We start from the raw sequence: 55,230 nt of genomic DNA, 5'->3' as shown, positions 1-55,230 counted from the left end.
GCGCACCGGGCGTTACATGGTCGAGCTGGCCGAGGGCAGCGAGGAACGACGAATCACCTTCGCGGAGACCCAGGCTCGCCCCGTGCCGGTGATCACCAGCCCGGAATGGTCGGGCAGTGAGACCGGTGGCCGCCGCTACGCGCCCTTCACCCAGAACATCGAATACCTCAAACCGTTCCACACGCTCACCGGCCGCATGCACTTCTACGTCGACCACGACTGGCTGGAGGAGCTCGGCGAGGCATTGCCGATCTACCGCCCGCCGCTGGACATGGCCAAGCTCTACGGCGAACCGGCGATCGGCGAGCGCGACGGTATCGGGTTGAGCGTGCGCTATCTGACACCGCACTCCAAGTGGTCCATCCACTCCGAATACCAGGACAATCTGCTGATGCTGGCGCTCTCGCGCGGCGGCCCGACGATGTGGATGAGCCCGGCCGACGCCGCGAAGATCGGCGTGCGCGACAACGAATGGGTCGAGGCCCTCAACCGCAACGGTGTGCTGGTGTGCCGCTCGGTGGTGTCGCAGCGGATGCCGGAGGGCGTCGTCTACGTGTATCACGCCCAGGAACGCACCATCGATGTTCCGCTGTCGGAAACGACCGGAACCCGCGGTGGCATTCACAATTCGATCACCGAGCTGCTCATCAAACCCACCCACCTGGCGGGCGGGTACGCCCAGACCTCGTTCGCGTTCAACTATCTCGGCCCGACCGGAAACCAGCGCGACGAAGTCACCGTGGTCCGTCGCCGTAGCCAGGAGGTGACGTACTGATGAAAGTCATGGCGCAGTTGGCGATGGTGATGAACCTGGACAAGTGCATCGGCTGTCACACCTGTTCGGTGACCTGTAAACAGGCGTGGACCAACCGCACCGGCACCGAATACGTGTGGTTCAACAATGTGGAAACCCGCCCGGGACAGGGTTATCCGCGCACGTACGAGGACCAGGAGAAGTGGCGGGGCGGCTGGACCATGAAGAAGGGCCGGTTGCGTCTGCTCGGCGGCGACCGGTTCAGCAAGCTCGCCAATATCTTCGCCAATCCGAAGATGCCCGCGATCGGCGACTACTACGAGCCGTGGACCTACGACTACGAGAACCTGACCAATGCCCCACTGAGCGATCAGATCCCGGTGGCAGCGCCGCGCAGCCTGCTCACCGGTGAACCGATGATGATCAAGGGTTCGGCCAATTGGGACGACGATCTGGCCGGGTCGCCCGAGATCCTCCCCGGCGACCCGGTGCTGGCGAAGGTGAGCGAGAAGGTCAAGGCCGATCTCGAACAGACCTTCATGTTCTATCTGCCGCGCATCTGCGAGCACTGCCTCAATCCGGCGTGCGTCGCGTCCTGTCCCTCCGGTGCGATGTACAAGCGCACCGAGGACGGGATCGTGCTCGTCGATCAGGACAAGTGCCGCGGCTGGCGGATGTGCATCTCCGGATGTCCGTACAAGAAGGTGTATTTCAACCACAAGACGGGCAAAGCGGAGAAGTGCACCTTCTGCTATCCGCGCGTGGAGGTCGGCTTGCCGACGGTGTGCGCGGAAACCTGCGTGGGCCGGTTGCGCTATATCGGGCTGATCTTCTACGACGTGGACAAGGTGCTCGACGCCGCCGCCGTCGCCGATGAGCGCGATCTGTACGAGGCGCAGGTGGATGTACTTCTCGATCCCGCCGATCCGGACGTTGTCGCGGGAGCGCGTGCCTCGGGTATTCCGGACAGCTGGATCGAGGCGGCGCGGAGATCCCCGATTCACGCGCTGATCAAGGACTTCCGGGTTGCGCTTCCGCTGCATCCGGAATATCGGACGATGCCGATGGTGTGGTACATCCCGCCGCTGTCGCCGGTGGTCGACGCCGTCAGCCGCGACGGTCATGACGGCGAGGATGTGGGCAACCTGTTCGGCGCGCTCGAATCGTTGCGAATTCCCCTGGAATACCTGGCCGGACTGTTCACCGCCGGCGATACCGACGCGGTGGCGGTGGTTTTGCGCAAGCTGGCCGCGATGCGGTCGTATATGCGCGACATCAACCTCGGACGTGAACCGCGAGCGGAGATTCCCGCGGCGGTCGGGATGACCGAGGAGAAGATGTACGAGATGTACCGGCTGCTGGCGCTGGCGAAAATCGAGGACCGCTACGTGATTCCCTCGGCCTACGCCGATCAGGGGCATCAGCTCGAGGAATCCGTAGCCGACTGCGCCCTCGACTTCGACGGCGGACCCGGCATGTACGAACAGGTCTCGGGCCCCTTCGGCGAGACCAGTGGCAAGCCGGTGCCGGTCGCGGTGGAGACCTTCCACGCGCTCAAACAGCGTCAGACCAGTGAATCCGTCCCTTCGACCGGCGGCTCCCGTGTCAACTTGCTGAACTGGGACGGCAAGGGCGCACCGGAAGGCATGTTCCCCGGTGGCCGGAAATGATGCGCGCTCGCGCGGCCCGGCGCGCCGCCGAGCAGCGGCTGGTGTGGCAGGCGGCCTCGCTGCTGCTCGCCTACCCCGACAGCGAACACCGAACGCGGCTCGAACTCGTCACGCGACTGTGCGCCCACCTGCCGGGCGAGCAGGCCCGACCGTTGCTGCGGGTGGTGACAGAACTGGGCGAGCTATCCGAAGTCGCTGCCGCACAACAGTTCACCGCGACATTCGACCTGCGCAGGCGGGCGACGCTGCTGCTCACCTACTGGACCGACGGCGATACCCGCAATCGCGGCATGGCGATGCTCGCCTTCACCGAGGCGTACCGCGGCGCGGGTGTGGAGCCGCCGACCGGCGAGGTCGCCGACCACCTTCCCGTCGTGCTGGAGTTCGCGGCCACCGTCGACCCCGTCGCCGGCGCGGCCCTGCTCACCGCGTATCGGCGCGCGATCCACGCGATCGGACTCGCACTGTCGGACGAGGATTCGCCCTATGCCCCGGTGCTGGCCGCGGTGGTCGCGACCCTGCCGCCGGCGACCGAACAGGATCTCGGCTGGGCCCGCAGGCTGGTCGAGGTGGGACCGGCCGCCGAATCGGTGGGACTGGCGCCGTTCACTCTCACCGTGCCGCCGCGCCGAAGCGCGCACGAGCGCGAACCCGCTGTAGTGAAAGGACATCGGTGACATGGCTGCCAACGAGGTGTCGGCGGGCGAGATCTACTGGGACATCGTCCCTTACGTGAGTCTGGCGATCCTGATCGTGGGCACCTGGTGGCGCTACCGGTACGACAAATTCGGCTGGACCACCCGGTCGTCCCAGCTGTACGAGTCCACGCTGCTTCGCATCGGCAGTCCGCTGTTCCACTACGGGATGATGGTGGTGATCGTCGGCCACATCATCGGGCTGGTCATCCCGGAATCCTGGACCGACGCCATCGGCGTGAGCCAGCACGTCTATCACATCCAAGCGATCGTGCTCGGCAGTATCGCGGGCGTCGCCACCCTCACCGGCATCGTGTTGCTGATCTATCGTCGCCGCCGCAACGGCCCGGTTTTCACCGCGACCACGCTCAACGACAAGCTCATGTACCTGGTCCTGCTCTGCGCGTTGATCACCGGGCTGGCGACCACCCTGCTGGGTTCCGGCGCCGTCGGTCCCGAGCACAACTACCGGGAGACGGTGTCGCCGTGGTTCCGCTCCATCTGGATCCTGCGGCCGCGCGGCGACCTGATGGCCGAGGCGCCACTGTCGTTCCACATCCACGTGACGATCGCGTTGATCTTGTTCGCGATCTGGCCGTTCACCCGGCTCGTGCACGCCTTCAGCGCACCGTTGAGCTACTTCTACCGCCCTTACATCGTGTACCGCTCCCGGGCGACCGCCAAGCCTGATGAGCTGATCGGCTCGCGCCCGGAGCGGCAGGGGTGGTGAGTCACCAGGAGTGGGCGACGTCGACGACCACGCGGGTCGGGTTGTCGAAGGTGCTCACGCGGAAGGGGAGGCGGGCGCGGACGCCGAGACCGAAGGTGGTCCGGCCTTCGAAGGAGCCGGCGAACGCGACTTGGCGGAAGGTCGGATAGCCGCTCGTCGAGAGCAGGTCGGTGCGGTTCGAGGGGTTGTAGGTGCTGTTGCCCGCGTCGTCGTAGGCGGGGGCGAAGACCGCGATCTGGAGGAACCCGCCGCCACGGAGGGGGACGGTCGCGCCGGAGCCGTCCTGGGTGACGGTGCCGACGTACCCGACGAGGTAACCGGCGACGGGGCCGGACAGGTCGATGACGAGTCGGTCGAAGCACTCGTGGCGGCCCGCGCGCACATCGGCGACGGTGGCGGTGGAGTAGTTCGGCGACGTCTTGTCCTGCGAACCCCAGGTGAGTCCGCAGTCGGACGGAGCAGCGGCCGCGGGCAGCGTCGAGAGGCCGACGCAGGCGGTGAGTGTGGCGAACAGGACGAGGAAGCGACGCATGTCGCACCGCCTTTGATCTGGGGCCTTCGGGCTCGCGGAGCAGTACCGATTTATCGAACGGATCAGGCATCGCGTTAGCGTCGGTCCGGTGTCGGGTGCGCGGCGAAACGTAGGATCGCAGGTCACGAGTCAACCGGAGGTGGATGTGTTCCTGTGGGAGCAGCACTGCTGTCTGCCGTTGCGGCACACGGCGCGGGTCGCCGAGCTGGCTCGGTATCCGTTGGGGTCGTATCTTTCGGTGAACGTGGGGTATTCGGCGCAGACCAGGGACGATTCGCTGGCGCTGCTGCACCGGTTCCGCGCCGACGCGGGAGCGGATCCGCGGTTGCGGCTGGTGGATCGGGTCGGCGATATCGGCGCGCCGGAGGTGATCTCGCTGGCGTTCGATCTGGAGGATTCCGGGCCGCTCGACGGCGATCTCGACAATGTGGAGCTGTTCTACGACCTCGGCGTGCGTTCGCTGCTGCCCACCTACAACCATGCGAACGCGGCGGGTTGCGGTTGTCTCGACACCGAGGACACCGGGCTCACCGGGTACGGAAAAGACTTGGTGCGCAAGCTCAACGAGGTAGGGATGTTCGCCGACGGCTCGCACTGCTCGCGCCGCACCGGGCTCGACATCGCCACGCACACCAGCGTCCCGATGATCTACAGTCACTCCAATTTCGCCGCGCTGTGGGAGCATCCGCGCAACATCAGCGATGAGCAGGCGCGAGCGTGTGCCGCCACGGGCGGGGTGATCGGTGTGAACGGCGTCGGCATCTTCCTCGGCCGCAACGAGCCTGCCGCCCGTGCCGAGCGGGTCACGGCGGTCGCCGATAACATCAGGTACGGCGTCGATCTGGTCGGGATCGACCACATCGGGATCGGATCGGACTATTCGTTCGACGGTCAGGAGTTCAACGACGAGATCCGCGACAACCCCGGTGCGTTCTCCGAGTCCTACACGAAATGGGGCCCACTCCAGTGGACTCCACCCGAGGACCTGTTCGGCGAATCCGAGGTGCCGGGCCTGGACGAGCTCCTCGCCGCGCGCGGGTTCACGCCCACCGAGCGTGCGGCGATCTTCGGCGGCAACTTCGCCCGGGCAGCGAGCCACGTCTGGCGGGCGTGACCTGTGCCGAAGCCGGTTGATCGACCCCGCCGGACCGTGTTCGGTGCGCGGCGGGGCGTTCCGGGTCTCGCTCAGGCGAGGCGGACGAGCATCTTGCCGGTGTTGGCGCCGGTGAGGACGCCGAGGAACGCGGCGGGGGCCTGGTCGAGGCCCTCGTAGACGGTTTCGGTGGTGGTGAGGGTGCCGTCGGCGAGCCAGCCCGCGGCCTTGGCGATGTACTCGCCGAAGATCGGGAAGTAGCTGGTCACCAGCATGCCGCGCAGCGTGATCTCCTTCGTCGCCGCGAGGTAGAGGTCCGGGCTCTGCTGGGCGGTGGCGCCGTTGTAGCCGCTGATCGCGCCGACCAGGGCGACCCGGCCGTGCTGGTTGAGCGCCTCGATGGCGACCTTCAGGTGTTCGCCGCCGACGCTGTCGAGGTAGACGTCGACGCCATCGGGTGCGGCGGCGGTGAGCTGACCGCCGAGATCACCGGCGCGGTAGTCGATCGCCGCGTCGAAACCGAACTCGGCGAGCAGCTTTCGGGCCTTGACGGGACCACCGGCCGAACCGATCACCCGCTTCGCGCCGAGTGCCTTGGCGATCTGGCCCGCGACGCTGCCCACCGCGCCCGCCGCGGCCGAGATGAACACGGTGTCGCCGGGCTTCACCTGGGCGACATCGGTGAGTGCGGCGTAGGCGGTCAGCCCGGTGGTGCCGAGCACGCTCAGGAAGTGCTGCGGCGCGGCGAGTTCCGGGTCGATCGGGGTGACGGTCGCGGCGTCGACGACGGCGTGTTCGCGCCAGCCCGCGAAGTGCGAGACCGTCGCGCCGACCGCGATATCGGCCGAGCGGGAGGCGATCACCTCGCCGACGGCTGAACCGTCGAGGGCCGCACCGAGTTCGAACGGCGGGATGTAGGAAGCCTTGTCGTCCATCCGCCCGCGCATGTACGGGTCGACCGACATCCAGGTGTTGCGGACCAGGATCTGGCCTTCGCCCAGCTCCGGCAGTTCCCGTTCGACGAGGGCGAAGTCGCCGGCGACCGGTGCGCCGTTCGGGCGGGCGGCGAGGTGGATCTCGCGGGTGCGGGTGGGCAGTGCGCGGGTGGCCGTATTCGACATGATCGAGCCTTCTTTCGAGGTCAGCCGGTGTTTCTCGCCGGTGATGACTACGTTATGGCGGCCGAGTTCACCTTCCCAGGTCCGCGCACGCCACCGCCCGGTCCGTTCACGACAGACCGGGCGGTGGTGGTTACTCCTAGTCGGCGACGGGCGTCGGCACCAGCGCGGCCGAGCGCTTGCGCGCCACGAACTTCTCGTAGAGGAAGAAGTACCCCTTCACGTACTGCCCCACGAGGATCGCGTTGACGATCGTGCCCTCGCGAATGAAATGCGGTGCGCCGAGGAACAGCAGGCCGATGCCCGCCGACAGTGCCAGCAGCGTGCAGTCGAACACCGTCTTGATGTTGCCCCACTTCCGGCCGGTCTTCTGCTGGATCGTGTTCACGAACAGATCGATCGGCATCAGGATCAGGTTCGCCCGGATCATCATGAACAAGCCCAAGGCCAGCATCGCGTCGGCGAAGACCAGCAGTACGACGTTGGCCGCGTACGGCTCGAGCTGGATCCACTCGGTGAGCCACAGGTTCACGTCGAGCAGCACCGCCAGGACCAGCGCCGGAATCATCGAGAGCAGGTAGCCGGCCTTGAATGCCTTCGGTCTGACCAGGAAGGTCAGGCCCAGCATGATGACCTCGAGGATGAGGTTGTAGTTGCCCTGGCTCAGCGGCGTGAACACCAGCGTCATCGTGCGGGTGAGGCTGCTCTGCGGGGAGATGCCGATCCCGGCCCTGATGGCGAGGCTGAGGCCGAGCGTGAGGATATAGATTCCGGCGACGTAGGTGATCCAGCGGCGGACCTTGTTTCCGTTGTCGATGACTGCCGCGTCGTTGTCGTGTTGCATTGCGGTGGATCCCTTGCTCTGGTAGCCGAGGCTATTTCATGAAGCCGAAGCGGTCGAGCGAGATGAACAGGGTGAGTAGCTTGTTGACGACCGGCTCACCTTCGTTGTGGTTGCCCAGCTTCGCCAGTGCGTCGTCGATCGAGCGGGTCGCTTCGACGAGCTCGGCGAGGTCCATATCGGCCATCACTCCGTAGAAGTCGAGCGGCAGAACGGCTTTCACCTGCGCATCCTCGGTCACGACGCAGCCGCCGACCAGACCGTCCAGGTGCCGGAGGTTCTCGCGCATCTCGGTACTGTCGCTGCCGACGACCACGAAGTAGGCCGCCGGAGCCGGCCAGAAGGTCGAGACCGCGCCGCGGTCGAGCGAAACGCCGGTGAACAGCGCGTTGACTATGTGGCGCTGCCCGTCGGCATAGCGCTGCACGACCGAGATCCGGTTGAGGCGAACGCCTTCGAGCTCGGGGACGACGACGCCCTCGCGCACCGGGACCCAGACCTCCTGCGCGAACTTGAGATGCCCGCGTCCGTACACGTCGAAAAGCAGTACTTTCGCCCGCGTGCCGTCCTCGGAGATCTCGATCGGGGTGAGCTCGAGCTGCTCGGCGCGCAGGTCGGCGAGGCCGGGCCGGGGCTGCTTGGTCAGGACCGAGTAGTCGATGCCGACCGGTTCGAGCAGGCGACGGTCCTTGGCGACGAGCTTGCCGCCCTTGAACACATAGCGGGGGTTGATCGTGGAGAGGCTGTCGGTGAGCACGATGTCGGCGAATCGTCCCGGGCTCAGCGAACCGAGGTCGCGGTCCTTGTGGAACGAGCGCGCAGTGTACAGCGTGCCCATCTTGATCGCCTGGATCGGCGGCATACCCATCTCGACGGCCAGCGAGATGACCCAGTCGATATGGCCTTGCCGCAGCACCCGATCCACCGAGATATTGTCGGCGCACAGCTGGAAGTTCTCGGCGGGCCAACGGCGTTTCACGATGGCGCGCAGCATCGTTCGAATGACCTCGGGACTGCCGACACCGAATTTGATCTGGGTATTGAGCCCGTAGCGGATGCTCTTCTCGATATCGTCTTCGTTCCAGACGTCGTGGTTGTTGTCGACGCCGATGGCGGGCATGTAATTCAGCAGCATGTCCGACAGTGAGGTGACGCCCCAGTGGCAGTTCACGAATCCCGCGTTCGCGCGTCCGAGCGCGGACTTGCGGAAATCGTCGGCGTTGCCGGTCATATAGGACAGGTGGGCCAGTTCGCCGAGGCCGATCACCGGATCCATCGCCAGCATCGCCTCGGTGACCTCGGGTGAGGTCTTCTTTCCCGGTGCGAAGGCATAGAGCCGGTACGGCAGCTTCTCGTGGTCGGCGAACAACGCGCGGGCGGCATCGATCGCATCGTCGCCTGCGGCACTGGCGAAATCGAGCGTTTCCCCGAAAACGGTGGTCGTTCCGCTCGGCACGATCGCCTCACCGAATGCCGCCGGATGCGCGAGCTGGGATTCGAAGTGCAGGTGCGCGTCGATCAGGCCCGGAATCGCGTAAAGGCCCTCGCCGTCGAAGGATTCGCGGTATCGCACGATCGATTCGTCGGGATTCAGCGCGATGATGCGCTCACCGTGGATCAAGAGCGAACCGGGGTAAACGGATTCGGTGTGCACATCGAGGATATGCAGATTGCGCAGCAGCAGGTCGGCTTCTCGCTCCCCTTCCAAGATGCCGAAGATTGTCCGTACGTGGTCGTCTTGGGTGGCGACCTCGGTGGTCGAATTCTGCTGGGCCATGGTGGTCCTCACTTCGAAATTCACTGTTGCTTGCCTGTATTGATTGGACGCGACAAACACCGTTGCCCACAAGCATGCGTTTTCGCACGAGGTGTACTAAATTTTCGTACAGTTCCGAGGAGGAGGTGCGCAATGCTCCATTCGCGTTTGCTGCAGTACATCGACGAGGTGGCGCGTCTGGGGTCCATCCGCGCGGCCGGTGCCCGCCTGCACGTGGCGCCCTCGGCGATCAACCGCCAGATCCTGCTGTTCGAGGCCGAACTCGACCAGCCGCTGTTCGAGCGCCTGCCCCGCGGCATGCGCCTGACCCCGGCGGGTGAGGCGCTGCTCGCGCACATCCGGCAGACGCTGCGGCAATACCGGGAAACCGTGGCCGATATCCGCGATCTGCGTGCCCTCGGCAGCGGTGAGGTCGTGATCGCCACGATGACCGGCCTGGCCAGCAGCGTCGTCGCCACCGCCGCGGCGACGTTTCGTACCCGTCATCCGCAGGTCAGGATATCGATCCGCACCATGTCGACCCTCGATATCGTGCAGGCGGTCGAGAACAGCGAGGCCGACCTCGGTCTCGGTTTCAATATTCCGTCTTCCACGCGGCTGGAGACCTATTGGCGGATCAACACCCGGCTCGGAGTCGTTGTCTCCCCGCGTCATCCGCTGGCGGCCATGGACACGGTCCCGCTCGCGCAGTGCACGCCGTTTCCGCTGATCTTCGCCGATCGCTCGATGGTGATCCACGGCATCGTCGCCGAGGCTTTCGCGAAAGCCGATCTCGATATCCAGCCCGCGTTTCACACCAACTCGATCGAGACCATGAAACGGCTCGCGACGTCTGGTGAGGCCATCGCCTTCCTCAGCGAATTCGACATCGCCGAGGAAATGCGCGACGGTCGTCTGGCCTTCCGGCCGGTCCGCGACGCCTTCAGCGACAACGTCATCTCCCTCGTACGACGGGAGAAACACGGTCACGGCCTGGCCAGTCTGCTGCTCGCGGACGAGATCGTGGGAGCGCTGCGGCCCGGTGAGCGCGACTAGCGGGTCGCGGTGGGCGAGGTGCCGGTCCAGCGGTGGAAGGCCTTGCGCAGTGCTCGGTCGTCGGTGAACGCGAGGCGGCCGGCGACGGTGGCGGTGCTGTGTCCCTGGTCCAGCAGGGTTTGCGCCCGTTCGTGACGGAGCAGGTCGAGTTCGTCGCGCCAGGACGTGCCGTGTTCGGCGAGGTGACGTTGCAGGGTGCGCTGGCTCATGGCAAGGCTTTTCGCGACCCGGGGCAGGGCCGGATCGCCCGCGTCCAGAGCCGCGCCGAGGGCGCTGCGAAAGGCGTCGAGGGGATCGGCGATCGGGCGGGCGGAGGCCAGAACCAGGTCGGCGTGGCTGCGCATCAAGTCGGCCAGCATCGGGTCCGCGCGGGTGTACGGTGCGTTGGCGTCGTCGGCGTGGAAGGTGATCGCGTCCGATTCGGCGTCGAATTCGATATCGGCGGTACCGAATACGGCGACCAGTCCGGAGTGTTCGGCCGGGGCGGCGTGACCGAAGCTCACCCGGGTGGGCACGAGCGGTCGGCCGGTCGCTTCGCGCGCCCGGCGCAAGTAGTAGGCGAGCACGTACTCGTTGACCACCGAGGCCACCGCCGGATCGCTGGCCGACGTCCGGTAGCCGATGGTGAGATCCCCGTCGCCGGACAGGTCGAAACCCTCGGTGGCAGCGGTGACCAGGCGGTGGTACGGCTGGGCCGCGCGCAGCGAATCCACGAGTGTCGCACCGGTTGTCACCAGATAGTCCCAGGTGTTCAGTGCGCCGAGTGGTGCGGCGGCGGCGATCGCGGCCCCTGATCCGGCGCCGGGCCGGGCGTGGGCGATCAATTCCCACAATCGCAGCAGTGAACCCATCGGGATCCGATTGAGCTCGCCGCGCAGAGTCGCCTCGTCGATGCCGGCCACGCGGGCCAGCTGCTCCTCGGCGACCGCCGCCTCCCTGGCCGCCTGAACGAGCAGCCGGACGAGGTGGGTGGACGCGGTCCCATCGAGCCGGCTACCGATGCCTTCCGCCGACGCACCACCGCTCACCGGACCGACAGTACTGGGCGCGGTAGTGAGCGGTGGCGGGCCGACGTTGTGCTCAGGCCGAGGTTTCGATGGTCAGGCCCGCGTCGGACCAGTCCTGGATCCCCTCGCGGTACTTGCGAATGTTGGTGTAGCCCAGTGCTTCCAGCTTCATCGCGACGGCCTCGCTGTTGCCGCACGCCGCGTTCGAGCAGTAGGTCACGATGGCGGCGTCCCGGTCGGGGAGCAGCCCGGCGGCGCGGTCGGCGACCTCGTCGGCGGTCAGGTTCAGCGCACCTGGCAGGTGGGCTTTCGCGTAGTACTCGGGGCCGAGAGCATCGAGCACGATCACGCTGTTCGCCGCTATTTCCGCGGCCAGTTCGTCGCGGGTGATGAGTGCGGTCATGGCGTTCACCTCATGTCGTTCGAAAGAATTTATGTGCGTGCACACGCTACTATTTGTGTGCGCACGCACGCAAGTGGTTAAGGTGAGGTGGTGCCGAACGAACAGTCGTCCCGTCGTCCCGCGGTAGCCGCGTGGGCCGCGCTGCTGCAGGTGCACGCCGCCCTCGTTCCCGAGCTCGACGCCGAACTGCGCAAAGCCGCCGGACTCCCGCTGACCTGGTACGACGTCCTGCTCGAACTGGACGCCGCCGGACCGATGCGGATGAGCGACCTGGGCGAGAAGGTCGTCCTCAGTCGCACCAGGGTGAGTCGCCTTGTCGCGGAACTGGAGTCGAACGGCCTCCTGCGCCGCGAGCACAACCCCGACGACGGCCGATCCGCGATCGTCGCGATCACCGAGCTCGGCAGGCAGCGGTTTCGCGAGGCCGCACCGCACTACCTCGACGGCATCGAACGCCGGCTCGGCGCCCACGCGGACCCCGGCGAACTCGAGGCCCTCGCCGCCACCTTGCGCAAAGTGCTCGGCGCTACCGATCTGGCCGCGCCGCGTCCGCGTCGACGGTGACCGGCGGCCGGTCGGCGCACATCTCACCTATGTGGGGGACGGGTGGGTGAACTCCTCGAAACAGAGTTAGGCTCGGTGACGTGACTTCCCACTACGATGTCGTCGTTCTCGGCGCTGGTCCCGGCGGATATGTCGCCGCGATCCGTGCCGCTCAACTCGGCCTGCGAACAGCGATTGTCGAGCAGAAATACTGGGGTGGCGTGTGCCTGAACGTGGGCTGCATCCCGTCCAAGGCACTGCTGCGCAACGCCGAGCTGGCCCATATCTTCCAGAAGGAAGCCAAGACCTTCGGCATCTCCGGTGAGGTCAGCTTCGACTTCGGTGCCGCCTTCGATCGCAGCCGCAAGGTGGCCGACGGCCGGGTCAAGGGCGTGCACTTCCTGATGAAGAAGAACAAGATCGACGAGTTCGACGGCCTCGGTACCTTCACCGGCCCGAACTCGATCGACGTGGCCCTCACCAAGGGCGGCGCCGAGACGCTCACGTTCGACAACGTCATCATCGCCACCGGCACCACCACCAAGCTGCTGCCGGGCACCCAGCTCTCCGAGAACGTGGTCACCTACGAGGAGCAGATCCTCACCCGTGACCTACCCGGCTCGATCCTGATCGTCGGGGCGGGCGCGATCGGCATGGAGTTCGCCTACGTCCTCAAGAACTACGGCGTCGACGTGCGGATCGTGGAGTTCCTAGACCGCGCGCTGCCCAACGAGGACGCCGACGTCTCCAAAGAGATCACCAAGCAGTACAAGAAGCTCGGCATCACCATCAGCACCGGTGCGGCCGTGCAGTCGATCGACGACGACGGCTCCAAGGTCACCGTCCAGATCAAGGACAACAAGTCCGGCGCGATCGAGACCGTCACGGTCGACAAGGTGCTGCAGGCCGTCGGCTTCGCGCCGCGGGTGGAGGGCTACGGCCTGGAGACCACCGGCGTCGCGCTCACCGACCGTGGCGCCATCGAGATCGACGACTACATGCGCACCAATGTGGGGCACATCTACGCGATCGGCGACGTCACCGCCAAGCTGCAGCTGGCCCACGTGGCGGAGGCGCAGGGCGTGGTCGCGGCCGAGACCATCGGCGGCGCCGAGACGATGACCCTGGGCGACTACCGGATGATGCCGCGCGCCACCTTCTGCCAGCCGCAGGTCGCCAGCTTCGGTCTCACCGAGCAGCAGGCCCGCGACGAGGGCTACGACGTGAAGGTCGCGAACTTCCCGTTCCAGGCCAACGGCAAGGCCCACGGCCTCGGCGACCCGACCGGCTTCGTGAAGCTGATCGCCGACAGCGCGCACGGCGAGCTCCTCGGCGGCCACCTGATCGGGCCCGACGTGTCCGAGCTGCTGCCGGAACTCACCCTCGCCCAGAAATGGGATCTCACCGTCAACGAGGTGGCCCGCAATGTGCACACCCACCCGACGCTGAGCGAAGCGGTGCAGGAAGCGATCCACGGCCTCGCGGGGCACATGATCAACTTCTGAGATATCAGCTGAAACGGCCGGGTGCGCGATCGCGTGCCCGGCCTTTTGGTTTCTATTCGGTCTTTTTCCGGGCGTTGATTTGGTGAATCGGGGTCTTTGCCACGATGATCGACAACACCTCCAGGTATCTGTTCCACGCTCGTGTTCGACATGTTTGCGTTCCATGAGATGGTCCCCTCACCCGGGTTGACTCGCGGTGGCGGGCACGGTTGAGAGGTTACGACTCGATGAGCAAGCGCATTCTCGGTTGGACAGCACGATTCGCGGCGGTCGTCGCGGTCGCTGTGGCCGGACTCGGCACGGTGACACCGGCCGTCGCTGAACCTCTTTTCCCCGGTGGCCCGGACGTTCCCGGTGTTCCCGCCATCGTTCCCACCGCATCGCCGTGCCCGGTCGTGGAAGCCAGGGCATGCATGCGGTTGTCGACGAACGAGGCGTGGCTGGTCGACAACGGCCGGGTGATCTTCGGACCCACGCCGATCTCGCACGGCATGGCCGGGTTCGAAACGCCGCCCGCGGTGACCAAGATTTCCTTCAAGCGGGAATTCCACTGGAGCACGATGCACAATGCGCCGATGCGCTGGGCCACGTTCTTCAACGGCGACATGGCATTCCACGTGGGTCCGGTCGATTCGAAATCACACGGTTGTGTGCGCATGACCGAAGACGGCGCCCACCGTTTCTTCGACTACCTGAACCCCGGCGACATCACCCAGGTCATCGCGTAGGTACCCGGACAACTCACCGGGCTGATCCGGCCCGGTGAGTTACCGTCGGTCCATGCGTCGGTGGTTGGTGGGCGGGGTTGTCGGCATCGTCGTGGTTTCGGCGGTGCCGGCCGGTCTGTATGTGTTGGCGAATTCGCGGACCTATCAGGTGGCGGGGCGGCTGGTCGATCGGGTGGAGACCGACGAGAAGGTCGTCGCGTTGACCTTCGACGACGGACCCACCGCGCGGACGCCGGACGTGTTGCGGACGCTGGGGGAATTGCAGGTTCCCGCGACCTTCTACCTGGTCGGCGCGGACCTGGCCGCGCATCCCGAATACGGTGCGGCGATCGTGGGCGCGGGTCACGAGATCGGGAATCACTCCTATTCGCACCGGCGCATGGTGCTGGTTTCCGGCGACACCGTGCGCGAGGAGATCGAGCGGACCGACGCCGAGATCCGTCGCGCCGGGTATCCGGGGCCGATCAGCTTCCGCCCGCCGTACGGCAAGAAACTGTGGACGCTGCCGCACTACCTCGCCGACCACGATCGCACCTCGGTGACCTGGGATGTGGAGCCCGATTCCGCGGGGGGCGCGTCACGGGAGGCCATCGTGGGCGACACCCTCGCCGAGACGCGACCGGGATCGATCATCCTGCTGCATGTCATGTACGGGCCCGAATCTCTTGCCGCGGTGCCGGAGATCGTGCACGGATTGCGCGCGCAGGGCTACCGATTCGTCACGGTCTCGGAGCTGCTCGCGCGCTGAGCCGATCCTTGGTCGATGCCGTCTGCGCGGTGGTAGGTGTCCTGCGCCGCGCGGACGGTGTCCATGTTCGATTCCACGACGACGATCAGCGACTTCAGCTGGTTCGCGACCGCCGTGCCCAGTTCCGTGAGCCTGTATTCGACGCGGGGTGGGATCGCTTCGAGCACCTCGCGATGGACCATGCCGTCGCGTTCCAGCGCCTGCAGGGTTTGCGAGAGCATGCGCTCGCTCACGCCGTCGACCCGGCGGCGCAGGGCGCTGAACCGGACCGGACCGTCGAGCAGCGCGACCAGGGCGAGCACCCCCCACCGTCCGGTGATGTTCTGCAGGACGGGGCGGGAATGGCAATTGCGCGCGAAGACGTCGGCTTCCAGCGTGGGGTCGTGGTCCTCGTGGGTCGTCTCGGGCATGCCTCCATCGTACCCACTTGACGCAAGTGCCCACTGAAGGCATAGTGCTTACTAATAGTTAGTACTTGTACCGATGGAGGCAGCAATGACCGTGGCAGTGACAGCAGCAGGCGGAAAGCTCGGCCGGTTGGTCGTGGAGGCTCTGCTCGCCGCAGGGGAGCGACCGGTCTCGATCGTGCGCGATCCGAGCAAGGTGGCCGACCTCGCCGCGCGCGGCGCGCAAGTGCGGCAGGCGTCCTACGACGATCCGGCGGCTCTCGACGCCGCCCTGGCCGGTGTGGACCGGGTGCTGCTGATCTCGGGCAACGAGTTCGGCAAGCGAGTAGCCCAGCACACCACTGTGCTTCGCGCCGCCGAGCGCGCCGGGGTCGAACTGCTGGCCTACACCAGCATTCCGCGCGCCGACCGCAATCCGATGCTGCTGGCCGCCGAGCATCGCGGCACCGAAGAGGTGCTGGCGAGCGCCGCCGTGCCGACGGTGCTGCTGCGCAACAGCTGGTACTGGGAGAACTACGCCGGAGCCGTCGCGAACGCGGCCCAGTCCGGTGTCCTGCACGGCGCGATGGCCCAGGGTCGTGTCTCCGGCGCCGCACGCGCCGACTACGCCGAGGCTGCCGCGCGCGTGCTGACCGGCGAGGGCCACGAGGGCCGCGTCTACGAACTGGGCGGTGACGAGGCGCTGACCGGCGCCGACCTGGCGGCCGCGGCCACCGAGGCGAAGGGCTCCCCAATCCGTTACGCGGACCTCGCCAAGGACGACTACGCGGCAGCCCTGCGCGCGGCGGGTCTCGAGGAGCAGTACGCCGCCGTCCTCGCCGACGCCGACGCCGGCATCGGCGAGGGCCTGCTGGAGGTGACCACCGGCGATCTGACCAAGCTCCTCGGCCGCCCGGCGACCTCGGCGTCCACGGTCTTCGCGCAGTAGTCGCCGCCCCGATGGCGACGGCACAGGGGTAGCTCACCGGGCGCGGGCTCACCCGGTGGGCGACCACCGCCCTGGTTCGGCCGGAGTACCCGGCGAAGCGGTACCGTCGGGGTTGTGGCTGATCAAAATCCCCGTCGACGTTCGCACTCCTGGCTGAGTGGATTGCTGTTCGTCATGGGCACCCTGCACTTCGTAGCGCCCAAGCCGTTCGACAAGATCGTGCCGCCGCAGCTGCCCGGCAACCCGCGGACCTATACGTACGGGTCCGGGGTTGCCGAGCTGGGTGTGGCGACCGCGCTGGCGGTGCCGCGCACCCGGCGGCTCGGCGGGTGGCTGGCCGCGGCGCTGTTCATCGGCGTCTTCCCGGCCAATATCCAGATGACGGTGGATGTGGTCGGTAATCCGAAGGCGCCCAAGGCTTTCAAGGCAGGCGTGCTGGCGCGGCTGCCGTTGCAGATCCCGATGATCGTGGCCGCGCTGCGCGTCGCCCGCCGCTGATCACACCCACTGCACGAGCTGGATGACGATCCCGTTGGGGTCGGTCATCTGGAAGTACCGCTCGCCCCACTCCTCGGTTTCGATGGGCGTCTCGATCGGGACGCCCTCGGCCCGCAGGCGGTCGTATTCGCGGTCGATGTCGTCGACGACGAACACGACGAGCAGTCCCTCGCCCGCGCTGCCGGCGATACGGGCGGGCTTGAACGAGCCGAGGCCGGTGCGCAGGTAGATCACGTCCATGCCCGCATCGGCCCGCGTCACATTGACGAACCCGTCGGCGGCCATCTTCTCGGTGAAGCCGAGGTGCTCGATCAGGAACTGGGCAGAGGTCTGGGGGTCGGCGACATTGAGCGAGAGAGCGGAAGCGCTGATCTGCATGGGGTCTCCTCGGTAGCGGTGAACTCCGTACGTTGTACGCCTTTACTGTGGGAGACTCCGCGCCGACTCGCTATATGACCTGGGTCACACGGTCAGAACGTGTCACGCTCGATCCGCAAGGTCGTGATGGTCGACGCCAGACCCTCGTACTGATTGACCAGCAGCACGATCTCGATCAGCGTCCGCTCGTCGTAGTGCTCGGCCAGCGCGTTCCACGCCGCGTCGTCCACGTTCCGGGTGTTCACCAGCTGATCGGCGATATTCAGCAGGGCCCGCTGCCGCGGAGTCCAGCCCTCGGCCTCGGGACCTGCGGCAACCCGCTCGATCTCGACTGGCGACAGCCCCGCCTTGCGGCCCAGTCGACGATGATGGTCGGCCTCGTAGTCGCATTCGCGCAGCTGAGCGACGCGCAGGATCACCAGCTCGGCCTCGGCGCGCGCCAACCTGCCACCCGGCATGAGCTTGCCGGAGAAATGCAGCCAGCCGCGAAAGAGTCCGCCGGTGCGCCCGAGGGTGCTGAACAGATGCGCGTCCTCGGTGCCCGACGCGCGGGAAAGTACTTGCCAGACAACCCAGTTGATCGGCCCGAGTTCACCGAACCGTCCCGGCGAAACGCGTGGTAGGGGCGCTGAATCCATCTCTGATCCACCTGTCTTCTCGAACATCGTCGGCCAGGATCGGAGCGTACTCGCCGGTATCCGCTCGAGGGGCCACTCCTGTATTCGTGCCGGTTTTCTTTGGTTTCCAGTGGTTTTCGGAACAGTTGCGCGTCATGATCGGTGGGTACCGCAGCGCGCAGCGGCGGTGTGAGGTCGCAGCACTGGTAGGGGAACATCGCACATGCTGGTTCGGATCAGACCGGGTGCCGAGCTCACCGGCGCCGAGCGTGAGCTCGTGGACTGCCTGCGCGCCTATCCGAGTACGGGGCTCGCACTGGTCGACTGCCGGGTGGGTGACCGGCGGCTCGGCGCGGTGATCGTGACGCCGCGCGGGATCACGGTGCTCGAAGTGAAGGGTTTCCGGCGACGGCAGAGCGGGCTGCTCACCGCCGCCGCCGACGGCACCTGGATGATCAGCGACAGTGCGCTGGATTTAGAAGCCGACACGTCGAACGGTCTCACCGACCGGGTCGAACACGGGGTGCACGCGGTGCGGGTCGCGCTGGAGCAGGCGTTGCAGGACAGCAGACACGTCTCCGGCGCGGTGGTGCTCGTGCCGTATCGGGGCGTGGTGGTGCGGCCGGCGCGCACCGCGCTGCGGCCGGGTCTGGACGTACTGGTCGCGAACAGCGTCGATGCGCATGAGCTGCGGGTGTACCTGGAAGGGTTCTCGGCGGGGCCGCGCGAATGGACGGTCGAGCGCGTGCTCACCACCTGTACGGCGCTCGGTGTGGTCGAGGCGCCATCGCGTGCCGAGCTGGTCGAGGAGGGCTTCGACACCCATCGACCCGCGCCGACTCCGGTGGCGCGGCAGGTGCGCGCATTCAGCGAGCCCGCCCCGCCGCCGGATCCGTCGCGGCGGGGAAAGCTCGTCGGCATCGGACTGTTCGCCGCCGCGGTGCTCGGCATCTTCGTGGTCTTCGTGGTCGTCGGCGTGGCGCTGATCCAGGATTCGCCGCATCCGCGCCCGATGTCGGATACGTCGCAGACCTCGACTACCCGTGCGCCCACGTCGGCGACTCCACGCAAGACCGAGTGCTGGCCGTTCCAGACGGACTGCTGATCAATCCCGCACGGCGCGACCGAGTTTGGTGAAGGCGATCGCCTGCTCGGCGCGCACCCGGACGTGCGCGCGGGAGGAGTCGATGTGGGCGGTGAGGGTGTGCAGGGCCTGTTCGCCGTCCCCGGCGAGCACCTGCTCGGCGATGGTGATGTGATCGGCTGTCATGGCCGCCACCCGCTCGGCGGTCGGCACATCCATCGTGCGCACCGGGCGAACCCGCAGGTAGACGGCGGCCAACGCCTCGGCGAGGGCGGAATTGCCCGCCGCTCTGAGCAGCTCGGTGTGGAACCGCTCGTCGGCGGCGACCAGGTCGGGCCCGGGTTCCGGTGGGGTGTCGCGGTATTCGAGCCAGCGGGCCAGCTCGGCGCGCACGGTGGGTAGGTCGTGCTCGGCCGGGATGTGCACCTGGACGGAACCACCCGCGGCGATGCGCTGAAAACCACGGGATTCCAGCACGATTCGCAGTTCGTAGAGCTCGTCGAGTTCGTTCAGGCGTGGCCGGTACAGGTAGAGACCGTCGGGATGTCGCTGCACGAGCCCGTCGGCCTGGAGCCGGGCCAGCGCCTCGCGCACCGGGGTGCGCGAGACGCCGTAGCGCTGGGCCAGCCGTTCGGCGCGCAGCCGTTCGGTCGGCGCCAGTTCCCCGGTGGCGAGGTCGTGGCGGAGTTCGTCGTAGACGCGCGCGGCCAGCGGCACCCGCCGCCCGCCGCCGGCGGGACGCGCGTCCTCGCCCGATCCCCTCCCGGCCATGTGCGCCGCTGCGATCAGATCGCCATCGCCGCGCGGACCGCGGATTCCGCACCTGCCCCGCCTGCCCCGGTCGAGCCGAGATGCCCCGAGTGCAGCACGTAGTACTGTTGCGCGGCTTGCAGTGCGAAGCCGATGTGCTGCTCCACCAGCAGCACGCTCAAACCGCCGCGCTGCGTCAATTCGATGATGGTGCGCTCGATTTCGGCGACCACCGACGGCTGGATGCCCTCGGTGGGTTCGTCGAGGATGAGCAGCTTCGGCTCGGTGATCAGTGCCCGGGCGATGGCCAGCTGCTGACGCTGCCCGCCCGAGAGCAGGCCCGCCTTGCGGGTGAGCAGGTCCTTCAGCGCGGGGAACAGATCGAGGGATTCGTCGATCAGCGCCTTGCCGCGTTTGCGCCCGTCCGCGACCACCTGCAGGTTCTCGGCGGTGGTCAGCTGCCCGAAGCTCTGCTGGCCCTGCGGCACATAACCGATGCCGCGCTTGACCCGTTGGGAGGGCGAGAGTTTCGTGATCTTCTCGCCGTCGAAGGTGATGGTGCCCGATTTGGTGGGCAGCAACCCCACCGCCGCGCGCAGCAGCGTGGTTTTGCCCGCGCCGTTGTGGCCCATGATCGCGACGACGCTGTCGTCGGGCACGGTCATGCTGACACCGTGGATGACCTCGGTGCGCCCGTATCCGGAACGGATGTCGTGTAGCTCAAGCATCGGCCGACTCCTTGTCTGTCGTAACCAGAGTCGCGGTGCCCAGATAGACCTCTTGCACCTTCGGATCGGCCTGCACCTGTTCGACGCTGCCCTCGCTGAGGACCTTGCCGCCCGCGAGCACGGTGACCGAGGTGGCGAAGGACCGCATGAAGTCCATGTCGTGCTCGACGACGATCACCACGCGATCACTGCCGATGCGGCGCAACAGGTTTCCGGTCTCCTCGCGCTCCTCGGCGCTCATGCCCGCGACCGGCTCGTCGAGCAGCAGCACCGACGCGTTCTGCACCAGCAGCATGCCGATCTCGAGCCACTGCTTCTGTCCGTGCGCGAGCACCCCGGCGGGCTTGTCCCGCAGCGCGGTGAGACCCGTTGTCTCCAGGGCCTGTTCGATGCTCGGCAGCACCGACTTGCGCATGCGCAGCAGCGACAGTGCCGAACGCCCGGCACCCGCCGCGATATCCAGGTTCTGCAACACGGTGAGTTGCTCGAACACACTGGCCGTCTGGAAGGTGCGCCCGATGCCGAGGCGCGCGATCTGGTGCACCTTCTTGCCGAGGAGTTCGGTGCCCGACTTCTGCGCCGAACCGGTCGCCGGGACGAGGCCGGTGATGGCATCGATCAGCGTGGTCTTGCCCGCGCCGTTCGGTCCGATCAGGAATCGCAGGTCGCCTTGCAACACCGTGAGGTCGACATCGGTGACGGCTTTGAAGCCGTCGAAACTGACAGTGAGACCACGGATTTCGAGGTAGTCGCTGTCCATGCCCGCGTTGCCGCCGGCTTTGGGTTCGAGTGTCATCGCGCTTGCACCTTCTCCTCGGTGACGACGGCGGCGGGTTCTTCCGGTGCGGGCGGCAGCTTCTTGCGGCTGTCGAGCCAGCCCTTGAACATCGGCCACAGCCCGGCCAGACCGGCGGGGATGAACCCGACGACCACTATGAACAGCACGCCCTGCATGTAGGTCCAGCCCGACGGGAACGACTCCGACAGCGAGGTCTGCGCCCAGGCGACGCCGATCGCACCGAGGATCGGTCCGAGCAGGGTGGTGCGGCCACCGATGGCGACACCGATCAGGAAGGCGATCGACGGGATGACGCCGATATCGGCGGGCGAGATGATGCCGACGATCGGAGTGAACAGCGCACCGGCGATACCGGCGAGGAACGCCGCCACCACATAGGCGACGATCTTGATATTGGCCGGGTCGTAGCCGAGGAAACGCACGCGCTCCTCGGCATCGCGCACCGCCACCAGCAGTTCGCCGTAGCGGCTGCGGTTGAGCTGGCGGATCAGCGCCACCACCACCAGCAGCGTGCCCGACGCGATGAAGAACAGCATCTGCCGGTTGGCCGGGTCCGACAGCCGGAACCCGAAGAAGGAACGGAAGTCCGACAGTCCGGTGAAGCCGCCGATGGCCTGCTGACCGGTGAGCAGGATCGCCAGCGCCGCGGCCAGTGCCTGGCTCAGGATGGCGAAGTAGGCGCCGCGCACCCGGCGCTTGAACACGCCGTACCCGAGCACCGCCGCGACCAGCGCGGGCAGCACCAGGATGCCGAGAATCGCCACCGGCGCGGAACTGAACGGCTGCCAGAATCCCGGCAGTTCGCTGATGCCGGAGATCTCCATGAATTCCGGGACGTCGTTGCCGAGGCGGGCGGCGTCGGCGAGCTGCATGTGCATGGCCATGATGTAGGCGCCGATGCCGAAGAACACGCCCTGGCCCAGGGTGAGCATTCCGCCTCGACCCCACGCCAATCCGATACCGGCCGCCACGATGGCGAAGCAGAGGAACTTGGCCAGAAGGTTCAGGCGGAAATCGCTCAGAACCGCAGGGGCGACGGCGAACAGCAGGATCGCCGCGACGCCGAAGCCGAGTAGTGGTGTCAGCCGCGGGTATTCGCGGAGACGTTCGGTGAGTGCGGTCATGCCAGGCTCCTCGTCCGCACGGTGAACAGGCCCTGCGGGCGGACCTGCAGGAAGATGACGATCAGCACGAACACGATCACCTTCGCGATGGACGCGGTGGTGGAGTATTCGATGAACGAGTTGAGCAGGCCGAGCGCGAACGCCGCGATCACCGTGCCCTTGATCTGGCCGAGGCCACCGATCACGACCACCAGGAACGCGTCGATCAGATAGCTCTGGCCGATGGTGGGGCTCGTCGAACCGATCAGGGTGAGCGCCACACCGGCGACGCCGGCCAGTCCGGAACCGATGAAGAACGTGCTGATATCGGTGAATCTGCTGGAGATGCCACTGGTTTCGGCCAGTCCACGGTTCTGCACGACGGCGCGAATCCGTCGACCCATCGGGGTGGTCTTGAGCACGGCGGCCAGGGTGGTCACCGCGACGATCGCCAGCACCAGGATGAAGATGCGGGTCTTCGGCACAACCGCGCCCGCGATAGTGATGCCGCCACTGAGCCATTCGGGCACCAGCACGTTCTTGGCGGGGGCGCCGAAGATGTCACGCGCGGCCTGCTGGAGCACGAGTCCGACACCGAAGGTGACGAGCAGGGTGTCCAGCGGTCGGTCGTACATGTAGCGGATCAGGCCCATCTCCAGGGCGGCACCGAGCAGGCCGCCGATGAGGAAGCCCATCAGCAGGGACACGACCAGCGACACTCCGGCCGACGAGAAGACTTGCTGCACTACATAAGTGGTGTAGCAACCGGCCATGATGAATTCGCCGTGCGCCATATTGATGACGCCCATCTGACCGAACGTCAGGGAAAGGCCGAGCGCGGCGAGCAGAAGAATGGATCCCAGACTCAGCCCGGTGAAGAGCTGACTGATCAGCACGTCCATTGCAGTGGACTCCTTGGAGATGGGGCGATGTGGGACGCGCGCACTGCGCGTCCCACATCTGTCGGGCTGTTTACTTGAGGCCCTTGGCCCATTCGTAGGACTTCAGGTACGGGTCCGGGGTGATGGCCTTGCCGGAATCCCAGACGGTGTAGATCAGGCCGTCGGGGCGGATCTCGCCGATCCGGGCGGTCTTGGTGATGTGGTGGTTGGAGCCGTCGATGGTGACGGTGCCCTCCGGGGCGTCGAAGCTCACGCCATCGGCGGCGGCCTGAATGTCGGCCACGGCGAACGACTTCGCCTTCTCGACGGTGTTCTTCCACAGGTACACCGAGGCGTACGCGGCTTCCATCGGGTCCGAGGTGGGCTTGTCGGCGCCGAAGGCCGCCTTGTAGTCGGCGACGAACTTCTTGTTCGCCGGGGAGTCGACGGTTTGGTAGTAGTTCCAGGCGGTGAGCTGGCCCGCGATGTTCTGCGCGCCGATGCCCGCGACCTCTTCCTCGGCGATCGATACCGAAACCACCGGCATCTCAGCGGCTTTCAGGCCCGCGTTGGTGTACTCGCGGAAGAAGGCGACGTTGGAGTCGCCGTTGAGGGTGTTGAACACCGCGCCCGCCTTGGCGGCACGCACCTTGTTGACGATGGTGGAGAAGTCGGTGGAGCCCAGCGGGGTGTAGTCCTCGCCCTTGATCTCGATGCCGTTGGCCGCGGCGTAGGCCTTGATCTCGCGGTTGGCGGTCTGCGGGAAGACGTAGTCGGAGCCGACCAGGTAGAGGGACTTTATGCCCTTCTGCTTCAGGTAGTCCAGCGCGGGAATGATCTGCTGGTTGGTGGTGGCGCCGGTGTAGAAGATGTTCTTGGAATCTTCCAGACCCTCGTACTGCACGGGGTAGTAGAGCAGCGAGTTCAGGCTCTCGAACTTGGGCTTCATGGCCTTGCGGCTCGACGAGGTCCAGCCGCCGAACACCGAAGCGACACAGTCGGAGCTGATCAGCTTCTCCGCCTTCTCGGCGAAGGTCTTGGGGTCCGAGGCGCCGTCTTCGAGGACGATCTCGATCTTCTTGCCGAGGACGCCGCCCGCCGCGTTGATCTGGTCGATCGCCAGCTTGGTCGAATTGGCCACGGTGACTTCGGAAATGGCCATCGTGCCCGACAGCGAGTGCAGCGAGCCCACCTTGATGGTGTCCTTGCTGGTGTCGACGCAGGAGGCTGCGGTCGAGCCGGTCGACGCGTCGTCGCGCGCACCACAGCCGGTGAGCAGCAGGCCGGCGACGGCCACCGCGGCAGGCACGACAAGTGCCTTGACCAAACGGGATTCAGACATGGGGCGGTTCTCCTCATCAGGTGTAACGGCGGCGCCACACGCGCCACAACGAATACCGCCGCTGTCTGCCCCGGAGACTGGATGTACACCGAGTTGTATACAGAAGCTGTATTCGTGATTCGAGACAGTAGATGGAACTTGTTGCACCCGAATGTCTCTCGGTCACGTGCCCGTTTCGTCTGTTTCGTCCGTGTGAATTGTTCGTCGGCGACAGCTGGAGAAGGGTCGCCTTGCCTACGGTTGCGTAGGGGCGCGCAGGTGCGGCACGCTTCGATTTGTACAACGTCGAGCCGCCGAGCCACACGGCAATCGGCCGTGTGCGGTCAGTCGAGGAGGGCCCAATGGGGCACTACAAGGCGAACGTGCGTGACATCGAGTTCAATCTGTTCGAGGTCCTGAACCTGGACAAGGTTCTGGACACGGGCGCCTACGGCGACCTGGACTCCGATACGGTGCGCCAGCTCCTCGACGAGGTGAAACACCTGGCCGAAGGTCCGATCGCGGACTCGTTCGCCGAGGCCGACCGGCACCCGGTGGTCTTCCACCCCGATACCCACGACATCACCGTGCCCGATCCGCTGCGCAAGACGGTGGACGTGGTGCACGAAGCGGGCTGGTACCGCCTGGCCATGCCGGCGGGTATGGACGGCACCGCCGCCCCGAACGCGCTGATGTGGGCGATCAACGAGCTCATCATCTGTGCCAATCCGGCGGCCAGCTTCTTCAACATGGGCCCGATGATGGGCTCGGTGCTCTACGAGATCGGCAACGACGAACAGAAGCGCTGGGCACAGGGCGGGTTCGAGCGCGGGTGGCAGGCGACCATGGTGCTCACCGAGCCGGATGCCGGATCCGATGTCGGCGCTGGTCGCACCAGGGCCGTGCCGCAGCCCGACGGGTCATGGCACATCGACGGGGTGAAACGGTTCATTTCCGGCGGTGACGTGGGTGATACGGCCGAGAACATCTTCCACCTGGTGCTCGCCCGGCCGGAGGGTGCAGGCCCCGGCACCAAGGGGCTTTCGCTGTTCTACGTGCCGAAGTTCCTCTTCGATCCGCAGACGCTGGAACCGGGCGACCGCAACGGTGTGTACGTGACCGGGGTCGAGCACAAGATGGGGATCAAGTCCTCGCCGACCTGCGAGGTGACCTTCGGCGGCACCGCGGTGCCCGCCAAGGGCTGGCTGGTCGGCGATGTGCACAACGGCATCGCCCAGATGTTCAAGGTGATCGAGAACGCGCGGATGACGGTCGGTGTGAAGTCGTCCGGGACATTGTCGACCGGGTATCTGAACGCGCTCGAGTACGCCAAGACGCGGGTGCAGGGCGCGGATCTGACGCAGGTCGCCGACAAGGCGGCGCCGCGCGTCACCATCACCCATCACCCCGATGTGCGCCGGTCGCTGGCCATGCAGAAGGCCTACGCGGAGGGGTTGCGAGCGGTGTATCTGTATACCGCCGCGCATCAGAATGCGGATGTGGCGCAGCTGGTGTCCGGTGCCGATCCGGAGACCGCGCACCGCGTGAACGATCTGCTGCTGCCGATCGTCAAGGGCGTGGGATCCGAGCGCGCGTACCAGTTGCTCGCCGAGTCGCTGCAGACTTTCGGCGGCTCCGGCTATCTGCAGGACTATCCGATCGAGCAGTACATCCGTGACGCCAAGATCGACTCGCTCTACGAGGGCACCACGGCGATCCAGGCCCAGGACTTCTTCTTCCGCAAGATCATTCGCGATCGTGGCGTCGCCCTGGCCCACGTGAACGCGCAGATCGGCGGCTACCTGGACAATGACACCGGCCGTTTCGCCACCGAGCGCGCCCTGCTGCGCACCGCCCAGGCCGACGTCGGCGCGATGGCCGCCACCCTCACCGGCTACGCCATGGCGGGCCGGAGCGAGCCCACCGAGCTCTACAAGGTGGGCCTCGGCTCGGTTCGCTTCCTGATGGCGGTCGGCGATCTCCTCATCGCCTGGCGCCTGCTGGTCCAGGCCGACATCGCCGCCGCCGCCCTGGCCTCCGACGCCGCACCGCGGGACCGCCCCTACTACCAGGGCAAAGTCGCCGCGGCGAGTTTCTTCGCCAAGAATGTCCTCCCCGAACTCACCGCTACCAAGAACATCCTCGCCGCCATCGACAACGACATCATGGCGGTCCCGGAGGAAGCCTTCTGAGCAGCTATTTGATGAGGTAGGGCGAGACCGAGCTGCGGTGTTCGCTGATGTCGAGGGCCTTGCCCAGCGGCGGGAAGGCGCGCTGGGGGCAGTTGGAGCGCACGCACACTCGGCAGCCCGCGCCGATAGGGGTGGCGTTGGCTTCGCCCAGGTCGATGCCGTCGGCGTAGACGACGCGGCCCGCGTGGCGCAGCTCGCAGCCGAGGCCGATCGCGAACGTCTTGCCGGGTTGGCCGTAGCGGGTGGCGCGGCGTTCCACGGTGCGCGCGATCCAGAGGTATTTGCGGCCGTCGGGCATCTGGGCGATCTGGGTCATGATCTTGCCGGGGTAGGCGAAGGTCTCGTAGACGTTCCAGAGCGGGCAGGTACCGCCGCTGGCCGAGAAGTGGAAACCCGTGGCGGACTGGCGCTTCGACATATTGCCCGCGCGGTCGACGCGGACGAAGGAGAACGGGACGCCGCGCAGGGTCGGCCGTTGCAGGGTCGACAGGCGGTGGCAGATGGTTTCGAAACTCTGCGAGAAATGCGCCGACAGGCGTTCGATGTCGTAGCGGAAATTCTCGGCTACTTCGTGAAAGTGCGTGTAGGGCAAGACCATCGCGGCCGCGAAGTAGTTCGCCAGGCCGAGCATCGCGAGTTTGTGCGACGCGTCGGAGGCGAAATTGCCCTCGTCGACCAGTTTTTCGAGGAGCGGGCCGCATTCCAGATAGGCGAGTTCGGCGGCGAGTTTGAAGGTGCGCTGTCCACCGGACAGGTGTGGGGAGATCTCGAGCTGTTTGGTCTCGGGGTCGAAATGGTGCAGCACGCCCTCGCCGAGGTCGATGCGCTCGCTGATCCGCACGCCGTGCGCACGCAGCAGGCGCACGATCTCGGTGCTCACCTCGCCACCGTGGAACCGGATGCGCGCGGTGAGATCCTCTGCGGCGGTATCCAATTCGTGGATGTAGTTCTGGCGCTGATAGAAGTAGTCGCGCACTTCCTCGTGCGGCTTGCTGATCGCGGCGCTGCCGGAACCGTCGGCGAACCGATCCTCGGTGGCGGCGGCCAGCTGCGCGCTGGTGTTGCGGTAGCGGTTGTGCAGGGCCACCAGGGCGCGCGCCATCGACGGATGGGCGGAGACCATGTCGGCGATCTGCTGGGTGTCGGCCTCGATGCCGAGCTCGGCGTCCATCACCACTTCGGACAGCTCGGCGATGAGCCGGGTGTCGTCCTGGGCGGAGAAGAAGGTGGGGTCGACGCCGAAGACCTCGTTGATGCGCGTGAGCACCGGCACGGTGAGCGGTCGCACGTCGTGTTCGATCTGGTTCAGATAGCTGGCCGAGATCTCCAGTTTCTGCGCGAGCGAGACCTGGCTCAGCCCACGTTCGGTCCGCAGCTGGCGCAGCCGCGCTCCGACATAGGTCTTGGCCATATGTCCAGTTTAGGGGCGGTTTCGCAGGCTTGCCAATGGATTCTTAACAACGGGGCTCGAGCTCTGTGTCACACCCTCGCGATACTGTCGTTGGGTGCTGTTCAGCGATGTCGTCACGGCCTCCGCGGCCGTGCGGGCGACCCGGTCGCGCAAGGCGAAAACCGCCGCGCTGGCCGAGCTCTTCGGCGCCGCGGACCCGTCCGAGATCGGGACCGTGGTGGCATGGTTGTCCGGCGAGCTGGTGCAGGGCCGGATCGGGGCCGGGTGGCGCACGGTGGCCGGGCTCGAGACCCCGCCGAGTGGCGACGCGAGCCTCACCGTCGGCGCGGTGGACGACATCTTCTCCCAGCTCACCGGCCTGAACGGCAAGGGCTCGACCAACCGGCGCCGCGAATTGCTGACCGCGCTCTTCACCGCCGCGACCGAGGATGAGCAGTCCTTCCTGGTCCGCCTGCTCACCGGCGAACTCCGGCAGGGCGCGCTCACCGCGATCGTGGTCGAGGCGCTCGCACAGTCCACCGGCATCCCCGTCGATGTGGTGCGCCGAGCCCATATGCTCTCGGGCCGGCTGCCCGTCACCGCGATCGCCGCGCTCGCCGGGGGCGAGCAAGCCCTGGCCGCGTTCCGCCTCGAAGTAGGACGCCCGGTAGCGCCGATGCTCGCCGCACCCGGCGGTTCGCTGGACGAGGCCCTCGCCGAGCTGGGCTCCGGCATCAGTGTCGAACACAAGCTCGACGGCGCCCGCATCCAGGTGCACCGCGACGGCGACCAGGTCTGGGTCTTCACCAGAACCCTGCGCGACATCACCGCGGGCGTCCCCGAACTCGTCGAGCTGGTCAAGACCCTCGACTGCGCCACCGTGGTCCTGGACGGCGAAACCCTCGCCCTGACCGACGCGGGCCGCCCGCGCCCGTTCCAGGAGACGATGAGCAGGTTCGCGACCATCGGCGATCCACGCCGGTTGCACCCCTATTTCTTCGACTGCCTGCACCTGGACGGCATCGATCTGATCGACGAACCACTGCGCATCCGGCGCACCGCGCTGGAGCGGGTCGCGGGCGATCACAGCATTCCCGCGCTCATCGCGCCGACCCCAGAGGCCGCCGCCGACTACTACGACGACGCACTGGCGGTCGGCAACGAGGGCGTGATGGTCAAGGCGCTGGATGCCCCGTACGCCGCGGGCAGGCGCGGCAAAGCCTGGCAGAAGATCAAACCCGCGCACACCCTCGACCTACTGGTGATCGGCGCCGAATGGGGGTACGGCCGCCGCACCGGGTTCCTGTCCAACCTGCATCTGGCGGCCCGCGATCCGGAGACCGGTGAGCCGGTGATGGTCGGCAAGACGTTCAAGGGCCTCACCGACGAACTGCTGCGCTGGCAGACTGAGGAATTCCCGCGCCACGAAACCCACCGCGACGGTCAGGCCGTGTACCTGCGTTCCGAACTCGTCGTCGAGATCGCGCTCGACGGCGTCCAGACCAGTACCAAATATCCGGGCGGAGTCGCGCTGCGCTTCGCCAGGGTGGTGCGGTACCGGCCGGACAAGGAACCGGCGGAGGCCGACACCATCGAGGCGGTGCGCGCGCTCGGCGTGGCCGCCGGCTGAGCTCAGCCGCTGGTCGTGCGACTTACCCGCAACAGTTTGGCAATCCGGCGGCAGCATACGACACACTGTTCCGGTGAGCGCCGAACTAATGGTCCTGTTGATCGTCATCGTCACAGCTCTCGCGTTCGACTTCACCAACGGATTCCACGACACGGCCAACGCCATGGCGACCTCGATCGCCACCGGTGCGCTGAAGCCGAAGACGGCAGTCGCGCTCTCGGGCGTGCTGAACCTGATCGGTGCGTTTCTGTCGGTATCGGTCGCGGCGACGGTGGCGAAGGGGATCGTCCAATTGGACGATGTGGGCGGGCAGGACCTGCTGGTCATCGTCTTCGCCGGCCTGGTCGGCGGCATTCTGTGGAACCTGTTGACCTGGCTGCTCGGCCTGCCGTCGAGTTCCTCGCACGCCCTGTTCGGCGGCCTGATCGGGTCGACGATCGCCGCGCTGGGCTGGAACGGGGTGATCTGGGCATCGGGGTCGGACGGGGTGCTGATCAAGATCGTGCTGCCCGCGCTGCTCGCGCCGGTGATCGCGGCCATCGTGGCGGCCATCGGCACGTTCCTGGTGTACCGGATCACCCACGGCGTCGACCGGGAGAAAACCGAAGAGGGCTTCCGCTGGGGCCAGATCGGTTCGGCCTCCCTGGTCTCGCTGGCGCACGGCACCAACGACGCGCAGAAGACGATGGGCATCATCTTCCTCGCGCTGGTCGCCTACGGCTCGCTGGGCAAGGACGACCACATGCCGCTGTGGGTGATGGCCGCCTGCGCCGTCGCGATCGCCCTCGGCACCTATCTCGGCGGCTGGCGGATCATCAGGACCCTCGGCAAGGGCCTGGTCGAGATCGAGTCGCCGCAGGGCCTGGCCGCCGAGTCGACCTCGGCGGCGATCATTCTCACCTCGGCGCACTTCGGTCTGCCGCTGTCGACCACGCAGACCGCGACCGGTGCGATCCTCGGTACCGGCATCGGCAAGGGCGCCGAGGTGCGCTGGCGGGTGATGGGCCGGATGGCTGTGGCCTGGCTGCTGACCCTGCCGATGGCGGGCATCGTCGGCGCGATCTGCTGGGCGATCGCCAACGTCATCGGTGGACTTCCCGGCGTGCTCGTGGTGTTCGGCCTCCTGATCGCCGGGGCGCTCGGAATCTATCTCCGGTCGCGCCGTGACCCGGTCGGCACTCACAATGTGAACGAATGGCCCGATGGCCATCAGCCACCCACCTCGGCACAGGCGCCGATCGACCAGAACCATGCCGGGTAGAGGGGAGCGATCGTGCACACCGTGATCACCAATCTGAGTTCACTGTGGGAAGTGGTGCTCGCCGCGCTGATCTTCGGCGCGGGTGTGCCCGCGGTCTTCGCCTTCGCGGTGCGGTGGTGGGGCAATGCCGAGACCGTCGACGCCGAGGGCCGAGTCCGGCGCAACTATCCGGCGCTGGCGGGCGCGGTGACCTGTCTGGTCCTCATCGTCGTCGTGGTGATCACCGGAATCCTGTTCACCGCCAAGGCGTTCATCGCCCACCAGTTCGGCATCCACCTGTTCGGCCAATCATGAGTGAGGAAGCCATGACCGATCCGAACCCCACCCCCGCGACCCCGCCGGTCCGTGGCAACCTGCTCTCGCGGGTGCTCGGGTGGCTGCGCGCGGGCTACCCACAGGGCATTCCCCAGTCCGACTATGTCGCCTTGTTCGCCGTGCTGCACCGCCACCTCACCGACTACGAGGTGACGGTGATCGGGGAGAAACTGGTGGAGGCGAATCCGAATCGGGAATCGATCAGCGAGGCCGAAATCGCGGCCGCCATCGCCGATTTCGCGAAGCAGCAGCCCGCGCCCGACGACGTCTCGCGGGTGGCTTCGCATCTGGCCGCCGGTGGCTGGCCGTTGGCCGAACCGCTCGACGACGGCGAACCCACTACCGAACAGAATTGATCATCGCCAGTTCGACAATTCCGATACGCCAGCGGAATTCGCTCGCGGCGACAATGGCGAATCGCCCGGCTGCCCGGCCATCGCGCGCTAGCATGCATCCGTGGTTCGGCGTGCGGATGTAACCGATAGTGGTCGTAGTTACGGTGGATTGTCGCGCCAGCAGCGAGTCGCGCTACGCCGCAACAGGTTGACCGACGCGGCGCTGGAACTATTCGGTACCCAGGGATATTCGTCGACCTCGATCGAGCGGCTGTGTTCGACCGCGAATGTGTCGACCCGCAGTTTCTACGAAGACATCGGTAGCCGTGAGGCATTACTGATCGCACTCGTCGACCGGTTGAACGCGGCCGCGTTACGGCGCCTCGACGAGGCATTGGAGCACACCAGCGAACAGCCGCTGGTGGTCCGCGTGGTGGAGAGTTTCCGTGCGTTCCTCGCGGTGACCTGCCGTGATCGCCGGGCGGCGCGGGTGTTCTATGTCGAGGTCGTCGGGGTGAGTCCGGTGGTGGAGGAATGGCGGCGCGCGCAGCGGCGGTCGATTTCGGCACTGCTCACCCGGGAAGCGCAGCGCGCCGCCGAACGGGGCGAAGCGGAATCGCGCAGCCTGCACCTGTTCGGCCTCGCGGTAATCGGCGCCGTGAATTCCCTCGCCCAGGAGATGGTGCACGCCACCGTTCCCGGCGACGCGATCTCGGTCGACGAGATCTGCGAGGAGATCGCCTATTTCATCCGCTCCGGGCTCACGGTGCGCACCGCGGTCGCGCCCACCACGTAGCTGCCGGCAACGCAGAAACGGGAGGCATCCGAATCCGGATGCCTCCCGCTTTCAGTGGGAAATCAGATACCCATGCCCTGTGCGAGCAGCGGCCACGACTCGTGCAGCGCCTGCTCCCAGTACGGCCAGTAGTGGGTGCCCATCGGGGTGAACTGGTAGGTCGCCGGGATACCCAGCGAGTCCAGCTTGGTCTTCAGGTTCTGGCTGCAAGCGTTGGTCGCCGCTTCGATGCCGATACCGAGACCGAGGTTGATCACGCCCATCGGGCCGGGCGAACCGTTGAGGTAGTAGGCCACGTCGGCGTTGGTCGGCATGCCGCTACCGCTGGAGATGTAGAGGTTGGTGCCGCGCAGCTTCTCCGCGTTGATGACCGGGTCGTTCTCGACCCACGCGGGATCGTTGTCCGGGCCGTACATGTTCGCGGTCTTGCCACCGGCCCAGGTCTCCACGGAGAACTTGACGGCCTGCTTGCCCATCGGGTCGGCGATCTGCGCGCAGCCACTGTAGGCGGCGACGGACTTGAACAGACCCGGGTTGGCCTCGGCCAGCTGCAGCACCGAGGTGCCGGAGGTGGACAGGCCGGCCAGCGAGTTCAGGCCGGTGGAGTTCAGTGCGCCGTCGAGCAGCGGCGGGAGCTCCTGGGTGAAGAAGGTGCTCCACTTGTTCAGGCCCAGCTTCGGGTCTTCGGCTTTCCAGTCGGTGTAGTAGCTGCCGCGGCCACCGATCGGCTGGATCACATTGACCTGCTTGTCGGCCAGGAAGCTGAGCGCCTGGGTCTGCGCAGCCCAGCTGGCGGTGCCCTCACCGCCGTCGAGGCCGTTGAGCATGTAGAAGTTGGGGGCCGGCTTGGACTCGTCGACGGGACGCTGCACGTCGATCGTGATGTCCTTCTTCATCGCCGCCGAGTACACCTTCAGATGCCACACGCGTCCGTCTTTGACGATGGACGACACGGCTGAGGGCTTCTCGGGTTCGGCGGTCGCGGCGCCACCGGCGACAACGGCCACCGACAATGCGGCGGTCAGAGCCACGGCGGTGGTGCGCAGCGCGGCCACGGTACGTAGTGCAGAGAGCTTCATCGAACAGTCGGTTCCAGTCCACGGGCCCTGTCGGGCACGTCATCGCAGTGCTTCCCCCGGTCGCCGAGAGCATATGCGCTCGACGCCTGCAGGGCTGTCAGATCCTCCGACACTCTATGTCCTCTCACAGGACCGAATCGTTACCGGTTCACTTTTATGGTGACCTCGAGCACGGTTTACGGGGGCGCAATCTGGGCTGTGATTCGGAAATGCCGCCGCAACCAGGCGCTCTTATGGTGACGAGCATGGGTAAGGAAATCCCCGGTAGCGCGACCACCGGGATCGAGATCAGTGGGTTGAGCAAGACCTTCACAGTGGGCCGCAACACTGTCGACGCGCTGGACTCGGTCGATTTGCGGACTTCTCACGGCGCATTCCTGTCATTGCTCGGGCCCTCGGGCTGCGGCAAATCGACGGTGTTGCGGATTCTGGCCGGCCTGGACGAGCCGAGTGCGGGCACCGCGCGGATCAACGGTATGTCCCCGGAACAATTGCGCGGTGGCGCCGAGCTCGGTATCGCGTTCCAGGATTCGGCGTTGCTGCCGTGGCGCAGTGTGGAATCGAACATCCGGCTGCCGTTGCAGGTGGCCGGGCTGCCCGCCGAACCGGACCGGATCGCCGAACTGATCGCGCTGGTCGGGCTGGAAGGGTTCGAGAAGGCCAAGCCCGCGCAGTTGTCCGGCGGTATGCGCCAACGGGTTTCGATCGCGCGAGCGCTGGTCGTGCAGCCGTCGGTGCTGTTGCTCGACGAACCGTTCGGCGCGCTCGACGACATGACCCGCCAGCGCTTGAACCTGGAACTGCTGCGCATCTGGACCGAGAAGCCCGCGACCACACTGATGGTCACCCACGGCATCGGCGAGGCGGTGTTCCTGTCCGACGTGGTGGCGGTGATGAGTCCGCGACCGGGCCGGGTGCTGGAACTGGTCGAGATCGACCTGCCGCGTCCGCGCACACCCGAGATGATGCGCACACCCGAATTCCACAAGCTCTGTGACTACCTGTCGGAGCTGCTCTTCGGGCGGGGTGGGGTGGCATGAGTGTGGCGACAGCCCGGCGGATCCCGGCCGACCTGGGCCGGGTGGCCGGGGCACTGGGTGTGGTGGTGCTGATCGCCCTGTGGTGGGCGCTGGCCGCCGCCGGAACCGCGGGCGGGACGATTCCCTCACCGGGGCGGGTCCTTTCGACCATGTGGTCGGACGGGTGGGGCCTCTACGGGCCCAACTTCCAGGTCACCGCGATCGGGGCGTTGCAGGGCTTCCTCTGGGGCAACGTGCTCGCGATCGGGGTCGCGGCGCTGATCATGCTGGCGCCGCGGATCGAACCTCTCGCGACCCAGCTGGCCATCCTGAGCTACTGCACGCCGCTGGTGGCGCTGGGCCCGATCATCCTGGTGGTGTTCGGCGGGCGCACGCCCACGGTGTTCCTGGCCGCGATGTACTGCTTCTTCACCACCATGGTCGGCGCGGTGAGTGGATTGCGCTCGGCCGATCCGGCGAGCCTGGATCTGGTGCGCGCCTACGGCGGTGGCCGCTGGCAGCAGCTGTATCGGGTGCAGGCCATCGCCGCGCTGCCGAATACGTTCGCCGCCTTGAAGATCGCCGCGCCGTCGGCGGTGCTCGGGGCGATCATCGGTGAGTATCTGGGTGGCGTCGACAGCGGCATCGGAGTCGCGCTCACCGCGGCCCAGACTGCCTACAACGTGCCACGCACCTGGGGCATGGCGATCGCCGCAGCCGCGCTGGCCGGGCTCGGGTACCTGCTGGTGGCGGGCGCGGCCCGCCTGATCACGCCGTGGACGACGGTGGAGGAGGGGCGATGACCACCACCGTCGCGCGCCGGATCGGCCGCTTCCTGCTGCCGCTGGCGACGTCGCTGATTCTGTTGCTCGTCATCTGGACGCTGTTTCTTCGCCTGTTCCCGCAGATCGGGCCGCGAGTGGGCAAGACGCCGTCGGATGTCTGGGCCTATCTGGTCACTTCGGCGGGTGCGCCTGCGGCGCGGCAGGCGATCGTCGACGACCTCGCGATCACCCTCGGTGACGCGGCTTCGGGGTTCGTCGTCGGGATGCTCGGCGCGATCGGCGTGGCCGCGCTGTTCGTGCTGTATTCGGCTGTGCGGCAGACGTTCATGCCGGTCGCGATGCTGTTGCGGTCGGTGCCGCTGGTCGCCCTGAGTCCGATCGTGGTGCTGATCTTCGGCCGAGGCACGGCGGGGGTGACGGTGCTGACGGCGATCGTCGTGTTCTTCCCCGCCCTGGTGATGATCATGACGGGCCTGCGCGAAGCGCCCAGGCAGGCAATGGAATTGGTGACGGCCTACGGCGGCACACGGTGGACGCGACTACGGATGGTCGCGGTGCCCGCCGCGCTGCCGTCGGTGTTCGCCGCGGCCAGGGTCTCGGTGCCCGGCGCGTTGATCGGCGCCCTGCTGGGTGAATGGCTCGGCAGTGGAACAGGATTGGGTGCGAGCCTGGTACGGGCCATCCCGATGTTCCAGTACAACCGGCTGTGGGCGTCGATCGTGGTGGTCACGGTGGTATCGGTGTTGCTGTACGCGATCGTCGGCGTGATCGAGAACGTGGTGCTCGCGCGCTTCGGCCCGAGCGCCGGAAAGTAAGGAATAGCGGCGGAACGTGGCGGCAAAGAGAACGAAACGCATCGAACCTACATTTTGCGTATGAACAGTATCGACCGTCGTTCCTTTCTCCGCTTTTCCGCATTGACCGGCGCGGCGCTCGGCGGCGCCGGGCTGCTCGCCGCCTGCGGCGGTAGTTCGGCCACTTCCTCGAACGGCTCGACCGACGACGGCTCGAAATTCGGCAAGGTCGCTGTCCAGTTGTCCTGGATCAAGAACATCGAATTCGCGGGTGAGTATTTCGCCGATTCGAAGGGCTATTTCAAGGATGCGGGATTCGGTGCGGTAGATCTCGTCGCGGGTGGCGCGGCGTCGACTTCGGTGGAAGCCGGTCTCGATACCGGCAAGATCTGGCTCGGCCTCTCCGCGCCGCAGACCACCGCGCCCGCCGTGCTGGAAGGACTACCCGCCAAGATCGTCGGCGCGACCTATCAGAAGAACCCGTTCGCGATCGTGAGTTCGGCGGGCAAGCCGATCACATCACCCATGGAGATGAAGGGCCGCAAGATCGGTGTGCAGGACACCAATCAGCTCATCTTCAGCGCCCTGCTGGCGGCCAATGGCATCAGTCCCGGCGATGTCACCGTGGTGCCCGCACAGTTCGATCCGACGCCGCTGGCCAACGGCGAGGTCGACGGCTGGGTGAGTTATGTGACCAACGAGCCGATCACCCTGGCCGCCAAGGGCTTCGCCAACGACCACTTCCTGTTCGCCGACTTCGGTCTGCCGCTGGTCGCGGAGACATTGACGGTGAGCCAGCACACCATCGACAACGAGCGCGACAAGCTCAAGGCCTTCCTGACCGCCCAGATCAAAGGCTGGAAGGACGCTGTCGCCAACCCCGCCGAGTCCGCGCGGTTGGCCGTCGAGGTCTACGGCAAGGACCTGAAGCTCGACCTCGCCGAGCAGACCGAGGAGGCCACCGCGCAGAACGACCTGGTCGTCTCGGCATCGACCAAGACTGACGGCCTGCTGACGATGTCGGACGCGCTGATCGAGCAGAACATCGCCGCGCTGCGCACCGCCAAGATCGACATCAAGGCCGACCAGCTCTTCGACCTGTCCGTCCTGCGTGAGGTGTACGCCGAGAACCCGGGCCTGAAATAAGAACCCGGTCGGCGCCGCGAAGCCGTGGCGCCGACCGGTACATCAAATGGCCATACCCACAGCGGCTGTCGACCCGTAGTCGCGCTGAGCCGCGAGGCGAAGGCCCGCGCGGGAGGCGAGGAAGTCGGCGGTGATGAAGACGGCGGTCTCGGCGGGAGTGCGCGGGCCCGCTTCCAGGCCCGCGGGTACGTGCACGCGCGACAGGGTCGGCTCGTCGAAGCCGCCCGCGCGCAGGTCGTCGAGGCGACGAGCCTGGTCGGCAGGGGTGCCGAGGGCGGCTAGGTAGCCGAGCTCGGGTAGTCGTAACGCGACGGTGAGCAGCGGGATCTCGAAGCGCGGCTCGTTGGCCAGCACGACGATGGCGGTGCTGTTGTCGACCTCGCCCGCGGCCGAGAGGGTGTTGAGGTAGCGATGCGGCCAGTCGACGACCACTTCGGCGCCGGGGAACGAGGCCGGGTCGGCGAACTCGGGACGCGAGTCACAGATGGTCACCCGGTAGCCGATCATCCGCGCCTGCGCGACGAGCGTGGCCGCGTACGCGTTGGCGCCGAAGATGATCAGGCGCGGCGGCGGGCAGTACGAGGCGACGAACAGATCCGACTCGGGCAGCGCGACGAGTTCGGTCGCGTGCTTGCGATCGGTGACCAGATGCTGGCCGATGACATCGGGATCCTGATTCCACACCACGGTGAACACGGTGACCCGGCGATGGGCTTGGATATCGGCGGCGATAGTGGGGAATTCGGGAAAATCGCGGCAGGAGAACGGTTCTACGAAGATATCGACGAGTGTTCCGTCGTCGGCGCTCGATTCCAGACCGGTGAGCATGCTGTAGCGACGCAGTTGCCGGACGCCGGTGCGACCCGCTTCCAATGCCGCGTCGTAGACGGTCTCTTCCAGCCGTCCGGAGGCGATCGATCCGAAGACGCCACCGTTGGGGGTGACGAGCATCGAAGAGCCGATGGGTAGGGAATTGGTGCCGATGGTACGGACCACGGTGGCGAGGCCGCCCGTACGGCCCGAATGCCACACTCGCAGAAGGTCATCGACGATATCGCGCATATCTCACAACTCCGATCACCGTGCGCCGACTTCCGGGAAATCGCGATCGGTCCCTGTCGCCAAGTCGTCGCACGTGACGCACACCATATCCTGTCGACCGCCCAAATAGGAACCGGCCCCGATATCGCCTGCGGCTACTTCGGAAATGGCTTCCCAGTGCTTGTTCTCGATCACAACGGGGTGTCCAGGTGTGTTGTGAAACACAGCACGGGCAAGTCCGCTCTTGCTCGCGCGCGCCGCGGCGAGCACTCTGGCGACAACATCGCCCCCGATATCGGGGATGTCGACGGGCAGAAACGCCACGTAACGGGTGTCGGTTTCGGTGGCGGCGCGCAGGCCCTCGCGCACCGTCGCGGAGAGTCCGGTCGCCCAGTCGGCGACCCACCGGCATCGGGTGCCGTCGGGCAGTCCGAGGGCGGCCGGATCGGGTCCGGTCGCGCCGAGCATGACGACCACCGGACCGCAGCCGCCGTCGCGCAGGGCGGTGATCGCCGAACGCAACCAGGCGCCGTCCTCGGCGAGTGCCTTGGGTTTGCCGTATCGCGTGCCCGCACCCGCCGCGAGGACGATGCCCGTGCACGAGGCGTGCGCGGAACGGTCGAGTGGAGGCATGTGAGCGAAGGTAATGACGCAATGTTGCCGGTCGATTACAGCAGGGGAGCGCACCGGCGACGACACGCCGACGTGATGGACTGCACATCGGTGGCGGCGGGCCGGGGATCGCGCGATGCTGGATCGATGACGAGCGAAGGGCTGAGCCTCGCGGGTTTCAACGATCTACCTGCGAAGACTGCCGAAGATGCGCTGCTTGCCTGTTGCTCGGCGCCACGCTGGGCGCGGGCGATCGCGGCCGCGCGTCCCTATGCCACCACCGACGCGCTGTTGGCGGCGGCCGAGGCGGGAACGGCCGCACTCGACGACGCCGAGATCGACGAGGCGCTGGCCGGTCACCCGCGGATCGGCGACCGCCCGACCTCGGCGGCCTCCGCGCGCGAGCAGTCCGGGGTGGCGGGCGAGGACGTGCGCGTGGCGCTGGCCGAGGGCAATCGCGCTTACGAGGCGAAGTTCGGCCATATCTACCTGGTCTGCGCGGCAGGTCGCAGCGGCGAGGAGTTGCTGGCGATCTTGTGCGCGCGGTTGGACAACGATCCGTCTACTGAAAGGCAGGTCATGCGAACAGAACTGACGAAGATCAACCGGCTGCGCCTGGCGGGGCTGGTGACGCCATGACGAGCGTGAGTACCCACGTGCTCGACGCCGTGCGCGGGGTCCCCGCCGCAGGTGTCGCGGTGTTGCTGATGCGCGGGGAGCAGCGGCTCACCGAGGCGCTCACCGACGCCGACGGCCGGGTGAAAGAGCTGGCGGCCGGACTCAATCCGGGCGACTACCGGCTGTTCTTCGATACCGGCAGCTACTTCGCGGCGCAGGGCACCGAGACCTTCTATCCGGAAGTCTGCGTCGCGTTCACGGTGGGTGAGCAGTCGCATCTGCATGTGCCGCTGCTGCTGTCGCCGTTCGCCTTTTCCACCTACCGAGGGAGCTGAGATGGCACTGACCGGTCCGATCGTGTTGACCGACAATCGATATGGCAAAGCCGAGAATCGGGTTGTGCGTTTCTACAAAGAGAACGCGCGCCACGAGATTCGCGACGTGAACGTCTCGACCACCCTGCGCGGTGATTTCGAGGCGGCATACACCGATGGTGACCAGCGTCACGTACTGCCCACCGACACCCAGAAGCACATGGCCTTCGTGTATTCGAAGAAGCCCGGTCTCGGCACCATCGAGGACTACGCGATCGCACTGGGCAAGCATTTCGTGGACTCGGTCGATCCAGTGTCGAGTGCGCGTATCGACGTGGACTCCTATGGCTGGCAGCGGGTTTCGGTCGACGGTGCCGAACACGATCACACCTGGGTGCGTCAGGGCCCCGAGGTGCGCACGGCCGCGGTGACCGTGGCGGGCAAGGGCGCGCAGCAGCAGCGGTGGGTGATCGGCGGGATCAAGGACCTGGTGTTGCTCAAGTCGACCGGATCGGAGTTCGCCGACTTCCTCACCGACGAGTACACGACGCTCGCGCCGACCCACGATCGCGTGCTGGCCAGTTCGCTGGTGGTCCAGTGGCGGTTCGCCGAGACCAGCGGATTCGATTGGGACGAGGTGTACGCCGGGATCCGCGCCACGCTGCTCGAGCTCTTCGCCACCACGTACTCCAAGGCGTTGCAGCAGACGCTGTACGCGATGGGAACGGCCGCGCTGGAACGCTTTCCGGTGCTGGCCGAGATCCGGTTGTCGGCGCCGAACAAACACCACTTCGACTACGACCTCGCGCGGTTCGAGATCGAGAACAAGGGTGAGGTCTTCTGGGCGGCCGACCGGCCCTACGGCTCGATCCACGCCACCCTGGCGCGAGCGGACGCGCCCGATGCGGGGATCGCGTGGCAGCCGTGAGCGCGCCCGATCTGCTGATTCACGGCTGTGCGGTGATCGCCGTCGACGCGACCGGCACCGAATACCGCGACGGCTGGGTCACGGTGCGCGGCAACAAGATCGACGCTGTGGGCGCGGGTGCACCGCCCGAGTTCGGGCCGGAGGTCGCGCGGATCGACGGGCGCGGCTGCGTGCTCACGCCCGGTCTGGTCAACACCCACCACCACCTGTACCAATGGATCACCCGTGGGCTGGCCGCCGACAACACGCTGTTCGAGTGGCTGACCACGCTGTATCCGGTGTGGGCGCGGATCGATGAGAAGTCGGTGCGGACGGCGGCCACCGGCGCGCTGGTCTCGCTGGCGCGCAGTGGGTGCACGACGTCGTCGGATCACCACTACGTGTTCCCGCGCGGCGGCGGTGACCTACTCGCCGCCGAGATCGGCGCGGCGGTCGAGGTGGGGCTGCGCTTCCACCCGGCGCGTGGGTCGATGGATCTCGGGCAGAGCAAGGGCGGGCTGCCGCCGGACTCCGTGGTGGAGTCGATCGACGACATCCTCGCCGCGAGTGCGGCGGCCATCGAAGACTGGCACGACCCGTCGTTCGACGCGATGGTGCGGATAGCGCTGGCACCCTGCTCGCCGTTCTCGGTGACCGCCGATCTCCTGCGCGAGTCCGCGGCGCTGGCTCGTTCCGCGGGCGTCCGGCTGCACACGCACCTCGCCGAAACTCTCGACGAGCAGGACTTCTGCCAGGAGAAGTTCGGGTGCACGCCCGCCGAGTACATGGAGCAGCTGGGCTGGCTCGGCGACGATGTCTGGTACGCGCACGCCGTGCACCTCGACGATCCGGCGATCGCGGCGATGGCGCGCACCGGGACCGGGATCGCGCACTGCCCGACCTCCAACGGCCGGTTGGGCGCGGGGATCGCACGGACCGCCGACCTGGTGGCGGCCGGTGTGCCCGTCGGCCTCGGAGTCGACGGTGCGGCCAGCAACGAGTCCAGTTCGATGATCGAGGAACCGCGCAACGCGCTGCTGTACGCGCGGGCGGTCGGCGGTCCGCGGGCGATGACGGTGCGCACGGCGCTGGAGCTGGCGACGATGGGTGGTGCGCGGGTACTCGGGCGGGCGGACGAGATCGGATCCATCGAGCCGGGCAAGCTGGCGGATCTGGCGCTGTGGCGGCTGGATACGCCCGCTCACGCCGGTATCGAGGACCCGGTCGTCGCGCTGATCCTCGGCTCGGCGCCGCCGCTGGCCGCACTGCTGGTGAACGGGCGTGAGGTCGTTCGCGACGATGTCGTGCTGACGGTGGACGAGGCGTCGGTGGGTGCCGAGGTGGCCCAGGCCCAGGCCACGCTGCTGGCCGGTGCGTGATCACGCTCGGACCCCGGCGTGTGATCACGCGCGGCGGGGGCGGGCCGTGACGTCATCCGCGCGCCGGTCGGCACGTGAGCTCGGATGTCGGGCCGACAGCCATGCTCGTCGTCGGCGTGCTGATCTGCGGTTTTGCCTGGATCGGCGCACACTGGATGGCGTACACCGGGTTAACCGCGGCGCAATCTGGCGCGGGTTTCGTGCAACATCGTGGCAACTCCCGGCCCCTACTGTGGCCGGTGAGGTTAGCGAGGTGAACGTGGATCTGGACACTGTTTCCGAGATTGTTCTCGCCCGCGAACGCGCCGATCTGGCGCAGGTCGGAGCGGGCAGCGCGGTGCTGGCGGGCGGTACTTTCCTGTTCTCCGAACCGCACGATCATCTCGATACGCTCGTCGACATCACCACCCTGGGCTGGGCGCCGCTGACCGAGTCCGCACCGGGGCTGGAGATCGCCGCGACGTGCACGCTGGCGGAGTTCGCCGGTGCCCGTCCCGGCCGGGAACTCGGCACCTCGACCATGCGACCGGAGTGGCCGGGTACGGCGCTGTTCGCGCAGTCCTGCCGGGCGCTGCTGGCCTCGCACAAGATCTGGCGTACGGCGACGGTCGGCGGGAACGTGTGTCTGTCACTGCCCGCAGGCGCGGTGCTCGGCGCGCTCGTCGCCTTGGACGCGACCGCGGTGATCTGGCCGCGCGGCGGTGGCGAGCGACGAATCTCCCTGCGCGACTTCGTCACCGGACCGGGGGAGAACCTGCTGGGCTCGGGCGCTGTCGTGCGCTCGTTCGTCGTTCCCACCTCGAGCCTGGTGGCGCGCACCAGCTTTCGCAAGGTGGCCTTGGCTCCGCTCGGGCGTTCCGGGTCGGTGGTGATGGGCAGGCGTGCGGCCGACGGCCGGTGCGCGATCACCGTCACGGCGGCGACCGTTCGCCCGATCGTTCTCGACTTCGATTCCGTCCCTTCGCCATCCGAGCTGAATTACGCGCTGGCCGAGATCGATCCCGACGTGTGGTTCGACGATCCACACGGTGCGCCGGACTGGCGCGAGCACGTGACCGGGCTGCTGGCCGCAGAGGTGGCCGCCGAACTGCGGGAGGCGTCGTGAGTTCAGCGCGTGGCGTCGTAGGCGGCGCGGGCGGTGAGCACCCGATCCATGTGCTGCTCGGCCCAGCCCTTGATGGTGCGCATCACCGGCAGCAAGTCCTCGCCGAGCGGAGTGAGCCGGTACTCGACGCGAACCGGCACCTCGGGCAGCACGGTGCGGGTGACCAGGCCGTCGCGTTCGAGATTGCGCAGGGTCTGGGTGAGCATCTTCTGGCTCACCCCCGCCAGCCGCTGGTTCAGTTCGCTGTAGCGCAGCGAACCGTCGGCCAGCGCGTTGATCGCCAGACTCACCCACTTGTCGCCGATCCGGTCCAGCAGCTGACGCGCCGGGCATTCGGCCACGTAGGCGTTGTAGGCCGCGCCCGCCTCGGCGCGGCGCTCGGCGGCGGTCCGCGTACTCATCGCTCTCCCTCGCGTGCGGTAGGCACTTCGCAGTGCGTACTTCCCGATAGAGAGTAGCTCTCCCTAGGTTCGGTCAGTACCTACGGAAGAGAGAGATCATCATGCGCGCAGTTGTCGTCCATACCTTCGGCGGACCGGAAGCACTCGAACTCGTCGAGGTGCCGGTGCCCGCGCCGGGGCCAGGTCAGGTGCGGATCCGGGTGTCGGCGGCCGCGGTGAACCCGGTCGACGCGGTGACCAGGGCGGGTGCGCTGGTCGAAGCCGGTCTGATGGCGCCGCGACCGGTGACCGGGATCGGCTGGGACGTGGCGGGCGAGATCGACGAGGTCGGCGCCGGGGTGCCCGGTTTCGCGGTGGGACAGCCCGTGATCGGGCTTCGTGATCTGCTCGACCGGTCGCTGGGCAGCTACGCGGACTACCTCGTGCTCGACGCGTCGGCGGTGGCAGCGGCTCCCGTCGGCCGCTCGGCGGCGGAGGCCGCGACGCTCCCGCTGAACGGGCTCACCGCTTTTCAGGCGCTCGATCTGCTCGATCTCGCCGAAGGCGACAGTGTGCTGGTGACCGGCGCGGCCGGTGCGGTGGGCGGTTTCGCGGTCGAGATCGCCGCGCGGTGGCGTGGACTCAGGGTGATCGCGCAGGTCGGCGCCGAGGACGCCGGCTTCGTGCGCGGGCTCGGTGCGGAGTGGGTAGTGCCGCGTGAGACGCCGGACCTGGCCGAGGCGGTCCGCGCGCTGGTGCCCGGTGGTGTCGATGCCGTCCTGGACACGGCGGGCCTGGGCGCCGGAGCGCTTGCCGCAGTGCGCAACCGGGGGTCGTTCGTCACCGTCGTCGGTGGCGCCGGCCCGGTTCCGTTGCGCGGCATTCGCGTTCACCACGCCTGGATCAGCGCCGACGGCGCAGCCCTGGCCACGCTCGTCGGCTACGACCTCGCCCTGCGCGTGGCCGGCACCCTGCCGCTCGAGCAAGCCGCCGATGCGCACACCCGACTGGCCCGAGGTGGCCTGCGCGGCCGCCTCGTGCTGACCACGGAACACGGAGGTGGTTCATGAGGCTCGATATCGACGGCCGCGCGGTCGAAGTGACCGCGCGGCCCGGCCAGTGCCTGCGCACGGTGCTCCGCGAGCACGGCGAGCTCGCGGTCAAGAAGGGCTGTGACTCCGGCGACTGCGGAGCCTGCTCGGTGCTGCTCGACGGCGAACCCGTCCACTCCTGCCTGATCCCGGCCCACCGCGCCGCCGACCGCGCGGTGACGACCGCCGCGGGCCTCGGCGACGCGGATACCCCGAACCCGGTGCAGCGCGGCTTCGTCGAGAACGCCGCTTTCCAATGTGGTTTCTGCACTGCGGGAATGGTGGTGACAGCATCGGGTCTGGCCGCCGCCCGCCCCGACACAGCTGTGGACAACTTGCCTGCTCAGGCAGTCACCGACGCCGAACGCGCCGAGCTGCTGAAGGGAAACCTGTGCCGCTGCACGGGCTATCGCGCCATCGCCGATGCCTTGGCCGCACCCTGTGCATCACTGTGTACAACTGGCGAGGCCGACTCGGCGCCGCACCGCGCGGAGGAATCCGGCCCACTGTGCACGGGGAAGGGGCATCGTGCGGCGAACGCCTCGACGCGGACCCATGTCGCGGAAGAGACGTCCGGGCTCGGTGAGGCGACTGCTGACCGATTCGACGATAGTTCGTCAGGCACGCGCAGCGTTGCCGAAGAAGTCGGGAAGCAGGCGGGCGCGGAATCATCCCCCGCTGAAGCTTCGCCCGACGCGTACCCGGCCCCCGCGGTGCGTAGCGATGACGGTCGGTCCGCTCATTCGATCGGTGGAGGAGATGTTCGGCCGGGAAGCGATGAGGTGGCGCGATCCGGTGAGTCGTTCGATGCGGCGGGCCCTGCTGTCGAGTCGTATGTGACACACGGTCACCCGGGCCGATTGGCTGGTGAGGTCACCACGGTGTCGGCGGCGGAGGGGCCGCGGGTCGGGGTGTCTGCCGTGGTGGGGGCGCAGGCGCGGGTCGGTGGGGTGATGCGGCGGAAGTATCGGGCGGGGCAGATCGGAGACGGTGTGGGGGCGCCCGCTGGGGCGCGGATCGTGCGGGGTGCGGAAGCGTTCACGATGGATGTGGTGCCGGGGGCGGGGGAGCGGATGCCGCCGGTGGCCCCGTGGCATCTGGCCGTGCTGACCAGTCCGCACGCGCATGCGCGGATCGTGTCCATCGACGTGGCCGCGGCGCGGGCTGTTGCGGGTGTGCGTGTGGTGTTGACACATGTGGATGGACCGCGAACCGCGTTCTCCACGGCTCGCCACGAACTGCGCGAGGACGATCCGGACGACACCTTCGTGCTCGACAGCACGGTCCGGTTCGTGGGGCAGCGGGTAGCCGCGGTGGTGGGGGAGACCCTGGACGCCGCACGTGCGGGGGTGCGAGCGCTGCACGTGGAGTACGAGGTGCTGCCCGCGGTCTTCGAGCCCGAGGCAGCGTTGGCCGATGGCGCGCCGGTGCTGCATGCCGACAAGCCGGACTCGGCACGGATCGCCGACGCGCAGCGCAATCTGATCGCCGAGATCCACGGTGGTGTCGGTGATTTCGAAGCCGGTATCGAGCAGGCCGCGAAAGTGGTGAGCGGCGTGTGGAATTCGCCGCGCGTGCAGCACGTGCACCTGGAGACCCATGGCGGGATCGGCTGGCTCGACGACACGGGCAGGCTCGTCGTTCGCTCGAGCACCCAGGTGCCGTTCCTGGTCCGCGACGAACTGTGCCACCTGTTCGGGCTGGGTCGAGACCGCGTGCGGGTGTTCGCGACTCGCGTCGGCGGCGGCTTCGGGGCCAAGCAGGAGATGCTGGCCGAGGACCTGATCGCCCTGGCCGTGCTCCGCACCGGGCATCCCGTGCAATACGAGTTCACTCGGACCGACGAATTCACCTCGGCCACGTGCCGTCATCCGATGCGGGTCGCGGTCACCGCGGCCGCCGACGCGGCGGGCATCCTGACCGCGCTCTCGGTGGACGTACTCGCCGACGCGGGCGCGTACGGCAACCACAGCGCCGGCGTGATGTTCCATTCCGTCGGCGAATCGGTGGCCGTCTACCGCTGCCCGAACAAGCGGGTCGACGCACAAGCTGTGTACACCAACAACGTTCCCTCTGGCGCGTTCCGTGGCTACGGACTCGGCCAGGTGATCTTCGGTGTCGAGTCGGCGATCGACGAACTGGCCCGCGAACTCGGCATCGACCCCTTCGAATTCCGCCGTCGCAATGTGGTGATCCCGGGCGATCGGTTCACCGCCGCCGAAATCGACGAGTCCGACCTGACCTTCGGTAGTTACGGCCTCGACCAGTGCCTCGACACCGCCCAGCGGGCGCTCCTGCGCGGCAACGGTGTCGCCGCGCCCGGACCGGATTGGCAGGTGGGCGAGGGCATGGCGGTGGCGATGATCGCGACCGTGCCCCCGCGCGGACATCATGCCGATGCCACGGCGAGCCTGCTGCCCGACGGCCGCTACGAAATCGGGGTCGGCACCGCGGAATTCGGCAACGGCACCACCACCGTCCACGCCCAGCTCGCGGCAACGGCGCTGGCCACCGCCGCCGAGCGAATCGTGATCTGTCAGTCCGACACCGACGTGGTCGGCCACGATACCGGCGCGTTCGGCTCCACCGGCACCATGGTCGCGGGCAAAGCCTCCTACGCGGCGGCGCTCGAACTGCACGCGATGATGTTGGCGAGGGCGGCGAAGGTGAGCGGTCACCCCGAACGCGACTGTCTGCTCGAAGCGAGCGGCGTGCGCTGCGGCGACGAACTGATCACCGCGGCGCAACTGCTCGCCGACGGCGAGCTCGTCGCCCACGGCACCCACGCGGGCACCCCGCGCTCGGTGAGCTTCAATGTCCACGCGTTCCGGGTGGCGGTCCAGCCCTCGACCGGCGCGGTACAGATATTGCAGTCGGTCCAGGTCGCCGACGCGGGCACGGTGCTGAACCCCGTGCAGCTGTGTGGGCAGGTGGAAGGCGGCGTCGCCCAGGCGATCGGGACCGCGCTCTACGAGGACATGCGATCCGAGTCCGGCGTGGTGACCACGCGGACGCTGCGCCACTATCACGTTCCGCAGTTCGCCGATCTGCCCCGCACCGAGGTGTATTTCGCCGAAACCAGTGACGAACTGGGCCCGCTGGGTGCCAAATCGATGAGTGAGTCCCCCTACAACCCGGTGGCCCCCGCCCTGGCGAACGCGATCCGCGACGCCGTCGGTGTCCGCCCTTACCGATTACCGATGACCGCCGATCGTGTGTGGCGGGCCGTCAAGGAAGGAACCGCCGGGTGAATACTCGCCTGCCCGAACATATTCGAGCCCGCATCGACTCGGTGCTCGACTCCGTCGACGCCGAACTGCGCGTGCGCTACCCAGGAGCCGGTGACCGGGTCCAACCCGTGCACACCGCCTACGTGCCGGCCGACCGCGCCACCGCGCAGACCCCCGCCGAGTGGGGCGCCACCGCCTTGGAGCTACTGCATCGCCACGCCGACTTCCTCGTCGGTCTCGATGTCACCGGTTCGCTCCCGGCCGTGCGCCGTCGACTCACGGACCGGCCGGTGCAGGACATGCGCATCGACTTCGAGGACGGTTACGGGTTCCGGGCCGATGACGAGGAGGACGCGGCGGCGAAGGCGGCGGGCGAGGCGCTGGCGGCATGGGTCGACAAGCCCGGCGCACCGGTCTCGTTCGGTGTTCGGACGAAAGGTCTGGCCGCGAACGAACGTCGGCGCGCGTTGCGCACTCTCGAACTCGTCCTCGACGGGGCGGGCGGCGCACTGCCCGGATTCGTGTTCACGGTGCCCAAGATCCGCGCCGCGGAACAGGTGTCGGCGATCGTCGATCTGTGCACCGGACTCGAGCGCGGCCACGGCCTGCCCGAACGGTCGCTGCGTTTCGAGCTCCAGATCGAGAGCCCGCAGGCGATTGTCGCCCCCGACGGCACCGCACCCATCGTCAAGATGATCCACCTGGCCGACGGCCGCTGTAGCGCACTGCATTTCGGTACCTACGACTACACCGCCGCCTGCGGCATCGCGGCCACCGATCAGGCCCTCGACCATCCCGCCGCCGACTACGCCAAGTCGGTGATGCAGGTCGCCGCCGCGCAGACGGGGGTGTGGATCTGTGACGGCTCCACCCAGATCGTCCCCGACGTCGATCCCGAAGGCGCCATGGCCAACCACCACCGCCTGGTCGAGCGGGCCTTGCGCCGCGGCTACTACCAGGGCTGGGACATGCACCCCGGCCACCTGATCACCCGCTGGCTCGCCACCTACGACTTCTTCCGCGGCGCGCGCGAGGTGGCGGTGCCGCGCCTGATCGCCTACCTGGACCGGCGTGGCGGGGGTGTGATGGACGAGCCCGCGACCGCCGAAGCCTTGGCGAGCACCGTGCTGCGCGGCCTGCGTGCCGGTGCGTTCACCGAGGCCGAACTGCTCGCCGATGCGCCGGGTCTGACCGGCGAGGTTCTGCTCGATCTCGCCGCTCGACGGGTGCGCGCGACGTGATGAGCCCGGCGCAAATAGCGGTATACCAGTAATATGGCACCCGACCCCAGGAGGCACCCGTGAGCCGATTCACCGGCAGCGACGATTTCACCCTGCTCCCTGATCTGGCCGTCCGCACCCTCGGCGGTTCCGTGATCTGGGCGAACGACGAATTCTTCGCGGAGAAGGAGAACCTGGTCAGCCCGGGTCCGTCGGAGTACCAGCCGGCGACGTTCGGCCACAAGGGCCAGGTCTACGACGGCTGGGAGACCCGCAGGCACCGCGGCAAGCCCGGCGACGATTCGGCCGTCGTGCGCCTCGGCGTGCCCGGCGTGATCCGTGGCGTCGTGGTCGACACCGCCTGGTTCAAGGGCAACTTCCCGCCCGAGGTATCGCTGTCGGCGCTGGCGATCGAGGGCTACCCGCCTGCCGAGCAGATCGCGGCCCGCACCGACTGGGTGACCCTGCTCGACCGCGTGAAGGTCGGTGGTGACAGCCGCAACCCCTTCGCCATCGACAGCGAGAACCGCTGGACCCATGTGAAACTCACCATGCATCCGGACGGCGGCGTCGCCCGCCTGCGCGTGCACGGCGAAGGCCGCCCCGATCCTGCGCTGCTCGGCCTCGGCCCACTCGATCTCGCCGCGCTGGAGAACGGCGCCGTCGTGCTCGACTGCTCCAACCGGTTCTACAGCTCGCCCAACCAGCTGCTCTACCCCGGCCTGGCCAGGGAAATGGGCGACGGCTGGGAGACGGCACGCCGCCGCGACGACGGAAACGACTGGGTGCGAATCCAACTCGCGGGACCGGGGGTGATCCGGCTGGCCGAGATCGACACCTCCTGCTTCCTCGGCAACAGCCCCGGCGCGGCCTCGCTCACCGGATTCACCAGTGACGGAACCGAAGTCGAGCTCTTGTCGCGCACCGACCTGCTGCCCGATACCCGCCACCGGTTCGTGCTACAGCCCGCAGCCGCCTCCGTCGTGGAGGTACGCCTCGACATCTATCCCGACGGCGGCCTCGCACGGCTGCGCCTCTACGGGGAGCTCGGATGAGCGCAGTATCGCGCGGCGATTCCATGGGCGGTGGTGGCCGGGCGACGGGTGGGCGCGATGTTCGCGATTTCGTCGGGTACGGGCCGAATCCGCCCGACCCGCAATGGCCCGACGACGCGCAGATCGCCGTGCAGTTCGTGCTGAATTATGAAGAGGGCGGGGAGAACAACGTCCTCGACGGTTCGCCGCATTCGGAGACCTTCCTCTCCGAGATGACGCCCGCCGATGCCTTCCCGAACCGGCACATGAGCATGGAATCGCTCTACGAATACGGTTCGCGCGCCGGGTTGTGGCGGGTGCTGCGCGCCTTCGAACGGCGCGACCTGCCGCTCACCGTCTTCGCGGTGGCGCGAGCCATGCAGCGCAATCCCGAAGCGGTGGCGGCCTTTTCCGAACTGGGCCACGAAATCGCCTGCCACGGCTTGCAATGGAAGTCCTATCAGCTGATCGATCGCGATATCGAACGCGCCGACATGGCCGAGGCGATCCGCATCCTCACCGAGCTCACCGGCTCCGCCCCGCTCGGCTGGTACACCGGCCGCGACTCCCCGAACACCCGCGAATTGGTCGTCGAACAGGGCGGTTTCGTCTACGACTCCGACTCCTACGCCGACGACCTGCCCTACTGGACCGAGGTGCGCGGCCAGAGCCACCTGGTGGTTCCGTACACCCTCGACACCAACGACATGCGCTTCGCCTCCCCGGCGGGCTTCGCCAACGGCGAGGAGTTCTACGCCCACCTGCGCGACGCCTTCGACGTCCTCTACCGCGAAGGGGCCGAGGACACCCCGAAGATGCTCTCCGTGGGCCTGCACTGCCGTATCGCGGGCCGTCCCGCCCGCACCGCCGCCTTGGAACGCTTCCTCGACCACGTCCAATCCCACGACCGGGTGTGGATAACCCGCCGCATCGACATCGCCGAGCACTGGCGCAAGGTGCATCCGGCGGGCGTCCCTCTCCTGGGCAACTGACGCCGAACGTCGACCCCGTGCAAGGGGGCCGACGTCGGCTCGGTGTCTAGGCCAGACCGCAGCGTTCGATATTGCTCAGCGTGATCTGGCGATCGGATTCCTTGGCCTGCGGAACGCGGTTGTAGGCGCCCATGGAGTCCATGTAGTTGACGAACGTGTCCGCGATCTCCTCCGGCGTCGCATCCGGTTTCGCGGCGCGGACGTTGTCGACCAGGGTGCGCGTGGTCTCGCACTGCTCTTCCGGGGTGAAGATCGGCGGCGGGTCGGCGTGCGCGAAAGCCGGTGCGAGCAGCAGCACGAAAGCGGCCAGGGCGGCGGATCGAATCATTCTCACCCGTTCGACTCTACGTATCGAAACAGCAACGGCCCCAAGCTACTCGGCGTAGCGCGGGGCCGTTGTCGTGCTCGTCGTCAGTCGAACAACGCGCTGACGAAGGGGAGGGAATCGACCAGGGAGGCGTTGACGGTGCCGTCGTGGTCGGTGGGATAGGTGTGGAAGGTGACGGGCTGGCCGTTGGCTTGGAGGACCGCGGCGTAGCGGAGGGTTTCAGGGGTGACCACGTCGGTGTCCCGCAGGCCCTGGCCCAGGAAGAGGGGGCGGTCGAAGCCGGATTCGGGCAGGCCCATGTAGCGCGCGAGCAGGCCGTGGACGTCGGGGATCGACGACAGCGGGCGGGCGAACATGCTGCCGACCGAGGGCTTCGCGGCGGCCAGCTCGTCGCCCAGTGGGCCGATGCAGCCGGTTTGGGCGCGGGCGAGCCAGGCGCGGCCGGTGTCGGTGAGCAGGCCGTCGATATCCAGGTCGGGGTAGGTGGTGCGCAGGCCGCTGAGGATGTAGAGGACGTACGCGGTGAGGTGCGAGCTCAGGGCGATCGGGGGCACGCCGGGGCCGATGAGCCCGATGACGTCCTCGATGTAGGCGGGCACGCCGGTGCCGACCGCGCCGCGGTAGTCCAGGCCGGTGCCGCCGAATTCGGTGGCGTAGCGAGCGGTGAACACCGCGGCGCCGGCGCCCTGGGACTGGCCGACCACGGCCCACTTGTTCGACAGGGACGCGTACTGCTCGGTCGCGGCCTTGACCCCGTCGACCACGTTGTGCGCTTCGGCGATGCCGTTCAGATAGGGATGTTCGCCGGGTCCGCCCAGGCCCGCGTAGTCGGCGGCCACGATCGCGTAGCCCTGCTTCAACCAGGTGCCGAGGTAGGCCCGGTCCCGCTCGACCGCGGCGGGCCCGGCCACGCTGTAGGCGCAGTCGTCGCCGAGTCCGACGGTGCCGTGTGCCCACGCGATCACCGGCCAGCCGCCCTGCGGGGCTTCGCCCGCGGGGAAGTACACGGCCGCGCTGGTGGTGGTCGGCTGGTCGCCCGCGGTGGTCGAGCGGTAGAGCAGGCGCTCGGCGCGGGCCGATCCGGGCAGGGTGGCCGCGGGGGACAGTGACTCGACGCCGACGACGGTGCCTGCCGCCTCGGTCGGTTGCGCGCTAGCCACCGGCGACAGGCTCAGCGCCGCCGCCAACGCGGTCAGCGTTGCCGCCGCGATCCTCGGAATCCTCATGGGCCCACTCTTTCGCCTCGGCGGATGAGTGTCCACTTCCGGGGGCGATGGGATCGATACCCGCGTCGTGACCGAATCGAGTGACGACACGCACATCATTCGTGTCCGGCGTGGTGTGTGAAACGACTCACAGACTGCCACGCTCGGGAGTGTCGGCGCGTGCCCACCTGATGATCGGTAACAGTACGAGCGTTATGCTAAAACTCCAGGTCAGCGCTACTCGCTGGTAGGCGGGGTCCTTGCAATCGGCCCGCTAATTTCGCAAAGTTAGCAAACGCGTCGGCAAAACTAGCTGAGATTCACACAACCAACAGGTAGACGGCTATTTCTGGGTGTGCCATTGTTTGGAAGTACACCCCTTGGGCCCTAGTAAGTCCTAGCAAGCCTGCAAATTGCTCCAGCAGTACGAGATGTGCAACCGAAAGCGTTCAGCCACCGGTTGATTCGCACGCCGACTGCGTGGAGCACCGACCACACGAGGAAGTGGAGTCAAGAGATGTCTCTCCCCGGCACCCCGAAGACCGCAGCGGAAATCCAGCAGGATTGGGACACCAACCCGCGTTGGAAGGGCCTGACCCGCACCTACTCCGCCGAGCAGGTTTCCAAGCTGCAGGGCAACGTCGTCGAGGAGCACACCCTCGCCCGTCGCGGTTCGGAGATCCTGTGGGACCTCGTGAACAACGAGGACTACATCAACTCGCTGGGCGCCCTCACCGGCAACCAGGCCGTGCAGCAGGTTCGCGCCGGCCTGAAGGCCATCTACCTGTCCGGTTGGCAGGTCGCCGGTGACGCCAACCTGTCCGGCCACACCTACCCGGACCAGTCGCTGTACCCGGCGAACTCGGTTCCCGCGGTCGTGCGTCGCATCAACAACGCCCTGTCGCGCGCCGACGAGATCTCCAAGGTCGAGGGCGACGAGTCGGTCAAGAACTGGCTGGCCCCGATCGTGGCCGACGCCGAGGCCGGCTTCGGTGGCGCCCTGAACGCCTACGAGCTGCAGAAGGCCATGATCGTGGCCGGTGCCGCCGGTGTCCACTGGGAAGACCAGCTGGCTTCGGAGAAGAAGTGCGGCCACCTCGGTGGCAAGGTGCTGATCCCCACCCAGCAGCACATCCGCACCCTGACCTCCGCGCGTCTGGCCGCCGACGTCGCCGACGTGCCGTCGGTGATCATCGCCCGCACCGACGCCGAGGCCGCCACCCTCATCACCTCCGATGTGGACGAGCGCGACCGTGAGTTCCTGGACGGCACCCGTACCGCCGAGGGCTTCTTCGGTGTGAAGAACGGCATCGAGCCCTGCATCGCGCGTGCCAAGGCCTACGCCCCCTTCGCCGACCTCATCTGGATGGAGACCGGTATCCCGGATCTCGAGGTCGCGCGCAAGTTCGCCGAGTCGGTTCGCAGCGAGTTCCCGGACCAGCTGCTGGCCTACAACTGCTCGCCTTCGTTCAACTGGAAGGCGCACCTGGACGACGCGACCATCGCGAAGTTCCAGCGTGAGCTCGGCGCGATGGGCTTCAAGTTCCAGTTCATCACCCTGGCGGGCTTCCACTCGCTCAACTACGGCATGTTCGACCTGGCGCACGGCTACGCCCGCGAGGGCATGACCGCGTTCGTCGACCTGCAGGAGCGCGAGTTCAAGGCCGCTGCCGAGCGTGGCTTCACCGCCATCAAGCACCAGCGTGAGGTCGGTGCCGGCTACTTCGACACCATCGCCACCACCGTCGACCCCAACACGTCGACCGCCGCCCTGAAGGGCTCCACCGAAGAGGGCCAGTTCCACTGATCCCCCTCGGAGTTGCTTTGACCGGCAACGCCTTCCCTCTACTCCGGTAGGGGTGTACGCCCTCCCTCGCCGATCAGCCCTCGGTGAGGGAGGGCATCCCTATACTTTGGTCGCTATGACCTCCCCAGCCACCCCACAGCCAGACACACAGCAGGAGCGGGACGTGAGCAGCAGCGAGAAGATTCAGCGCGTTGGCATCATCGGCGCCGGACAGATGGGCGCGGGCATCGCGGAGGTGTGCGCACGCGCGCACGTCGACGTCCTCGTCTACGAGACCACCCGTGAACTCGCCGCCGCGGGCCGTGCCCGGATCCTGCGTTCGCTGGACCGTGGCGTGAGCAGCGGCAAGATCACCGAGCGCGAGCGTGAGCAGGCCGCATGGCGGCTGCGCTTCACCTCCGATCTCAGCGACTTCGCCGACCGTCAGCTGGTGGTCGAGGCCGTTGTCGAGAACGAAGAGGTCAAGACGGCCATCTTCAGCGAGCTGGACAAGGTCGTCACCGACCCCGACGCCGTGCTCGCCTCCAACACCTCCTCGATCCCGATCATGAA

Annotated in this window: 57 protein-coding genes (2 of these 57 cut by a window edge); 35 read left to right on the top strand and 22 right to left on the bottom strand. The window is 67.3% G+C overall.

The features are described 5' to 3' along the window. The 4 genes in view from ACFQ9R_RS15215 to narI are tightly spaced (at most 16 nt apart) and all read left to right on the top strand, a layout consistent with a single transcriptional unit that may run on beyond the window. A protein-coding gene (locus ACFQ9R_RS15215; protein ID WP_378991172.1) for a nitrate reductase subunit alpha crosses the window boundary here: on the top strand, positions 1–775 show its final stretch. 2,906 nt of this gene lie to the left of the window's left edge; only the last 775 of its 3,681 coding nucleotides appear in the window; its start codon lies beyond the left edge, outside the window; it ends in the stop codon at positions 773–775. After that, positions 775–2,424 (top strand): nitrate reductase subunit beta, encoded by a 1,650-nt coding sequence (gene narH / locus ACFQ9R_RS15210; protein WP_378991170.1) that lies wholly within the window; start codon positions 775–777, stop codon positions 2,422–2,424. Before ACFQ9R_RS15215 ends, narH begins: the two co-directional genes overlap by 1 nt. Then, positions 2,424–3,101 (top strand): nitrate reductase molybdenum cofactor assembly chaperone, encoded by a 678-nt coding sequence (gene narJ / locus ACFQ9R_RS15205; RefSeq protein ID WP_378991247.1) that lies wholly within the window; start codon positions 2,424–2,426, stop codon positions 3,099–3,101. The genes narH and narJ overlap by 1 nt, the downstream gene beginning before the upstream one ends. Before the next feature lie 16 nt (positions 3,102–3,117). Next, positions 3,118–3,849 (top strand): respiratory nitrate reductase subunit gamma, encoded by a 732-nt coding sequence (gene narI / locus ACFQ9R_RS15200; protein WP_378991246.1) that lies wholly within the window; start codon positions 3,118–3,120, stop codon positions 3,847–3,849. 1 nt (position 3,850) lies between these two features. Here narI and ACFQ9R_RS15195 read toward each other — a convergent pair whose 3' ends face one another. After that, positions 3,851–4,381, bottom strand: coding sequence for a hypothetical protein (locus ACFQ9R_RS15195; protein ID WP_378991168.1), 531 nt, complete (start codon positions 4,379–4,381; stop codon positions 3,851–3,853). Positions 4,382–4,520: 139 nt separating this feature from the next. On the opposite strand from ACFQ9R_RS15195, the gene ACFQ9R_RS15190 reads away from it, so the two are divergent. Beyond that, on the top strand, positions 4,521–5,495 hold the full coding sequence (locus tag ACFQ9R_RS15190; protein WP_378991167.1) for a dipeptidase: 975 nt from the start codon (positions 4,521–4,523) through the stop codon (positions 5,493–5,495). A 71-nt stretch (positions 5,496–5,566) separates the two neighbouring features. Here ACFQ9R_RS15190 and ACFQ9R_RS15185 read toward each other — a convergent pair whose 3' ends face one another. The 3 genes from ACFQ9R_RS15185 to ACFQ9R_RS15175 form a co-directional block, all read right to left on the bottom strand. Next, on the bottom strand, positions 5,567–6,595 hold the full coding sequence (locus tag ACFQ9R_RS15185; protein ID WP_378991165.1) for an NADP-dependent oxidoreductase: 1,029 nt from the start codon (positions 6,593–6,595) through the stop codon (positions 5,567–5,569). A gap of 136 nt (positions 6,596–6,731) precedes the next feature. Then, positions 6,732–7,436 carry a YitT family protein gene (locus ACFQ9R_RS15180; RefSeq protein WP_378633889.1) on the bottom strand — a complete coding sequence of 235 codons (705 nt, stop codon included), beginning with the start codon at positions 7,434–7,436 and terminating at the stop codon, positions 6,732–6,734. A 31-nt stretch (positions 7,437–7,467) separates the two neighbouring features. Continuing rightward, positions 7,468–9,222 carry an adenine deaminase C-terminal domain-containing protein gene (locus ACFQ9R_RS15175; protein WP_378991163.1) on the bottom strand — a complete coding sequence of 585 codons (1,755 nt, stop codon included), beginning with the start codon at positions 9,220–9,222 and terminating at the stop codon, positions 7,468–7,470. A gap of 120 nt (positions 9,223–9,342) precedes the next feature. Between ACFQ9R_RS15175 and ACFQ9R_RS15170 the strand changes: the two genes are divergently transcribed. Continuing rightward, positions 9,343–10,245 (top strand): LysR family transcriptional regulator, encoded by a 903-nt coding sequence (locus tag ACFQ9R_RS15170; RefSeq protein WP_378991161.1) that lies wholly within the window; start codon positions 9,343–9,345, stop codon positions 10,243–10,245. Here the strand turns inward: ACFQ9R_RS15170 and ACFQ9R_RS15165 are convergent. Together ACFQ9R_RS15165 and ACFQ9R_RS15160 are read right to left on the bottom strand one after the other, a co-directional pair. Then, positions 10,242–11,273, bottom strand: a complete 1,032-nt coding sequence (locus ACFQ9R_RS15165) for an AraC family transcriptional regulator ligand-binding domain-containing protein (protein ID WP_378991159.1) — start codon at positions 11,271–11,273, stop codon at positions 10,242–10,244. The genes ACFQ9R_RS15170 and ACFQ9R_RS15165 overlap by 4 nt on opposite strands. 52 nt (positions 11,274–11,325) lie before the next feature. Continuing rightward, positions 11,326–11,655: a rhodanese-like domain-containing protein gene (locus tag ACFQ9R_RS15160; RefSeq protein ID WP_378991158.1), complete on the bottom strand. Its 330-nt coding sequence runs from the start codon at positions 11,653–11,655 to the stop codon at positions 11,326–11,328. A 90-nt stretch (positions 11,656–11,745) separates the two neighbouring features. Here ACFQ9R_RS15160 and ACFQ9R_RS15155 point away from each other — a divergent pair, with 90 nt between their 5' ends. The 4 genes from ACFQ9R_RS15155 (at position 11,746) to ACFQ9R_RS15140 (ending at position 15,179) form a co-directional block, all read left to right on the top strand. Beyond that, complete coding sequence (locus tag ACFQ9R_RS15155) at positions 11,746–12,219, top strand: MarR family winged helix-turn-helix transcriptional regulator (RefSeq protein WP_378991156.1); 474 nt, start codon at positions 11,746–11,748, stop codon at positions 12,217–12,219. Positions 12,220–12,299: 80 nt separating this feature from the next. Next, on the top strand, positions 12,300–13,703 hold the full coding sequence (gene lpdA, locus ACFQ9R_RS15150) for a dihydrolipoyl dehydrogenase (protein ID WP_378991155.1): 1,404 nt from the start codon (positions 12,300–12,302) through the stop codon (positions 13,701–13,703). Positions 13,704–13,930: 227 nt separating this feature from the next. After that, a complete protein-coding gene (locus ACFQ9R_RS15145; RefSeq protein ID WP_378991153.1) occupies positions 13,931–14,431 on the top strand; it encodes a L,D-transpeptidase in 501 nt (166 codons plus the stop codon). Positions 14,432–14,483: 52 nt separating this feature from the next. Continuing rightward, the gene (locus tag ACFQ9R_RS15140; RefSeq protein ID WP_378991152.1) at positions 14,484–15,179 is read left to right on the top strand and encodes a polysaccharide deacetylase family protein; all 696 of its coding nucleotides are present in this window, start codon (positions 14,484–14,486) and stop codon (positions 15,177–15,179) included. Here the strand turns inward: ACFQ9R_RS15140 and ACFQ9R_RS15135 are convergent. After that, positions 15,140–15,589, bottom strand: a complete 450-nt coding sequence (locus tag ACFQ9R_RS15135) for a winged helix-turn-helix transcriptional regulator (RefSeq protein ID WP_378991150.1) — start codon at positions 15,587–15,589, stop codon at positions 15,140–15,142. The two genes, ACFQ9R_RS15140 and ACFQ9R_RS15135, sit on opposite strands and share 40 nt — an antisense overlap. Positions 15,590–15,674: 85 nt before the next feature. Here ACFQ9R_RS15135 and ACFQ9R_RS15130 point away from each other — a divergent pair, with 85 nt between their 5' ends. Both ACFQ9R_RS15130 and ACFQ9R_RS15125 read left to right on the top strand, forming a co-directional pair. Continuing rightward, the gene (locus ACFQ9R_RS15130; RefSeq protein ID WP_378991149.1) at positions 15,675–16,514 is read left to right on the top strand and encodes an NmrA family NAD(P)-binding protein; all 840 of its coding nucleotides are present in this window, start codon (positions 15,675–15,677) and stop codon (positions 16,512–16,514) included. 174 nt (positions 16,515–16,688) lie between these two features. Further along, positions 16,689–17,012 (top strand): hypothetical protein, encoded by a 324-nt coding sequence (locus ACFQ9R_RS15125; RefSeq protein WP_378991245.1) that lies wholly within the window; start codon positions 16,689–16,691, stop codon positions 17,010–17,012. On the opposite strand, the gene ACFQ9R_RS15120 is transcribed toward ACFQ9R_RS15125, so the two are convergent. After that, positions 17,013–17,390, bottom strand: a complete 378-nt coding sequence (locus ACFQ9R_RS15120; protein ID WP_378991148.1) for a VOC family protein — start codon at positions 17,388–17,390, stop codon at positions 17,013–17,015. A 92-nt stretch (positions 17,391–17,482) separates the two neighbouring features. After that, positions 17,483–18,028, bottom strand: coding sequence for a carboxymuconolactone decarboxylase family protein (locus tag ACFQ9R_RS15115; RefSeq protein WP_378991146.1), 546 nt, complete (start codon positions 18,026–18,028; stop codon positions 17,483–17,485). A gap of 202 nt (positions 18,029–18,230) precedes the next feature. Between ACFQ9R_RS15115 and ACFQ9R_RS15110 the strand changes: the two genes are divergently transcribed. Further along, the gene (locus ACFQ9R_RS15110; RefSeq protein WP_378991145.1) at positions 18,231–19,112 is read left to right on the top strand and encodes an NERD domain-containing protein; all 882 of its coding nucleotides are present in this window, start codon (positions 18,231–18,233) and stop codon (positions 19,110–19,112) included. Here ACFQ9R_RS15110 and ACFQ9R_RS15105 read toward each other — a convergent pair whose 3' ends face one another. The 6 genes from ACFQ9R_RS15105 to urtA all read right to left on the bottom strand — a co-directional run bounded on the left by ACFQ9R_RS15105 (position 19,113) and on the right by urtA (position 24,694). Continuing rightward, positions 19,113–19,862: a GntR family transcriptional regulator gene (locus ACFQ9R_RS15105; protein ID WP_378991144.1), complete on the bottom strand. Its 750-nt coding sequence runs from the start codon at positions 19,860–19,862 to the stop codon at positions 19,113–19,115. It abuts the gene before it with no gap. Between the two features lie 14 nt (positions 19,863–19,876). Next, complete coding sequence (urtE, locus tag ACFQ9R_RS15100; protein WP_056814706.1) at positions 19,877–20,569, bottom strand: urea ABC transporter ATP-binding subunit UrtE; 693 nt, start codon at positions 20,567–20,569, stop codon at positions 19,877–19,879. Further along, positions 20,562–21,365: an urea ABC transporter ATP-binding protein UrtD gene (gene urtD / locus ACFQ9R_RS15095; RefSeq protein WP_378991142.1), complete on the bottom strand. Its 804-nt coding sequence runs from the start codon at positions 21,363–21,365 to the stop codon at positions 20,562–20,564. The genes urtE and urtD overlap by 8 nt, the downstream gene beginning before the upstream one ends. Further along, entirely contained in the window at positions 21,362–22,492 is a 1,131-nt protein-coding gene (urtC, locus tag ACFQ9R_RS15090; RefSeq protein ID WP_378991140.1) for an urea ABC transporter permease subunit UrtC, read from the bottom strand. Before urtC ends, urtD begins: the two co-directional genes overlap by 4 nt. Continuing rightward, on the bottom strand, positions 22,489–23,373 hold the full coding sequence (gene urtB / locus ACFQ9R_RS15085) for an urea ABC transporter permease subunit UrtB (RefSeq protein WP_266293973.1): 885 nt from the start codon (positions 23,371–23,373) through the stop codon (positions 22,489–22,491). Before urtB ends, urtC begins: the two co-directional genes overlap by 4 nt. Positions 23,374–23,443: 70 nt before the next feature. Next, positions 23,444–24,694 carry an urea ABC transporter substrate-binding protein gene (gene urtA, locus ACFQ9R_RS15080; protein WP_056814694.1) on the bottom strand — a complete coding sequence of 417 codons (1,251 nt, stop codon included), beginning with the start codon at positions 24,692–24,694 and terminating at the stop codon, positions 23,444–23,446. A gap of 341 nt (positions 24,695–25,035) precedes the next feature. Between urtA and ACFQ9R_RS15075 the strand changes: the two genes are divergently transcribed. Then, positions 25,036–26,865, top strand: coding sequence for an acyl-CoA dehydrogenase (locus ACFQ9R_RS15075; protein ID WP_378991139.1), 1,830 nt, complete (start codon positions 25,036–25,038; stop codon positions 26,863–26,865). A 4-nt stretch (positions 26,866–26,869) separates the two neighbouring features. Here ACFQ9R_RS15075 and ramB read toward each other — a convergent pair whose 3' ends face one another. Further along, entirely contained in the window at positions 26,870–28,276 is a 1,407-nt protein-coding gene (gene ramB / locus ACFQ9R_RS15070) for an acetate metabolism transcriptional regulator RamB (RefSeq protein WP_378991138.1), read from the bottom strand. Positions 28,277–28,370: 94 nt separating this feature from the next. On the opposite strand from ramB, the gene ACFQ9R_RS15065 reads away from it, so the two are divergent. The 5 genes from ACFQ9R_RS15065 (at position 28,371) to ACFQ9R_RS15045 (ending at position 32,592) form a co-directional block, all read left to right on the top strand. Continuing rightward, positions 28,371–29,885 carry an ATP-dependent DNA ligase gene (locus tag ACFQ9R_RS15065; RefSeq protein WP_378991136.1) on the top strand — a complete coding sequence of 505 codons (1,515 nt, stop codon included), beginning with the start codon at positions 28,371–28,373 and terminating at the stop codon, positions 29,883–29,885. A 73-nt stretch (positions 29,886–29,958) separates the two neighbouring features. Beyond that, the gene (locus ACFQ9R_RS15060) at positions 29,959–31,146 is read left to right on the top strand and encodes an anion permease (protein WP_378991135.1); all 1,188 of its coding nucleotides are present in this window, start codon (positions 29,959–29,961) and stop codon (positions 31,144–31,146) included. A 12-nt stretch (positions 31,147–31,158) separates the two neighbouring features. Next, positions 31,159–31,440: a hypothetical protein gene (locus tag ACFQ9R_RS15055; protein WP_378991133.1), complete on the top strand. Its 282-nt coding sequence runs from the start codon at positions 31,159–31,161 to the stop codon at positions 31,438–31,440. A gap of 11 nt (positions 31,441–31,451) precedes the next feature. Then, positions 31,452–31,817, top strand: a complete 366-nt coding sequence (locus tag ACFQ9R_RS15050; RefSeq protein WP_378633940.1) for a DUF3349 domain-containing protein — start codon at positions 31,452–31,454, stop codon at positions 31,815–31,817. Positions 31,818–31,965: 148 nt separating this feature from the next. Continuing rightward, on the top strand, positions 31,966–32,592 hold the full coding sequence (locus ACFQ9R_RS15045; RefSeq protein ID WP_358186529.1) for a TetR/AcrR family transcriptional regulator: 627 nt from the start codon (positions 31,966–31,968) through the stop codon (positions 32,590–32,592). 62 nt (positions 32,593–32,654) lie between these two features. Here the strand turns inward: ACFQ9R_RS15045 and ACFQ9R_RS15040 are convergent, their stop codons facing one another. Continuing rightward, on the bottom strand, positions 32,655–33,671 hold the full coding sequence (locus ACFQ9R_RS15040) for an alpha/beta hydrolase (protein ID WP_378991131.1): 1,017 nt from the start codon (positions 33,669–33,671) through the stop codon (positions 32,655–32,657). Positions 33,672–33,916: 245 nt separating this feature from the next. Here ACFQ9R_RS15040 and ACFQ9R_RS15035 point away from each other — a divergent pair, with 245 nt between their 5' ends. The 4 genes from ACFQ9R_RS15035 to ACFQ9R_RS15020 are packed head-to-tail and all read left to right on the top strand — an operon-like array spanning position 33,917 to position 37,415. Further along, positions 33,917–34,711, top strand: a complete 795-nt coding sequence (locus ACFQ9R_RS15035) for an ABC transporter ATP-binding protein (protein WP_378991129.1) — start codon at positions 33,917–33,919, stop codon at positions 34,709–34,711. Beyond that, positions 34,708–35,493, top strand: coding sequence for an ABC transporter permease (locus ACFQ9R_RS15030; protein ID WP_378991127.1), 786 nt, complete (start codon positions 34,708–34,710; stop codon positions 35,491–35,493). The genes ACFQ9R_RS15035 and ACFQ9R_RS15030 overlap by 4 nt, the downstream gene beginning before the upstream one ends. Then, positions 35,490–36,290, top strand: a complete 801-nt coding sequence (locus ACFQ9R_RS15025; RefSeq protein WP_378991125.1) for an ABC transporter permease — start codon at positions 35,490–35,492, stop codon at positions 36,288–36,290. Before ACFQ9R_RS15030 ends, ACFQ9R_RS15025 begins: the two co-directional genes overlap by 4 nt. Before the next feature lie 60 nt (positions 36,291–36,350). Continuing rightward, entirely contained in the window at positions 36,351–37,415 is a 1,065-nt protein-coding gene (locus ACFQ9R_RS15020; protein ID WP_378991123.1) for an ABC transporter substrate-binding protein, read from the top strand. 42 nt (positions 37,416–37,457) lie between these two features. On the opposite strand, the gene ACFQ9R_RS15015 is transcribed toward ACFQ9R_RS15020, so the two are convergent. Together ACFQ9R_RS15015 and ACFQ9R_RS15010 are read right to left on the bottom strand one after the other, a co-directional pair. Continuing rightward, complete coding sequence (locus ACFQ9R_RS15015) at positions 37,458–38,477, bottom strand: XdhC family protein (RefSeq protein WP_378991121.1); 1,020 nt, start codon at positions 38,475–38,477, stop codon at positions 37,458–37,460. A 15-nt stretch (positions 38,478–38,492) separates the two neighbouring features. Beyond that, positions 38,493–39,089 (bottom strand): NTP transferase domain-containing protein, encoded by a 597-nt coding sequence (locus ACFQ9R_RS15010; RefSeq protein ID WP_378991119.1) that lies wholly within the window; start codon positions 39,087–39,089, stop codon positions 38,493–38,495. Between ACFQ9R_RS15010 and uraD the strand changes: the two genes are divergently transcribed. The 5 genes from uraD (at position 39,090) to ACFQ9R_RS14985 (ending at position 43,391) form a co-directional block, all read left to right on the top strand. Beyond that, positions 39,090–39,707, top strand: coding sequence for a 2-oxo-4-hydroxy-4-carboxy-5-ureidoimidazoline decarboxylase (gene uraD / locus ACFQ9R_RS15005; RefSeq protein ID WP_378991117.1), 618 nt, complete (start codon positions 39,090–39,092; stop codon positions 39,705–39,707). Continuing rightward, positions 39,704–40,021: a hydroxyisourate hydrolase gene (uraH, locus tag ACFQ9R_RS15000; RefSeq protein ID WP_378991115.1), complete on the top strand. Its 318-nt coding sequence runs from the start codon at positions 39,704–39,706 to the stop codon at positions 40,019–40,021. Before uraD ends, uraH begins: the two co-directional genes overlap by 4 nt. 1 nt (position 40,022) lies before the next feature. Continuing rightward, positions 40,023–40,928 carry a factor-independent urate hydroxylase gene (pucL, locus tag ACFQ9R_RS14995; protein ID WP_378991114.1) on the top strand — a complete coding sequence of 302 codons (906 nt, stop codon included), beginning with the start codon at positions 40,023–40,025 and terminating at the stop codon, positions 40,926–40,928. Continuing rightward, a complete protein-coding gene (locus ACFQ9R_RS14990; RefSeq protein ID WP_378991113.1) occupies positions 40,916–42,286 on the top strand; it encodes an 8-oxoguanine deaminase in 1,371 nt (456 codons plus the stop codon). Before pucL ends, ACFQ9R_RS14990 begins: the two co-directional genes overlap by 13 nt. 259 nt (positions 42,287–42,545) lie before the next feature. Further along, positions 42,546–43,391: an FAD binding domain-containing protein gene (locus tag ACFQ9R_RS14985; RefSeq protein WP_378991244.1), complete on the top strand. Its 846-nt coding sequence runs from the start codon at positions 42,546–42,548 to the stop codon at positions 43,389–43,391. 2 nt (positions 43,392–43,393) lie between these two features. On the opposite strand, the gene ACFQ9R_RS14980 is transcribed toward ACFQ9R_RS14985, so the two are convergent. Beyond that, positions 43,394–43,792 carry a winged helix-turn-helix transcriptional regulator gene (locus ACFQ9R_RS14980; RefSeq protein WP_378991112.1) on the bottom strand — a complete coding sequence of 133 codons (399 nt, stop codon included), beginning with the start codon at positions 43,790–43,792 and terminating at the stop codon, positions 43,394–43,396. 101 nt (positions 43,793–43,893) lie between these two features. Between ACFQ9R_RS14980 and ACFQ9R_RS14975 the strand changes: the two genes are divergently transcribed. The 5 genes from ACFQ9R_RS14975 to puuE are packed head-to-tail and all read left to right on the top strand — an operon-like array spanning position 43,894 to position 51,338. Then, positions 43,894–44,841, top strand: a complete 948-nt coding sequence (locus ACFQ9R_RS14975) for an NADP-dependent oxidoreductase (RefSeq protein ID WP_378991110.1) — start codon at positions 43,894–43,896, stop codon at positions 44,839–44,841. Then, positions 44,838–48,113, top strand: a complete 3,276-nt coding sequence (locus tag ACFQ9R_RS14970) for a molybdopterin-dependent oxidoreductase (RefSeq protein WP_378991108.1) — start codon at positions 44,838–44,840, stop codon at positions 48,111–48,113. Before ACFQ9R_RS14975 ends, ACFQ9R_RS14970 begins: the two co-directional genes overlap by 4 nt. Beyond that, entirely contained in the window at positions 48,110–49,333 is a 1,224-nt protein-coding gene (locus ACFQ9R_RS14965) for a DUF6986 family protein (RefSeq protein WP_378991107.1), read from the top strand. The genes ACFQ9R_RS14970 and ACFQ9R_RS14965 overlap by 4 nt, the downstream gene beginning before the upstream one ends. A 59-nt stretch (positions 49,334–49,392) precedes the next feature. Beyond that, positions 49,393–50,367, top strand: a complete 975-nt coding sequence (gene alc / locus ACFQ9R_RS14960; RefSeq protein ID WP_378991105.1) for an allantoicase — start codon at positions 49,393–49,395, stop codon at positions 50,365–50,367. Positions 50,368–50,390: 23 nt separating this feature from the next. Continuing rightward, positions 50,391–51,338: an allantoinase PuuE gene (gene puuE, locus ACFQ9R_RS14955; RefSeq protein ID WP_378991242.1), complete on the top strand. Its 948-nt coding sequence runs from the start codon at positions 50,391–50,393 to the stop codon at positions 51,336–51,338. Between the two features lie 46 nt (positions 51,339–51,384). On the opposite strand, the gene ACFQ9R_RS14950 is transcribed toward puuE, so the two are convergent. Both ACFQ9R_RS14950 and ACFQ9R_RS14945 read right to left on the bottom strand, forming a co-directional pair. After that, a complete protein-coding gene (locus ACFQ9R_RS14950; protein WP_378991104.1) occupies positions 51,385–51,672 on the bottom strand; it encodes a hypothetical protein in 288 nt (95 codons plus the stop codon). 77 nt (positions 51,673–51,749) lie between these two features. Continuing rightward, on the bottom strand, positions 51,750–52,892 hold the full coding sequence (locus ACFQ9R_RS14945) for a lipase family protein (RefSeq protein WP_378991102.1): 1,143 nt from the start codon (positions 52,890–52,892) through the stop codon (positions 51,750–51,752). A gap of 496 nt (positions 52,893–53,388) precedes the next feature. On the opposite strand from ACFQ9R_RS14945, the gene aceA reads away from it, so the two are divergent. Both aceA and ACFQ9R_RS14935 read left to right on the top strand, forming a co-directional pair. After that, positions 53,389–54,678: an isocitrate lyase gene (gene aceA / locus ACFQ9R_RS14940; RefSeq protein ID WP_067450000.1), complete on the top strand. Its 1,290-nt coding sequence runs from the start codon at positions 53,389–53,391 to the stop codon at positions 54,676–54,678. 163 nt (positions 54,679–54,841) lie between these two features. Then, on the top strand, positions 54,842–55,230 hold the beginning of the coding sequence (locus ACFQ9R_RS14935) for a 3-hydroxybutyryl-CoA dehydrogenase (protein WP_358186489.1). 484 nt of this gene lie beyond the right edge of the window; 389 of the gene's 873 nt are visible here — the first part of the coding sequence; the start codon lies at positions 54,842–54,844; its stop codon lies beyond the right edge, outside the window.

Source organism: Nocardia sp. NPDC056541, assembly GCF_042794235.1.
Classification (GTDB): domain Bacteria; phylum Actinomycetota; class Actinomycetes; order Mycobacteriales; family Mycobacteriaceae; genus Nocardia.
Note: the sequence above shows the minus strand (reverse complement) of the source record. Positions and strands in the feature narration are given on the sequence as shown.

What these genes read in the sequence shown, in the direction of transcription:
- ramB (WP_378991138.1), bottom strand. Translation starts at nt 28,276, where the DNA reads ATGGCCAAGACCTATGTCGGAGCGCGGCTGCGCCAGCTGCGGACCGAA.
- ACFQ9R_RS15020 (WP_378991123.1), top strand. Translation starts at nt 36,351, where the DNA reads ATGAACAGTATCGACCGTCGTTCCTTTCTCCGCTTTTCCGCATTGACC.
- ACFQ9R_RS15115 (WP_378991146.1), bottom strand. Translation starts at nt 18,028, where the DNA reads ATGGATTCAGCGCCCCTACCACGCGTTTCGCCGGGACGGTTCGGTGAA.
- ACFQ9R_RS15015 (WP_378991121.1), bottom strand. Translation starts at nt 38,477, where the DNA reads ATGCGCGATATCGTCGATGACCTTCTGCGAGTGTGGCATTCGGGCCGT.
- ACFQ9R_RS15010 (WP_378991119.1), bottom strand. Translation starts at nt 39,089, where the DNA reads ATGCCTCCACTCGACCGTTCCGCGCACGCCTCGTGCACGGGCATCGTC.
- puuE (WP_378991242.1), top strand. Translation starts at nt 50,391, where the DNA reads ATGGGCGGTGGTGGCCGGGCGACGGGTGGGCGCGATGTTCGCGATTTC.
- urtE (WP_056814706.1), bottom strand. Translation starts at nt 20,569, where the DNA reads ATGCTTGAGCTACACGACATCCGTTCCGGATACGGGCGCACCGAGGTC.
- ACFQ9R_RS15125 (WP_378991245.1), top strand. Translation starts at nt 16,689, where the DNA reads ATGGGCACCCTGCACTTCGTAGCGCCCAAGCCGTTCGACAAGATCGTG.
- ACFQ9R_RS15110 (WP_378991145.1), top strand. Translation starts at nt 18,231, where the DNA reads ATGCTGGTTCGGATCAGACCGGGTGCCGAGCTCACCGGCGCCGAGCGT.
- ACFQ9R_RS15130 (WP_378991149.1), top strand. Translation starts at nt 15,675, where the DNA reads ATGACCGTGGCAGTGACAGCAGCAGGCGGAAAGCTCGGCCGGTTGGTC.
- ACFQ9R_RS15195 (WP_378991168.1), bottom strand. Translation starts at nt 4,381, where the DNA reads ATGCGTCGCTTCCTCGTCCTGTTCGCCACACTCACCGCCTGCGTCGGC.
- ACFQ9R_RS15075 (WP_378991139.1), top strand. Translation starts at nt 25,036, where the DNA reads ATGGGGCACTACAAGGCGAACGTGCGTGACATCGAGTTCAATCTGTTC.
- ACFQ9R_RS15170 (WP_378991161.1), top strand. Translation starts at nt 9,343, where the DNA reads ATGCTCCATTCGCGTTTGCTGCAGTACATCGACGAGGTGGCGCGTCTG.
- ACFQ9R_RS15185 (WP_378991165.1), bottom strand. Translation starts at nt 6,595, where the DNA reads ATGTCGAATACGGCCACCCGCGCACTGCCCACCCGCACCCGCGAGATC.
- urtB (WP_266293973.1), bottom strand. Translation starts at nt 23,373, where the DNA reads ATGGACGTGCTGATCAGTCAGCTCTTCACCGGGCTGAGTCTGGGATCC.
- pucL (WP_378991114.1), top strand. Translation starts at nt 40,023, where the DNA reads ATGGCACTGACCGGTCCGATCGTGTTGACCGACAATCGATATGGCAAA.
- urtA (WP_056814694.1), bottom strand. Translation starts at nt 24,694, where the DNA reads ATGTCTGAATCCCGTTTGGTCAAGGCACTTGTCGTGCCTGCCGCGGTG.
- ACFQ9R_RS14980 (WP_378991112.1), bottom strand. Translation starts at nt 43,792, where the DNA reads ATGAGTACGCGGACCGCCGCCGAGCGCCGCGCCGAGGCGGGCGCGGCC.
- ACFQ9R_RS15035 (WP_378991129.1), top strand. Translation starts at nt 33,917, where the DNA reads ATGGGTAAGGAAATCCCCGGTAGCGCGACCACCGGGATCGAGATCAGT.
- ACFQ9R_RS15135 (WP_378991150.1), bottom strand. Translation starts at nt 15,589, where the DNA reads ATGCCCGAGACGACCCACGAGGACCACGACCCCACGCTGGAAGCCGAC.
- ACFQ9R_RS15030 (WP_378991127.1), top strand. Translation starts at nt 34,708, where the DNA reads ATGAGTGTGGCGACAGCCCGGCGGATCCCGGCCGACCTGGGCCGGGTG.
- ACFQ9R_RS15040 (WP_378991131.1), bottom strand. Translation starts at nt 33,671, where the DNA reads ATGAAGCTCTCTGCACTACGTACCGTGGCCGCGCTGCGCACCACCGCC.
- ACFQ9R_RS15180 (WP_378633889.1), bottom strand. Translation starts at nt 7,436, where the DNA reads ATGCAACACGACAACGACGCGGCAGTCATCGACAACGGAAACAAGGTC.
- ACFQ9R_RS15025 (WP_378991125.1), top strand. Translation starts at nt 35,490, where the DNA reads ATGACCACCACCGTCGCGCGCCGGATCGGCCGCTTCCTGCTGCCGCTG.
- uraH (WP_378991115.1), top strand. Translation starts at nt 39,704, where the DNA reads ATGACGAGCGTGAGTACCCACGTGCTCGACGCCGTGCGCGGGGTCCCC.
- narH (WP_378991170.1), top strand. Translation starts at nt 775, where the DNA reads ATGAAAGTCATGGCGCAGTTGGCGATGGTGATGAACCTGGACAAGTGC.
- urtD (WP_378991142.1), bottom strand. Translation starts at nt 21,365, where the DNA reads ATGACACTCGAACCCAAAGCCGGCGGCAACGCGGGCATGGACAGCGAC.
- aceA (WP_067450000.1), top strand. Translation starts at nt 53,389, where the DNA reads ATGTCTCTCCCCGGCACCCCGAAGACCGCAGCGGAAATCCAGCAGGAT.
- ACFQ9R_RS15105 (WP_378991144.1), bottom strand. Translation starts at nt 19,862, where the DNA reads ATGGCCGGGAGGGGATCGGGCGAGGACGCGCGTCCCGCCGGCGGCGGG.
- ACFQ9R_RS15050 (WP_378633940.1), top strand. Translation starts at nt 31,452, where the DNA reads ATGACCGATCCGAACCCCACCCCCGCGACCCCGCCGGTCCGTGGCAAC.
- ACFQ9R_RS15140 (WP_378991152.1), top strand. Translation starts at nt 14,484, where the DNA reads ATGCGTCGGTGGTTGGTGGGCGGGGTTGTCGGCATCGTCGTGGTTTCG.
- ACFQ9R_RS14945 (WP_378991102.1), bottom strand. Translation starts at nt 52,892, where the DNA reads ATGAGGATTCCGAGGATCGCGGCGGCAACGCTGACCGCGTTGGCGGCG.
- ACFQ9R_RS15120 (WP_378991148.1), bottom strand. Translation starts at nt 17,390, where the DNA reads ATGCAGATCAGCGCTTCCGCTCTCTCGCTCAATGTCGCCGACCCCCAG.
- ACFQ9R_RS15145 (WP_378991153.1), top strand. Translation starts at nt 13,931, where the DNA reads ATGAGCAAGCGCATTCTCGGTTGGACAGCACGATTCGCGGCGGTCGTC.
- ACFQ9R_RS14970 (WP_378991108.1), top strand. Translation starts at nt 44,838, where the DNA reads ATGAGGCTCGATATCGACGGCCGCGCGGTCGAAGTGACCGCGCGGCCC.
- ACFQ9R_RS15160 (WP_378991158.1), bottom strand. Translation starts at nt 11,655, where the DNA reads ATGACCGCACTCATCACCCGCGACGAACTGGCCGCGGAAATAGCGGCG.
- ACFQ9R_RS14975 (WP_378991110.1), top strand. Translation starts at nt 43,894, where the DNA reads ATGCGCGCAGTTGTCGTCCATACCTTCGGCGGACCGGAAGCACTCGAA.
- urtC (WP_378991140.1), bottom strand. Translation starts at nt 22,492, where the DNA reads ATGACCGCACTCACCGAACGTCTCCGCGAATACCCGCGGCTGACACCA.
- narJ (WP_378991247.1), top strand. Translation starts at nt 2,424, where the DNA reads ATGCGCGCTCGCGCGGCCCGGCGCGCCGCCGAGCAGCGGCTGGTGTGG.